This window comes from Lentzea sp. NPDC054927, assembly GCF_053610285.1.
This window is the reverse complement of record NZ_JBSGXZ010000045.1, coordinates 1-54449: the sequence shown is the minus strand read 5'-3', so window position 1 is coordinate 54449 and position 54449 is coordinate 1. Positions and strand designations below refer to the sequence as shown.

The following is a 54449-nucleotide window of genomic DNA, read 5'->3' as shown; positions in this document are numbered from 1 at the left end:
GCCGCTTCAGGTAGCCCGGCACCTGCGTGGCACGCCGGACGTTGGCCTCCACGGCCGCGAACGCGTCGGCCCGCACGCACTGCTCCGGCGTCAGGTCCTCGCGCTGCCACGGATCCTCCTGTGCCGCCAGGATCTCGTCTCGCTCCGCCCACCCCTCGAAAGCGTCCGGCGGCACCGGCAACACGCTGCTGCCCGACACGATCAGGCTGCGCACACGTTCCGGATGAGTGATCGCGAACCGCTGCGCGACCATGCCGCCGTAGGAGTGGCCGAGGACGTCCGCCCGCTCGACCTCGAACGCGTCCAGCACCCAAACCAGGTCTTCCACCACGCCGTCCGGGTGGTACTCCGGCGCTCGCCCTGACCGGCCACACCCGCGCAGGTCCGGCATCAGGAGCCGGCAGTCCAACCGGTCGAGCGGATCGCGGAGATAACTGTGGTCCCAGTCGGGGCCGCCGTGGATCGCGAGCAGCGTCCCGTCCCCGGCGCCCTCCTGCCAGGCCACGAAGATCTCGGTCTCGCCAGGAACCCGCCGCTCACGCCACATCCGGCCCATGAAACCGCAAAACCGGTGGACGCGCTGTGGTTTCCTGGGTGCGAAATGGAAGAACAACGAATGATCCGCCTCTCGAAGCGGATGTCCAAAGCGCTCCGGCACCAGCCCGAGCGCGTCGGCCTCACCCTCGACCCCGCTGGCTGGGTGCCGGTGGCCGACCTGCTGAACGCGCTCGGCATCTCCGCGGCCGACATGCGCGAAGTCGTGGAGCAGAACGACAAGAAGCGCTTCACGATCGACGGCGACCGCATCCGCGCGAACCAGGGGCACAGCGTCGAGGTAGAACTGGGGCTGCCGACCGCGATCCCGCCGGACCAGCTGTTCCACGGCACCGTCGCGCAGTACCTCGACGACATCATGCGCGATGGCCTGCGCCCCATGTCACGCCACGACGTGCACCTCTCGCCCGACCGCGAGACCGCCCGCCGCGTCGGGGCCCGGCGCGGACGGCCGTTGATCCTCACCGTGGACGCCAAGGCGATGCACGCGGACGGGCACGAGTTCCGGCTCAGCGCCAACGGGGTGTGGCTCGCGCAGCACGTCCCGGCCCGCTACCTGGGCACCGCGTGAAGAAGATCGTCGAAGCCGGCTACGACGCCATGGCGGAACGCTACGCAGCGTGGTCCGGGCAGATTGCCGACGACCCGCGTGCCCATTACCTGAGGGAGCTCGACCGAAGGCTCGACGACGGGGCCAAGGTTCTCGAGCTCGGCTGTGGTGCTGGCGCCCCGAGCACGCGGAAGCTCGCCGAACGCCACGACGTGCTCGGGATCGACCTGTCGCAGCGGCAGATCGAGCTCGCCCGCGCCAACGTGCCCGGCGCGCGGTTCGAGAAGGCCGACATGACCGTGCTGGACTTTCCGGACGCCGCGTTCGACGGCATCGCGGCGTTTTACTCAATCCTGCACGTGCCGCTGGACGAACAGCCCGCGCTCATCGCGAAGATCGCGCGGTGGCTCAGGCCCGGCGGGTTGTTCCTGGCCTCGCTCGGCACGGGCACGCCGGACGTCACGGAGAACTGGCTCGGCGTGGAGATGTTCTTCGGCAGCAACACTCCCGCCCAGAACCGCGAACTGGTCGCGCGGCACCTGGAGATCGTCGTCGACGACCTGGTGACCATGCACGAGCCGGACCCAGCGACGTTCCACTGGGTCCTCGCCCGCAAGACCTAGATGAGCCAGAGCACCGCGGCGCCGACTGCCACGGCGGTCAGCACCAGCAGGATGATCGCCAGGAACTTGGCGGTCTTCCAGGTGGCGTAGACGCCGCCGCCCAGGAAGCCCGCGAGTGCCAGCAGGCCGATCACGACTACTTCCTTGGGCATCAGAGGACGCCCTTGGTCGACGGGATGCCGCCGACGCGCGGGTCGGGCTCCACGGCCGCGCGCAGGGCGCGGGCGATTGCCTTGTACTCGGCTTCTGCGATGTGGTGCGGGTCGCGGCCGTACTCGACGCGCACGTGCAGGGCGATCTGGGCGTGGAAGGCCAGTGACTCGAAGACGTGCCGGTTCAGGACGAACGGGTAGTTGCCGCCGATCACGAACGAGTTGAACTGCTCCGGCTCGCCGCGGTGCACGGTGTACGGGCGGCCCGAGACGTCCACGGAGGCGTGCGCGAGGGTCTCGTCCATGGGGATCCAGCAGTCGCCGAAGCGGCGGATGCCCTTCTTGTCCCCCAACGCTTCGCGCAGTGCCTGGCCCAGCACGATCGCGATGTCCTCGACCGAGTGGTGGGCGTCGATGTGCGTGTCACCGGTGGCGCGGACGATCAGGTCGAAGCAACCGTGCACGCCGAACGCGGTGAGCATGTGGTCGTAGAACGGCACGCCGGTGCTGATCTCGACCTGACCGGTGCCGTCCAGGTCGATCTCCACGTAGACCGACGACTCCTTGGTGGTGCGCTCCACCTTGCCCACACGACTCACCGGCTGACCTCCTTGCTGGCCGCGAGGAAAGCGTCGTTCTCCTCGGGCGTTCCGATGGTCACCCGCAGGTGACCCGCGATTCCGACGTCCCGGATGAGCACGCCGTGGTCCAAATAGGACTTCCAGACCTCACGTGCGTTCTCGAACCAGCCGAACAGCACGAAGTTCGCGTCCGAGGGCACGACCTGGAAACCCATGGCCGTCAGCTCGGCAACCACTCGATCACGTTCCGCGGCGAGCAGCGCCACCGAACCCAGCGTCTCCTCGGCGTGCAGCAACGAGGCCCGCGCGGCCGCCTGCGTCAACGCCGACAGGTGGTACGGCAGGCGCACCAACTGCAGTGCGTCGACCACGGCCGGGGCGGCGGCGAGATAGCCGAGACGCCCGCCCGCGAAGGCGAAGGCTTTCGACATCGTGCGCGAGACGATCAGCCGCGACCCGTACTCGTCGAGCAGCTTGATCGCGCTCTCCTGCGGGGAGAACTCCGCGTACGCCTCGTCGACGACGATCATGCCCGTCGAGGACGCGATCAGCAGCCGCAGGTCGTCCAGCGGGATCGACTGCCCGGTCGGGTTGTTCGGCGACGTCACGAACACCACGTCCGGGCGCGTCTCCGAAATGATCGCCGCGGCCTTCTCCACGTCCAGCGAGAAGTCCGCGCGGCGAGGAGTCGGCGACCACTCGGTCCGCGTGCCGGCCGCGATGATGGGGTGCATCGAGTACGACGGTTCGAAGCCCAGGGCCACCCGCCCAGGGCCGCCGAACGCCTGCAGGATCTGCTGGAGGATCTCGTTGGACCCGTTGGCGGCCCAGACGTTCTCCGACGTCAGCGGCACCGAGGTCGCCGACGACAGATAAGCCGCCAGGTCCTCGCGCAACGCCACCGCGTCACGGTCCGGGTACCGGTGCAGCTCGCCCGCGATCTCCGCGACGGCGGCCACGACGTCCGCGGCCAGCGCGTCCGTCGGCGCGTACGGGTTCTCGTTGGTGTTCAAGCGATACGGGACGTCGAGCTGCGGCGCGCCATAGGGCGTGCGGCCGCGCAGGTCCTCACGCAGGGGCAGATCGGAAAGCTCCACCCGTGCGCCGACAACAGGCTTCATCGGGCGAACCTCGCTGTGACGGCCTGCCCGTGCGCGGGCAGGTCCTCCGCGTTGGCCAGCGCGACGACCTTGTCCGCCACCTCGCGCAGGGCTTCCTCGGAGTAGTCGATCACGTGGATGCCGCGCAGGAACGTCTGCACGGACAGCCCCGACGAGTGCCGCGCGCAGCCACCGGTGGGCAGCACGTGGTTCGAGCCGGCGCAGTAGTCGCCCAGGGACACCGGCGAGTGCGCGCCGACGAAGATCGCACCCGCGGACCGGATCCGTGCGGCCACCGCACGCGCGTCGGCGGTCTGGATCTCCAGGTGCTCGGCGGCGTACGCGTCGACGACCCGGACCCCCTCGTCCACAGAGGACACGAGCACGATGCCGGACTGCTTGCCGGCCAGCGCCGTGCGGATCCGCTCGACGTGCTTGGTCGCGGAGATCTGGCGCTCCAGCTCGGCGTCCACCGCGTCCGCCAGCTCCACGGACGTCGTCACCAGCACCGAGGCGGCGAGCGGGTCGTGCTCCGCCTGGGAGATCAGGTCGGCGGCCACGTGCACCGGGTCGGCCGTCGAGTCGGCCAGGATCGCGATCTCGGTCGGCCCCGCCTCGGCATCGATGCCGACCAGACCGCGCAGCAACCGCTTGGCCGCCGCCACGTAGATGTTGCCGGGACCGGTGATGATGTCGACCGGCGCCAACTCGGCACCGTCCGTGTCCACCCCGCCGTACGCCATCAGGGCCAGGGCCTGGGCGCCACCGGCGGTCCACACCTCGTCGACCCCGAGCAGTGCGGCGGCGGCGAGGATCGTCGGGTGCGGCAGGCCGCCGAACTCCGCCTGCGGCGGCGAGCCCACGACCAGCGACTCGACGCCGGCGATCTGCGCGGGCACGACGTTCATCACGACCGTCGACGGATACACGGCGAGGCCACCGGGCGCGTAGAGACCGACGCGCCCGACCGGCACCCACTTCTCGGTCACGGTGCCACCGGGCACGACCTGCGTGGTCGTGTCCGTGCGGCGCTGGTCGGCGTGCACGCGCCGGGTGCGTGCGATCACCTCTTCCAACGCCTCGCGGACGGCCGGGTCCAGCGAGGACAAAGCGGACGAAATCGCCGAAGCGGGCACACGGACAGAAGCAGGACGAACGCCGTCGAACTTCTCGGTGTACTCCAGCACGGCGTCGACACCGCGCTCGGCGACCGCCTCCACGATCGGACGCACCTGATGCAGCGCAGCGTCCACGTCCATCTCGGCGCGCGGCACGATGGCGCGCAACTGAGCGGGAGTCGTGGTGCGACCTCGCAGGTCGATGCGGCTGAGCATGACTTACAGGGTAGTTCCTGCGGAAATCTGTCAACGGTCAGCCCGCTATCGGCGCTACCTCACCCTGTGACAGCACGGCCACGCTCGGTCGAGCACCACTCCGTCGCAAACCCCTGCTGATGATGGAGGAAAGATGTTCAGCAAGAGCCGCGGCAAGATCGCCGCAGTGCTCGCCATCTGTCTGCCCGTGCTGGTCGCGGGCATGGCGGCACCCAGCAACGCCGACTCCGGCCGCTATCTGCTGGAAGTCACCGCGAACACGTCCGCCGAACGCACCCAGATCGCACAGATCGGCGTCGACGTGCTCGGCGCGACCAAGCTCACCACGATCTCGGTCGTCGCGGACAAGTCCCAGTACAAGGCCCTGCAGGCGACCGGTCTGCCGATCACGTACGTGGGCGACTTCGAGCAGCAGCTCAAGAGCCTGGGCAAGGTCGACTTCAAGGACCCGGTACCCGGCCAGGTCGGCACGCAGGACTTCCCGTCCGGTTACGCCGGCTACCACAACTTCGCGGAGATGACCGCCGAGCTGCAGCAGACGGTCCGCGACCACCCGACCCTGGCGAGCCTGCGCAGCATCGGCAAGAGCTTCCAGAACCGGGACATCTGGGCGCTCAAGGTCAGCGACAACGTCGCGACCGACGAGAGCGAACCCGAGGTGATCTTCACCTGCAACCAGCACGCCCGTGAGCACCTGACGGTCGAGCAGTGCCTGCAGATCATCAAGCGCTACACCGACAACTACGCCACCCCTGCGATCAAGAACCTGGTGGACAGCCGCGAGGTCTGGTTCATCCCGATGGTCAACCCGGACGGCGTTGAGTACGACATCGCCACCGGCTCGTTCCGCGGCTGGCGCAAGAACCGCCAGGGCAACGGCACCGACCTGAACCGCAACTGGGGCTTCAAGTGGGGCTGCTGCGGCGGCTCCAGCGGCTCCACCACGTCGGACACCTACCGCGGCACGGCGGCGTTCTCCGCACCGGAGACCAACGTCGTCAAGAACTTCGTGAACTCCCGGGTGATCGGTGGCGTCCAGCAGATCAAGACGAACATCGACTTCCACTCGTTCTCGGAGCTCGTGCTGTGGCCGTTCGGCTACACCACCGCGAACACCGCACCGGGCCTGGACGCGACCGAGGAACGCGCGTTCCGCACGCTCGGCCAGCAGATGGCCGCCACCAACGGCTACACGCCGGAACAGGCGAGCGACCTGTACATCACCGACGGCAGCATCGACGACTGGATGTGGGGCCAGCACAAGATCTGGTCCTACACCTTCGAGATGTACCCGAGCAGCGGCGGCCTCAACGGCTTCTACCCGCGCGACACGGTCATCGCGGCGCAGACGTCGCGCAACGACCGCGCCGTCGACCTGTTCGTCAGCTACTCGGACTGCGTCAAGCGAGTCATCAACGTGAGCTGCTGACGATCCGCTCCAACGCCTGATCGATCTCCTCAGGAGTGACGAAGTAGTGCGGGGAGGCCCGCACTACTTCGTCCAGGCCCCGCCTCGTCATGTCGATCAGCGTCGACCCGGCCTGCGACACCGTGACCGCGACCTTCTCGGCCCACAGCCGGTCCTTGAGCTCCATCGCAGGCACCTGGTCGGACGTGAACGTGACGATGCCCGACTGACGTTCGCCGAGGTCTCGCACCGTGATGCCGGGAATGGCCCGCAGCCCTTCCCGCAAACGCTTGGCACGGTCCGCGACCTCGGCCTCGATCACGTCGAGGCCCTTGTCCAGGGCATAGCGCGCGGCAGCGATCATGCCGAGCCGGTCGGCGACGCCGCACTCCCACAGCTCGAACACCCGCGCGTCGTCGCGCAACCGGTACTCGTCCAGCCCGGTCCACACGCCGCTGTGCAGGTCCACCAGCCGTGGGTGGAGCCTTTCCCTCACTTCGTCGCGGACGACCAGCGCACCGGTGCCGCGCGGTCCGCGCAGCCACTTACGACCTGTACACGCCAACATGTCGTAGTCGAGGCCACGCAGATCGAGCTGCCCGGTGGACTGGCAGGCGTCGAGCAACACCAGCGCTCCGACCTCACGAGCCGCCGCTGTGATGTCGTTGACCGGGTTGACCAGGCCGCCGTTCGTCGGCACGTGCACGAGCGAGATCAGCTTGACTCTGTTGTCAAGGTTCAGGGCGTCGAGATCGACCTGCCCGTGAACGTCGGACGGGATGACCTCGACGACCGCCCCGGTCTCCGCCGCACGACGCAGAACCGGGATCGCATTGCCACCGTATTCGACCTCTGTGACAAGAATTCGGTCCCCGGCTTCCAGGGGTACGGCGTCGAACGCCGCCAACCATGATCGAGTCGCACTGTCCGTGAAAGCGACCTCGGTCGGGCGACACCCGAACAGGTCGGCGAGCACGCCGTAACCCGCCTCCAGGTCATCGCGGCGTTCGGCGGCGGCGCGATAGCCACCGATCTCGGTTTCCCGCCTGAGATGGCCGATCACCTCGTCCACGACACCAGGAGCTGGGATCGACGAACCGGCGCTGTCCAAGAAGATCAGATCGCTCACCAGCCCAACTGTGCCACCATCGAGTACATGGGGGATCGCTCGTTCGGGTACAGCGCTCAAGTCCGTCCGTTCTTGTGGGTTTTCCTCGTCCTCACACCTGCGGAGATCGTGCTGGTCGAATTGCTCGTGCCGTGGTTTTGGCTGCGCGCGGCGTTGTTGGCGTTCGGCGCACTTAGTGCCGCACTGCTCGCATGGCAGCTGTGGATGCTCTACAAGTTCAAACACGAGATCGACGACGAGCACCTGTGGCTGCGGTACGCGCGGGAGTTCGAGTACCGGATCCCGTTGGCGGCCATCGAAACCGTGACGCACGGCATGACCAGCCGGTCGACGAACAAGACGCGATCCGTTGTGGACGGAACGCTCGTGCTGGAGATCTCCAACTCCACCAACGTTCTCGTCAACCTCAACGAACCGCAGGAGATCGACCTGGGCAGGCGCGGCGTGCACGAGGTGACGAAGATCGAGTTCTGGACCGACCGCCCCGACGAGATGGTGCGCGCGCTGCGGAAATAGGCTCGTCCGCATGGTGGAGATCCCCTACGGCAAGCGCATGCGGCCGCGATACTGGCGGTTCCTGATCATCACGGTGATCGGTGTCGCGCTGGTGGCGTTCGCCCTGGACATCCCGTGGCTGCTCATCACGCTGATCGTGCTCGGTGTGCTGAACACGGTCGTGTGCGTGGGCGCGATCTACATCCTGCACAAGCAGCCGCACACGGTGTCCGGCGACGAGCTGCGGTTGCGGCAGCTGGGGTTCTTCGACTGGCGCATCCCGACCAGCGACCTCGGTGCCGCCCAGGTCGCCGAGCGCAGTCACAAGGGGCAGCGCAGCGTCGAGGTGATCGGCGACGCGCTCGTCATCCAGTCGCTGACCAAGACGAACGTGTCCGTGCCGTTCCGCGAGCCGCAGCTGGTCGACCTGGGCAAGACCGGCGTGCAGCGGGTGGCGCGGGTCGACTTCTGGGCGGACGACCCCGCGCAGGCCGTCCGCGACATCAACGCCAGGACGGCGTGACGGCCGATCGGGCTCCCGCTACTTGGGCTCCCACTTGTCGAGGTTCCACCACGGCCCCCAGGCCAGCGCGCCGTAGGAGTTCGGGTCGACCACGGCCTGGTAGCCGTTCCACGAGTCGCGCAGCACGTACGCGTGCTCGGGGAAGACCAGCGGCACCATCGACGGAGCCGCGATGAACGCCTGCTGGAAGAGCTTGTACGCCACGGCCCGTTGCGCCGGGTCGATGAGCTTGCGGCCGTTCTCCAGCGCCGCGTCGGCCGCCGGGCTGCCCTGTCCGCGCAGGTCGTAGAGCATCAGGTCCGGGTCGAACGGCGAGCCCTCGCCGTAGAGCAGCGCGTCCTGGGCCATCCGCGGGCGGATCGCCTCCCACGACAGGCCGGCGAGTTGCACGTCGACACCCACGGCCTTGGCGTCGGCCGCGAACGCCGTGGCGAGGTCGGCCCGCAGGTCGTCGCCGAGCGGGTACATCAGCGTGAACCGGGCCGGCACGCCCTCGCGGACCCGGATGCCGTCCGCGCCGGGAACCCAGCCCGCCGCGTCGAGCTGGCGGGCGGCCTCGGTCTTGTCGAAGCGGAACTTCGCGGTCGGGTCGAACTCCTCGGCCAACGCGTCCGGCACCGGCGTGTAGGCGATGGTGCCCTTGCCGTCCAGCAGGCTGTCGATCATGGCCTGGCGGTTCGCGGCGAAGTTCAGCGCGAGGCGGATCGCGGGGTTGCCGGTGACCGGGTTCGCCGCGGGCAGCCGCACGGCCCGGTAGTCGGCGCTGCGGTGGTACTGCACGAGCAGGCTGGACTTGCCCGCGAACTGGGTCGCGATCTTGGGCGGCAGCACCGTGCCGTCGAACTCGCCTGCCTGCATGCGGCTGGCGCGCTGGTTGTCGTCGGTGACGAACACGACGGTCAGCTTCTTGACCTTGGGCGCGCCGTCGAAGTAGCTGTCGTTGGCGTCCAGCAGCAGCCGGTCGCCCTTCTTCCACTCGGTGACCTTGTACGGGCCGGTGCCGACGGGCTGGCCGTTCGGGTTCGCCTGCTCGCTCGGGAGGACGCCGAGCACGAGCAGGTGCGGGAACGCCGCCTGCGTCTGCGTGAGGGTGAAGCGGACCGTCGACGGGTCGACCTGCTCGACGCTCTTGAGCGTGCTGAACCTGTCCTTGATCGGGTTCTGCAACGCCGCCGTGTAGGTGGCGACCACGTCCTCCGCGCCGAACGTGCTGCCGTCGGTGAACTTCACGTCACCGCGCAGCTTCACCGTCCAGCTCAGCCCGTCCGCTGCCGGTTCCGGCAGATCGGCGGCGAGCTGCGGCTTGAGCGACCCGTCCTGGCGGTGCTCGACGAGCCCGTCGTAGATCTTCGACACGCCCTGCGCGCCGTAGCCGAGCAGCGGGTTCAGCGTCGTGGGCTCGTCGCGGTCGGCCAGCACGATCGACGTGCCGTTCGTGCCACCGTCCGGGCGGGGTGTGGCGGTCTCGGTGCAGCCCGCGACGGCCAGCAACACAACTAGGAACAGTGGGGAACGCACGGTTCCGGACCCTACAGTGATCCCCATGCGCATCGCTGTGAGTCAGATCAGCTCGACGACGGACCCCCGGTCCAACCTGGAGCTCGTCCGCGACGCGGTGCGCAGGGCCGACGGCGCGCGAGTTGTCCTGCTGCCCGAGGCGACGATGTGCCGTTTCGGCGTGCCGCTCGGGCCGGTCGCCGAGCCGCTGGACGGGCCGTGGGCGTCTGCCGTGCACGAGATCGCCGCTTCACACGACGTCGTGGTCGTGGCGGGCATGTTCACGCCTTCCGGTGACCGCGTGACGAACACACTGCTGGTCACCGGGCCGGACATCCACGCCGGCTACGACAAGATCCACCTGTTCGACGCGTTCGGCTTCCAGGAGTCGCGCACGGTCGCGCCCGGCTCGGACGTGGTGACCTTCGAGGTCGACGGCGTCACGCTGGGCGTGGCCACCTGCTACGACATCCGCTTCCCCGAGTTGTTCCGCGCGCTGGCGGACAAGGGCGCGTCGGTGGTGCTGGTCGGGGCGTCGTGGGGTGCCGGGCCCGGCAAGAAGGAGCAGTGGGAGCTGCTGGTGCGGGCGCGCGCGTTGGACTGCACGTCGTTCGTCGTGGCGTGCGGCCAGGCGTATCCCGGTGACCTGGGCTCCACCGCGCCGACCGGGATCGGGTACTCGACCGTCGCCGATCCGCTCGGGAACGTGGTCGTGCAGCTTTCCGACCAGCCGGAGGTCTCGGTCGTCGACCTCGATCTCGCGGCGGTGGAACAAGCCCGCCAGGTCCTGCCCGTGCTGGCGAACCGACGGCTACGTTGACCTACATGCGCATCGTTTCGGCCGTGGTGGCCGCTTTGCTGTTGTTCTCCGGCGTGGCATCCGCGACGCCTTCGCGCGGGGTGACCGGCACGATCCTCGCCCAGTGGTCGGCCGGTGGCCGCGACTACACGCTGCGGGAGATCGTGATCGACCCCGGCGGCTCGACCGGGTGGCACAACCACGACGGCACGCTCTACGCGTTCGTGAAGAAGGGCGTGCTGACGCGGACTCTCGGCGACTGCACCACGACTTTCGTGCACCACCGCGGGGACGCGCTGGTCGAGGAGCCGAACCACGTGCACATCGGGCGCAACCTCGGCAGTTCGCCGATGGTGCTGGAGGTGCTGTACGTGAACCCTCCCGGCGCGCCGTTGTCCCGTGACGAACCGAATCCTGGCTGTTCCTTCGAATGAGCTTGACCTCCAGCTAGGTCGAGCTCACAGGATCAGGGGCATGACTCTTCCTGAGCTGCCCTCGTTCGCCCGCGACCGCAAGGAACTCGACGGCTTCAAGCTGTACCGCTCCGTCGGCCCGAAGAACGACAAGAAAGTCGGCTGCGTCGTGCTGGTCACGATCGACACCGACGACGAAGCCACCGCACGAGGGTGGGTCGACTCGGTGTTCGTCGCGATGGCGAGCGAGCCGAACCCGCACCCCGGCGGGGTCTCTGCCGCCTTCCACATCCGGGAGGACGGCAAACAGGTCGTCAACTACGCGGAGTGGGTCAGCGCCGAGGACCACGAGGACGCGGTGACGCGCACCTCGTTGCGTGGCGTCGGCTCCGACACGACGGATTGGGAGCGGGTGCGGAGCTTCCCCGGCGTCAGCCACGGAGGCTTCACCCGCTACCAGCCGCCGGCGGAAGTCCAGGCCGAGTGACAGGGTTTGGGGCCCGCTCTGGGGGTGCGGGCCCCAAGCCGTTACTTCAGGTCCAGACCGAGATCGAGCGACGGCGACGAGTGCGTCAGCCCGCCGACCGCGAGGTAGTCCACGCCCGTCTCGGCGTACGCGCGTGCCACGTCCAACGTGAGTCCGCCGGACGCCTCCAGTTTCACGTTCGCGGGCTTCCTGGCAACGGCCTGAGCGCACTGCTCGGGCGTGAAGTTGTCCAGCAGCACCAGTTCCGCGCCCTCGGCGATCGCCTCGTCGAACTGCTCCAGGCTGTCGACCTCGACCTCCATCAGCAGGTCCGGCGCGTGCGCACGGGCCGCCCGGATCGCGGCACCAACGGACCCCGCCGCGGCGACGTGGTTGTCCTTGATCAGGATCGCGTCGCCGAGGCCCATCCGGTGGTTCACGCCGCCACCGCACCTGACCGCGTACTTCTGCAGCAAACGCAGGCCCGGCAACGTCTTGCGCGAGTCGCGGACGAACGCACCGGTGCCCTCGATCGCGTCGACCCAGCGTGCGGTCTGCGTGGCGATGCCCGACAGGTGGCAGATCAGGTTCAACGCCGTGCGCTCGACCGTGAGCAGGCCACGGGTCGGGCCGACCAGCACCAGCGCGGGCTCGCCGGGCACCGCCTTGTCGCCGTCCTGCGCCTCCGAGAGCACCTCGACCTCGGGCAGGTAACGCTGGAAGGCAGTGCGCGCAACGGAAACACCGCACAGCACGCCGGACGAACGCGGGGTGATCTCGGCAGTCGCGGTCGACTTCTCCGGCACGGTCGCCAACGTCGTGGCGTCGAGGCCGTAACGCAGGTCCTCTTCGAGCGCGAGCTGGATCACCCGGTTCGCGTCGTCCCAATCGATGGTCACGCCACACCTTCCGCGAGAACGGGATCGGCCAGCACGGGCTGACCGGTCGGGGTGAGCCGGACGAGCTGACTGCGTTGCCACGCCTGGGAACGCTCGGTGAAGTCGGTGCGAACGTGGCAGCCGCGCGACTCGGTGCGTTCCTGGGCCGCGGCGATCAGGGCGCGGGCGGCCATGGTCAGCGCCGCGTCCTCGACCAGTTCGCGCGACTCCAGCTGCTTGTCGACAGTGGACACGTCCAGCACCGAACCGACGACGGCGAGACCCTCGGCGTCGCGGCCGATCGCGGCGTAGCGGGACATCACGCGCTGGAGCAGGTCGCGGTCGGCGACCGGTGCCGTGGGCAGCACCGGATCGACAGCGCGAGCCGGAGCGACCAGGCCGAGCGCCAGATCGGACGCCACGGCTTCGGCGGCACGGGTGCCGCAGACCAGGCCTTCGAGCAAGCTGTTGGACGCCAGGCGGTTCGCGCCGTGCAGGCCCGTGCGAGCGACCTCACCGACGGCGTACAGACCGGTGACGCCCGTGCGGCCGTCGACGGAGGACACCACGCCACCGCAGGCGAAGTGTGCCGCCGGGGCGACGGGAATCGGGTCCACGGCCGGGTCGACACCGACCGACACGCAGGCCGCGTAGACGGTCGGGAAGCGGGTGGCCATGTCGTGCAACGCGGTCGCGTCCAGGAAGACGTGGTCGTCGACACCGCCGGGCTCCAGCGCCATGTGCCGGGTGATCGCGGCGGCCACGACGTCGCGCGGGGCGAGGTCCTCGAGCGGGTGCACGCCTTTCATCACGCGGGCGCCGGTCGCGTCGACCAGCACGGCACCCTCGCCGCGCACGGCTTCCGTGACGAGCGGGCAACGGCCTCGCGCGCCCCTGCCCGTGTACAGCACGGTCGGGTGGAACTGGATGAACTCGACGTCCGCGGCCAACGCACCGGCGCGCAACGCCAGCGCCAGCCCGTCCCCCGTCGCGACGGACGGGTTCGACGTCGCCTGGTACATCTGGCCGATGCCACCGGTCGCGAGCAGCACGGCGGGAGCGGTCAGCACGCCGGGCACGCCGTTGCTGTCGAGCACCAGCAACCCGGCGACGGCACCGAGCGGGGTCTTCACCGCGTCGACCGCGACGTGGTTCTCCAGCAGGGGAACCCGTCCGTCCACAGTGGCCTTGAGCAGCGCGCGTTCGACTTCGGCGCCGGTCGCGTCACCGCCGGCGTGCACGACGCGGAACGCGCTGTGGCCGCCTTCGCGGGTCCGTTCCAGCAGTCCGTCCGGCCGGGCGTCGAACGTCGCGCCGCGCTCGCGCAGCTTCGCCACGGCCTGGGGTCCGTCGGTGATGATCGCCGTGACCGCCGTGTCGTCACAGAGGCCCGCGCCCGCCGTCAGCGTGTCCTCGATGTGCCGGTGAACCGAGTCGCCGGGGTCGTGCTGGTCCTCCATGACGACGGCGACGCCGCCCTGAGCCCAGCGCGTGTTGCCGTCGTCGCCCGCCGCCTTCGTGACGACCAGGACGCGAAGTCCCAGCTCACGGGCCCGGAGCGCGGCGGTCAGACCCGCCACGCCCGTGCCGACCACGATCAGGTCGGCCCGCGCCTCCCAGCGCGCGGCCATCACTCACCGCCGCCGGGCTGGCCGATCTCGATCATGCGCTGCACGGCGCCCTGGGCGCGCTTGGCGGTCTCCAGGTCCACGTGCACCTCGTCCAGGCCGTCGCGCACGCACCGCAGCAGCGCGGCCGGCGTGATCATCTTCATGTAGGTGCAGGACGCGCGGTCGTTGACGGCGCGGAAGTCGATCTCCGGGGCGGCCTTGCGCAGCTGGTGCAGCATGCCGATCTCGGTCGCGACGAGCACCTTGGTGGCTTTCGTGGAACGGGCCGCGGTGATCATGTCGCCGGTCGAGAGGATCTTGACCTTCTCCGCCGGGACGATGCCCTCTCCGCTCAGGTAGAGCGCTGACGTCGCGCAGCCGCACTCGGGGTGGATGAACAGGTCGGCGTCCGGGTTCGCGGCGGCGCGTTCGGCCAGCTCAGGGCCGTTGATGCCGGCGTGGACGTGACACTCGCCCGCCCAGATGTGCATGTTCTCGCGGCCCGTCTCGCGCTTCACGTGCGCGCCCAGGAACTGGTCCGGGAGGAACAGCACCTCGCGGTCGGCGGGGATCGAGCGGACCACGTCGACGGCGTTGGACGACGTGCAGCAGATGTCCGTCTCGGCCTTCACCTCGGCCGTGGTGTTCACGTAGGACACGACGACCGCGCCGGGGTGCTCGGCCTTCCACTCGCGCAGCTGCGCGCCGGTGATCGAGTCGGCGAGCGAGCAGCCCGCGCGCTCGTCCGGGATCAGCACGGTCTTCCGCGGCGCGAGGATCTTCGCGGTCTCGGCCATGAAGTGCACGCCGCAGAAGATGATGGTCTCCGCGTCGGACTGCGCGGCGATCCTGCTCAGGGCGAGGGAGTCGCCGGTGTGGTGGGCGATGTCCTGGATCTCGGGGAGCTGGTAGTTGTGCGCCAGGATGACGGCATCCCGCTCCTTCGCGAGGCGCAGCACCTCGTCCCGCCACTCGGCGTTCGGCTCGACTCCGCCGTACACACCTGACGCGGTTCGCTCCACAGTTGCGGTAGCGACCATCGCTGCCTCCTCGGTTCCAGGTTTTCGCCTATTGGACGAAAACGTGGCCGATAGTATCAGCCGAGTGGCGAGCGTGGGACACGAAGTTCTGGCAGCTGTGCTGCGGGTGAGAGGTGCGTCACTCCAGGTCATGCTGTGGGAGCGCGCACGGGAACCACATGCTCACCGCTGGTCTCTGCCGGGTGGCGGCCTGCGGGTGGACGAGGACGTGGAGACTTCAATCCGCCGTCAGCTCGCGGAAAAAGTCGATGTGCGACAACTGTCACACGTCGAGCAGCTGGCCGTCTTCAGCGCGCCCGACCGCGTGCCGGGCCCCCGCGTCGTGGCGACGGCGTTCCTCGGACTGGTCCCCTCGGACGTCGATCCGGAACGGCCCGCGGACACCGAGTGGCACTGCGTGGACACGCTCCCTCCGATGGCGTTCGACCACTCCTCGATCGTGCAACGAGCGCGGCACAGGCTGGGCTCGAAGCTGTCGTACACGAACCTCGGTTTCGCCCTGGCGCCGCCGGAGTTCACGATCTCCCTGCTGCGCGACCACTACTCCGCGGCGCTGGGCTACCGGGTGGCCGCGACGAACCTCCAGCGCGTGTTGTCCCGGCGGTTGTTGCTGGAACCGACGGGTGGCACCGCACCCACCGGCCCGTCCGGTGGCCGCCCCGCCGCGTTGTTCCGCTTCAGCGCCAAGGGAATCAAGGTGACCGATCCGTTCGCCGTGCTCAGGCCGCCCGGATCCGGCCGTCCGGCGGGCGGGAGTGGCAGCCCGTAACGTTGGGCGCGTGGCAGAGACGCTTCCGCTTTTCCCTTTGGGCACCGTGCTGCTGCCCGGGGCGTCTTTGCCGTTGCACATCTTCGAGCCCCGCTACCGCCAGCTCGTCGTCGACCTGATGACCGGCTCCCTGTTCGGCCGCACGTTCGGCGTCGTGTGCATCAAGGAGGGCTGGGAGGTGGGCGCCGACAACGTCGGTTCCCTCAGGGACATCGGCTGCTCCGCCGACCTCCTCGACGCCCGCCCGCTGCCGGAGGGCCGCTTCGACATCGTGACGCGCGGAGTGCGCCGCTTCCGCCTGCTGGACGTCGACACCACGACCGCGCCCTACCTGTTGGGGCACATCGAGTACATCGAGGACTCCCCGGTGCCCGAGGCCGCCCTGGAGGTCGTGCCGATCCTGGAACGCGGTGCGCGCGCGGCCCACGAGCGGTACTGCGGCGCGGCCTGGCACCGCGAGGACTGGTCCTCCCCCGCCGACGACGTCGCGCTGGGCGCGCTGTCGTACCTGCTCGCGGCCGACTGCCTGCTGCCGGTGGAGGATCGGCAACGGCTGCTGGAGGAACGGTCGCCGGCGCGGCGGTTGCGGCTGGTCCGGCGGATGCTGCACCGGGAGACCGGGATTCTCAGCGCGCTGAAGGCCGTGCCGGTGCCGTTGACCGAGTTCGGGCACGTGCCGAACCCGAACTAGCCCGCCAGGAAGAAGGCCTCGAGGGCGGGCGCGCGACCAGGTGGGGACTCCTGCTCGGGCTGACGTAGTCGGTCTCCTCGACGAGCACCTTCTCGGCGCGCCGGGTAACCGCAGGGCCGCCTGCAGCGCGATCACCCCACCTGAGCTGATGCCGAGCACGGTGAAGCCGGCCGCCAGCGCGTCGGCGAGGCCCTGGTAGTCGGTAGCGGACTCCATGGGGCCGGGGACGACGACAAGGCCCGGGCCGCTGCCGGTGGTGCGGTGGTCGATGGCGGTGCCGTCGGCTGAGGTGATCAATCGTGGTTCCCCCCTCTGTTCCTCACCACCCGAACGCCAGCACAGCGCGGGTTGTTGAGCCGCACGAGCCGGCGCCACCCAGCCCAAGCGCACCGGCCGATCGTCGGATCGTTGAATTGTGGCCTTGTGGGATTGTTGAACAATCCTTACTCTGAGGTCCACATCACAGTCGACCACTCCTCCACCACGCTGCGAGGTGTCCCATGAGCACGACCACGACCGAGGACACAGGCCGTTTCGCCTGGTTCCGCAGTCTCGGCCAGAAGGGCAGGCGCGCGTTCATCGGCGCGTTCGGCGGCTACGGGCTGGACTCGTACGACTACTGGGTATTGCCGCTGAGCCTGGTCGCGATCACCGGCTACTTCGGCCTCACCAAGGCAGAGGCCGGCCTGCTGGGCACTAGCACGCTGCTGATGAGCGCCATCGGCGGCGCGGTGGCCGGCGTCATGGCCGACCGGTTCGGCCGGTCGAAAACGCTGATCATCACGGTCGCCGCCTACGCGTTCTTCACCGTGCTGTGCGGTTTCGCGACGAACTACGAGACGCTGCTGATCTTCCGCGCCCTGCAGGGCCTGGGCTTCGGAGGTGAGTGGGCGGCCGGAGCGATCCTCGTGGCCGAGTACTGCAAGCCGAAGTACCGCGGTCGCACCGTGGCGTTCATCCAGAGCGCTTGGGCCGTGGGCTGGGGTCTCGCGGTCATCATCAACACCCTGGTCGCCTCGCTGGCCGACCCGGCGATCTCGTGGCGCATCATGTTCTGGACCGGCGCGCTTCCGGCGATCCTCATCTTCTACGTGCGCCGCAACGTCGACGACGCACCGGAAACCAAGGCGCAGCCCAAGGAACGCGGCACCTTCCCCAAGATCTTCAAGGGTCCGATCCTCAAGACCACGCTGTTCGCGGCACTGCTGGCCACCGGTGTCCAGGGCGGTTACTACACGCTCGCGACCTGGCTGCCGTCGTTCCTGCAGACCGGCCGCGGCCTCACCATCATCGGCACCGGCGGGTACCTCGCGTTCCTCATCACCGGTGCGTGGATCGGTTACATCAGCGGCGGCTATCTCACGGACTACCTGGGGCGCAAGAAGACCTTCACGGTGTTCGCGATCGCCAGCGCGTTGCTGATCGTCGCGTACACGCAGATTCCCAACGGCGCCAACACGTTGGTGATGTTCCTCGGCTTCCCGCTCGGGTTCTGCATGTCCGCGATCTTCAGCGGGTTCGGCAGCTACCTCAGCGAGCTCTACCCGACGCAGCTGCGCGGCACCGGGCAGGGCTTCACGTACAACTTCGGGCGCGCGTTCGGTGCGATCTTTCCGGGACTGGTCGGGTTCATGGCCGACCGGCTCGGCATCGGCGGTGCCATGCTGTTCGGGGCGGCGGCGTACGGGATCGCGGTCATCGCGTTGATCTGGCTGCCGGAGACGGTCAACAAGGAGCTCGAATGACGACGGCGGGCAAGGCACCGGGACAGGCGCAGGCCAACCTCATCGCCATCCCCAAGGACTGGGCGTACGACTTCCTGCTCTTCACGCACCGCAACCCCAAGCCGTGCCCGGTGCTCGACGTGCTGGACGCCGGCGAGACGGTCAGCGCGCTCAAGCGGGACGCGGACGTGCGCACCCACGCGCCGCAGTACCGGATCTGGGAGAACGGCGAACTCATCGCGGAACCCGAGAACGCCACCGAGTACTGGCGCGACGACCTGGTGACGTTCCTGATCGGCTGCAGCTTCACGTTCGAGACGGCACTGGAAAGCGCCGGAGTGCCGCTGCGGCACGTCGATCAGCAGAAGAACGTCTCCATGTTCGTCACAGACATCCAGTGCCGGCCGGCGGGCAGGCTGCACGGGCCGATGGTCGTGTCGATGCGGTGGATTCCGGAGTCCCTTGTGGACATCGCGCACAAGGTCACCGCGCTGATGCCCTCGGTGCACGGGGCTCCGGTCGGCGCGGGAGATCCGAAAATGCTCGGCATCGAGAACATCCACGAACCCGACTTCGGCGACGCGATCACGCCGGAACCCGGTGACGTGCCGGTGTTCTGGGCGTGCGGGGTGACTCCGCAGGCGGTGCTGATGAAGTCCAAACCGCCGTTCGCGATCACGCACGCGCCGGGTCAGATGTTCGTGACCGACATGCCGGATTTTGCTTACAGGGTCGGCTGACGCTCATCGATCTCTAGGAATGTCACAGTGGGCGGTGCCTCAGCCGAGGCGCCGCCCCAGGTCGTCCAGGCCGTTCCACGCCGTGCAGCAGCCGTAAGCCAGGGCAGCCGCGAGCGGCCACGCCAGAATTCCCCACCACGTCTCCAGCGAAGGCGCGACGAGCAGGGTGTCGTTCGGCTTGATCGACGACGGCATCGGGTACGCGCTCGCGGCCAGCGATCCGCCCAGCCACTGCGCGAACCACGCCGCCGCGAACGAGCCCGCCGTCATGCCGAGCATCACGACGGGCCCACGCCGCTGGCGCAGCAGCCACACCGAGATGCCGGTGATGGCGCCCGCGCCCAGACCGATCAGCACGAACACCATCAGCGCGTCGAGCCGGTGGTAGCTCTCCACCCCGATCGGGTAGAACTTGTTGTCCTGCGGCGAGACGATCTTGAGCTGGGCCGGGGCGAGCCACGACCACACGTACGCGGCCGGCAGCCCGGCCGCGAACGTCGTCAGCAGGACCACCAGGCCCGGCAGCAGATCCCGCTTGACCACGACCTTCGGCCGGGGCCGGATGTAGTGGTAGACGTACGGCGGCTCCGGTACGGGTTCGATGCGCACCGGCGCTGCTTTCTCGTCCATTCGCGAGAGGTTACTACCGAGCCGACGCGGTCTCTCCGTGGCGGCTGCAGCGCGCCGTCCAGCCGTCCGGGGTCACCTGGACGACCATCCGGCGGGCGCACTCCGAGCAGTACCGCGGCGGGTCGATCATCGACAGCCGCTGCCGGCAGAACGCGTGGTCGCCGCCTGATTCCTCTTTGCCGCAGAAAGAGCAGTACACAGCCGTGATCATGCCAGCATCCGTCACAGGGTCTGGCTCAGCGCCTTGATGGGCATCGACAGTTCCTCGAGCATGTCGAGGTCCTGCTGCGCCGGGCGGCCGAGGTTCGTCAGGTAGTTGCCGACGATGATCGCGTTGATGCCGCCGAGCATGCCCTGCTTCGCACCCAGGTCGCCGAACGTCAGCTCACGACCGCCGGCGAACCGCAGGATCGTGCGCGGCAGGGCCAGCCGGAACGCGCCGACCGTGCGCAGCGCCTCGGCACCCTCGACGACCGGGTAGTTCTCGTACGGCGTGCCGGGGTTCGGGATCAGGAAGTTCAGCGGAACCTCGTCCGGCTCCAGCTCGGCCAGCTGCACGGCGAACTCCGCGCGCTGCGCCAGCGTCTCCCCCATGCCGATGATGCCGCCGCAGCAGACCTCCATGCCGGCCGCGCGGATCATCCTCAGCGTGTCCCAGCGCTCCTCCCAGGAGTGCGTGGTGACGACGTTCGGGAAGTGCGAGCGAGCCGTCTCGAGGTTGTGGTTGTAGCGGTGCACGCCCATCGCCACGAGCTCGTCGACCTGCTCCTGCGTGAGCATGCCGAGCGAGCAGGCGATCTGGATGTCGTTGCCGTCCTCGCGGATGGCCTTGACGCCGTCGCGCACCTGCGAGAGCAGCCGCTTGTCCGGGCCGCGCACGGCCGCGACGATGCAGAACTCGGTCGCGCCGGTGTCGCGGGTCTGCCGTGCCGCGCGGACCAGGCCGGGGATGTCCAGCCACGCCGAACGCACTGGCGACGGGAACTGGCCCGACTGCGAGCAGAAGTGGCAGTCCTCGGGGCAGCCGCCGGTCTTGAGCGAGACGATGCCCTCGACCTCGACCTCGGGCCCGCACCAGCGCTCACGCACCTCGTGTGCCAGCGCCAGAAGCTCGGGGATCCGGTCCTCAGGCAGTTCGAGCACCTCGAGCACCTGGGCTTCGGACAGTCCGACTCCTCGTTCGAGCACCTGCTCACGAGCCTCGTCGAGCACGTCGATCTGTTCCGGAGCTGCGGTCACGGTCTCTCCTCCTCCTGTGGCCTGGCGAGCACTATGCCTCACTGAATCCTTCATCGTGGAGCGACGTAGGTCACTGGACCGCGAACTGAGCCGCGAACGTCTCCGGGTCGAACTCGCCGCCGAACCACGGTGAAAACGATCTCTTGGCAACGGCCAGGAAATCCACAGAACCGAGCTTTGTCACACCCTGCGGCAGCGCGCCGAGCAGCGGGCCACCCGCCGCCTCCGGCAGATCGGCCAGGTTCGTCAGGGAGGCGAGGTCCGGGTGCAACGGCCAGCTGCCGACCACCACACCGAGCGACTCGATGCCCCTGCGCTGCAGCGCCTCGGCCGTCAGAGCGGTCGTGTTCAACGTGCCCAGTCCGGCCTGCGCCACGACCAGCACGGGCGCGTTCACCGCCCAGGCGATGTCGGCCAGGGTGGAGCCGCTCTCGTCGAACCGCACCAGCAACCCGCCCGCGCCCTCGACCAGCACCAGGTCGTGGGCCGCGTCGAGCTCCGTCACGGCGGCGGCTACGTCGGCGGGGTGCACGGTGGCCATCCCCGCCCGTCTCGCCGCGGTGTCCGGGGCCAGCGGGTCGGGGTATCTGGCCAGCTCACGGGTGGTCACGTCACCCGCCAGCCGCGCCACCTCCGCCACATCGCCCGGCTCGCCGGGCAGGAGACCGGTCTGCGCGGGCTTGAGCACCGCGACCCGTCTGCCTTCTGCCCTGGCCAGCGCCGCAATACCTGCGGTGACCGCGGTCTTGCCGACCTCGGTCCCGGTTCCGGTGATCACCAGCACGCTCACAGGCACCTACCCTAGGACGTCACCTAACGTGAGGGCATGACTGAGCAACCGATCGTGATGTACGGCGCCGAATGGTGTGGTGACTGCCGCCGCGCGAAGTCGTGGCTGACCCGCAACAACGTGCCGTTCACCTACGTCGACGTCGAGAACGACGACGAGGCGCGCGACCGGGCGATCGAGATCTCCGGTCGCAAGCAGATCCCCGTCGTCGTGCTCCCGAACGGCGAGTTCCTGGTCGAGCCGACCGACACTCAGCTCGCCGCCGCGATCACGCCCTGACAGATCGCCGCGACGTCGTCGTCCGTGCTGACGAACGGCGGCATCGTGTAGATCAGGTCGCGGAACGGCCGCAGCCACACACCCGCGTCCACAGCCGCCTCGGTGGCCCGTGCCATGTCCACGGGCTCATGCAGCTGCACGACACCGATAGCGCCCAGCACGCGCACGTCCCGAACACCGGGCAACGCGCGTGCGGGCGCGAGGCCTTCATTCAAGCCGTTCTCGATGCGGGCTACCTCACGCTTCCAGTCTTGGGACAGCAGCAGGTCGATCGACGCCAGCGACACCGCCGACGCGAGCGGGTTGCCCATGAACGTCGGCCCGTGCGCGAGCACCGGCACCTCGCCCTTGCTGATGCCGTCCGCCACCCGTGACGTGCACAGCGTGGCGGCCATCGTCAGGTAGCCACCAGTCAGCGACTTGCCGAGGCACATGACGTCCGGGCTGACGTTCGCGTGGTCGGCGGCGAACAGCTCACCGGTGCGCCCGAAACCGGTCGCGATCTCGTCGAACACCAGCAGTACATCGTGTGCATACGCCAGCTCACGCAGCACGTGCAGGTAGCGCGGGTCGTGGAATCGCATACCGCCGGCACCCTGCACGACCGGCTCGACGATGATGGCGGCGAGCTCGTCGGCGTGCTGTTCGACCAGGTCAGCGAGATGCTGAACGTATGCAGTGTCCAATTCCGCCGGTGGACTGTCTGCAAAAATCTGGACCGGCAGGATTCCACTCCACAGCGAATGCATGCCGCCGTGCGGATCACACACGGACATCGGGTTGAACGTGTCCCCGTGGTAGCCGCCGCGCCACGTCATCAGCCGGCGCTTCTCCGGCCGGTTCTGCGAACGCCAATACTGCATGCACATTTTGATGGCGACCTCGACGGACACCGAGCCGGAGTCGCACAGGAACACGTGCTGCAACGGCTCAGGGGTGATCTCGACGAGCTTGGCCGCCAGGCGGATGGCGGGCTCGTGCGTGAGCCCGCCGAACATCACGTGGCTCATCTGGCCGACCTGCTCGGTGACGGCCGCGTCCAGCACCGGGTGCCGGTAGCCGTGGATCGCCGCCCACCAGGACGACATGCCGTCCACGAGCTCCCGGCCGTCCGCCAGCGTCAGCCGGACACCCGAGGCTTCCGAGACGAGCAGCGGTTCCTGGGTGCCCGGCATCGGGCCGTACGGGTGCCAGACGTGCGCCTGGTCGAGCTTCAGCAGGTCGTCCACCTGCCCGAGATTAGGCGACCACGCTCTAGGCCAACCGGACCGGCAGCGTGTGCAGGCCGCGGATCAGCGTGCTGTCCCGCCACACCAACGTCTCCGGCTCCGCGGCGAGCTGCAGGTTCGGGAACCGCGCGAGCAGCTGCGTCAGCGCCACGTCGAACTCCAGGCGGGCCAGCGGCGCGCCGAGGCAGAAGTGGATGCCGTGCCCGAACGCGACGTGTCCCTGCGCGGACCGGGTGACGTCGAGCTGATCGGCGTTCTCGTACCGCTGCGGGTCCCGGTTGGCCGCCACCAGCGACACCATGACGATCTCGTTCTCGGGGATCGTGACACCGCCGAGCTCGAGCGGCTCCGTGGTGTAGCGGAAGGTCGCGATGTTGACCGGTCCCTCCAGGCGCAGGAACTCCTCACCGCTGGCCGGGATCAGCTCGGGGCGGTCCTTGAGGATCTGCAGCTGGTCGGGGCTGCGCAGCAACGCGAGCACCGCGTTGCCGATGAGGTTCACCGTCGTCTCGTGGCCGGCCACCAGCAGCAGGAACGCCATCGACACGAGCTCGTTGCGGTCGAGACGGTCGCCGGAGTCGTCGGCGTGCACGAGCGCGGAGAAGAACGTGTCGTCCGGCTCCTCGGCGGAGACCTTGTCGACGTGCCCGTAGAGGAACGCCGCCATCGCACCGGAAGCGTGCACGATGTCCTCGTTCGAACCGAACGACAGCAACGTGTTCGACCACTCGCGGAACTCGTCGCGGTTGTCGATCGGGATGCCGAGCAGCTCGCAGATCACCGTGATCGGCAGCGGGAAGGCGAACGCCTCCAGCAGGTCGACCTCGTCACCGTCGTTGAGCTTCGCGATCAGCTCGGCGGCGATCTCGTTGATGCGCGGCCGCATCAGCTCGATCCGGCGCGCGGTGAACGCCTTGTTCACGAGCTTGCGCAGCCGGGTGTGGCCGGGGGCGTCCATGTTGAGCATGTGGACGGACAGCGCCTGGTTGAAGTCGCGGCGCCCCGCGTTGGCCGGGGCGTGGACGTCGAAGAGGTGGCCACCCTCCTGGACGTTCTTGCTGACCCTGGGGTCGGTGAGGGCGATCTTCGCCTCGTCGTACCGGGTCACGAGCCAGACCTTGAGCCCGCGCGGCATGTGGACTTCCTGCACGGGCCCCTCGGCGCGCAGCATGTCGTGCACTTCGTGCGGGTTCTGGACGTAGTCGTCGGGCAACCGGGTGAGTGTCGTCACCCCACCCAGTTAACCCCGTTAACTCAACTCCCGCCACTATTTCTCGAGCGATCCTCGTTCCTGCACGAATCCGCCCCGCCAGGCGAGCATGCCCACCTCGTGCCGCAACAGTTCTACCTGCAACCCAAATCCGGCGCAGTGAGCTGAATGACGCGGAATTGGTCATTGGGCCGATAGTCGACATCCAACTCGAATCCGGCCATTTTCGTGCAGACGGTGATGACCTCGATGCGGTAGTCCATCTCAGACCAGCACCTCTCCACCGTCGACACCCAGCGAGACGCCGGTCATGAACGTGTTGGTGAGCGCGAAGAGCACGGCGTCGGCGATCTCGTCGGCCCGCCCGACGCGCCCCGCGGGACTCGTGGCCTCACGAGCGGCGAACAGCGCGGCCTTCTTCTCGTCGCCGAGACCGTCGTACGCCCCGGTGTCGACGGTGCCGGGCGAGATCGCGTTGACCCGGATCGGCGCGAGCTCGACGGCAAGGCTTCTGGTCACCGCGTCGACGGCGGCGTTGGTGGCACCCACCGCGAGCATGCCCGGCATGACCTTGCGGGCGGACGCACCGGAGAAGAAGACGAACGAGCCGTTCGCCGGCATGCGCGGTGCGAAGTGCCTGGCCAGCAGGATCGGGCCGATGACCTTGACGTCGAACGACGCGCGCACGGCGTCGCGGTTCAGGTCCGCGACGGTGCCGCGAGCCCTGGCCGATGCGGTGGACACGACGTGGTCGACGCTGCCGACCCGTTCGGCGAGCGCGGCGATGCTGCTCTCGTCGGTCAGGTCGACCTGCTCGTCCTGGTTGCGTCCCGCCAGCACAACGGTGCCGCCGGTGGCGCGCACCTTCGCGGCCACCGCACCGGCGATGCCGCTGTCACGACCGATGACCAGCACCTTCATCGCTGCTCCTTGATCTCTTCCGGGGTGAGTCCGCGGTCAACGCCGTGCGGCACAACGGTTTGCCCTGGCTCCAAGGAAAGCTTGCGGCCGTCGAGGTACACGTCGACGACGTCCGGTTCGAACGAGACCCAGTCCGAGATCTGGGCGACCTCGGCCCACGCCTCCGGATAGGACCAGGCGGCGCGCTTGCGGTCGCCGATGTCGTAGTAGCTCGCCAAACCCTTGTAGGGGCAGAAGGTCTCGCCTTCGACGGGCTTGAGCGCATCGGCCACGATGTCGGCGCGTGGCACGTACCAGCGCGGTGCGAAACCCGTTTCGTAGAGCACGAAAGGCCGTTTCGTGTCAGCCACGACCCGGTCACCGTCACGGACGACGAGATGCCGCGAGGTCCGTCGGATGTCGTTGCGGTGGTACGGATCCGCCGCGTGCCCGACGATGCGTTCGTCCTCTTCGTAGAACGCATCCGCTGCGCGCCAGGCGAAAGCGACCCGACCCTCCAGCACCTTCGCGTAACCGGGCAGGTCGATGTGCTGCCACGCCGCGTGCTTCGCCGTACCCACCGCGAACCACGCGGTCGCGCCGAGGTCGCGATGGTTCGTCGTGCGCGTCTCCTCTTCGAGCCCCGTGACGTCCTCCCGCAGGAAGTAGGCGACCGGATACCGGCCGGGCTCGTGCAGCAACACGACGTCCTCGCTGTCGGCGGCCCACTCCCCGCCGAACCGCACGCGCATGCGGCGGCGCAGCGGTTCGACGAACAGCAAATGGTCCGGGAACGGCTCCGGGGTGAGGAACTGCCCCACCGCCTTCGCGCCCAACGGTCCTTGCTGCCACGACAGGCCCATGACGTCCTCCTAACCCTTTAAATGACTGTTGATAGTTAGGCAGACCGTCCTATAACCTGTCAAGGGCAACCTTGGAGGTTAGGCATGAGCGAGGCCCTGCTGCTGGACCTGCTGAACACCACGCCGGTCATCGACGGCGTACCGCGCGACGACCTCGCCGACGTCGAGGCGGGCCGGCGCTGGCTGTCCGGACGCGATCTCCCGGCCTCCGAGGACGAATGGCGGGCTGTCGTCGAGGCACGCACGGCGTTGCAAGCCGTCGTGCGCGGCAAAGGTGAGCCGGTGTCGTTGACGCCGTTCGTCGAGGGCGTCCACCGCGTAGCCGGAGTCGACGACAGTGGCGTGACCTGGCGCCTGGACCTACCTGACGGACGAGCCGCCGCCGCACGGGCCGTGCTCGCCTGGGACGAACTGCGGGTGTCCAGCCCCGGCCGGTTGCGGCCGTGCGCCAACCCCGACTGCCGCCTGTTCCTGATCGACCACAGCAAGCCGAACAGCGCCCGCTGGTGCTCGATGGCGGTCTGCGGCAACAGAATGAAGGCCCGCCGCCACTACCAGCGCACCCGCGGAGGCCAGTGATGGCACGCCTGCTCTCGCTCAACGTCGGACTGCCGAAGGACGTGTCGTGGCACGGCCGGACCGTCCACACCGGAATCTTCAAGCAGCCCGCCGACGGGCCGTTGATGGTCCGCAGGCTCAACATCGACGGTGACGGCCAGGGCGATCTCGGCGGCCATGGCGGCGAGAACCGCGCAGTGCTGGTGTACCAACGGGAGTCGTACGAGCACTGGCGTTCCGAACTGTGCCGCGACGATCTCGAGTTCGGCCAGTTCGGCGAGAACTTCACGGTCGAGGGCCTGGCCGACGCCGAGGTGCACATCGGCGACCGGTTCCGCATCGGCGAGGCCGAGTTCGAGGTCACGCAACCACGCGTCACCTGCTACCGCGTCGGCATGCGGCTCGGCGAACCTCGAATGCCGTCACTGATGGTCGCGCACGGCCGGCCTGGCTTCTACCTGCGCGTGCTGACCGAGGGCGAAGTGCGGGCAGGCGACGAGATCGTCCGCACCCAGGTCGGCCGCCACCGGATGAGCGTGGCGGACGTCGACGCGCTGCTGTACTTGCCCGGCAAGGATCCGGAGCAGCTCCGCAAAGCCGTGGACATCCCCGCCCTGAGCCCTGGCTGGCAGGGATCGTTCCGCGACCTGCTCACCCCGCAGGAGCACGAACCCGTTGGCTGGGAGGGCTTCCGGCCGTTGCGGGTCACGGCGATCATGCCGGAGAGCCCGACCGTGACGTCGTTCCACCTCGCCGGTGACGATCTTCCACCCGCAGGAGCCGGCCAGTACGTCACCGTGCGCGTGCCCGGCATCGGCGTGCGCAGCTACTCGCTCTCGTCCGGTTCGTACCGGATCAGCGTCAAACGCGACGGCGCGCTCAGCACCTACCTCCACACCGAGCTGAAGGTCGGCGACACACTCGACGTCGCCGCTCCCCGAGGTGACTTCGTCCTCACGTCCGGCGACGATCCGGTGATCCTGCTGTCCGCGGGTGTCGGCGCGACCCCGGTGCTGGCCATGCTGCACGCGCTGAAGGGCAGCGGCCGTGAGGTCTGGTGGCTGCACACCACCAGATCGACCGACCACGCGTTCGCCAGCGAGGTGCGCAACCTCAGCCCTCGCCACGAAATCGTCCACTACTCGGACAACGGACGCCTCACCCGTGACGACCTCGCCGCCCTTGCGCTACCCACGAACGCGACCGCATACCTGTGCGGACCCGACGCCTTCATGGCCGACATGCGCGCCGCCCTCATCGACCTCGGACTGGACTCCACGCGCATCCACTCCGAACTGTTCGGCGCTCGCTCGTCCATCAACCCGGGGCTGATCGACGCGAAGTCCGTTGCGCCGCACCATCCTTCCGGCCCGACCGGAACCGGCCCGCGCATCACGTTCGCCCGCAGCGGCCTCACGGTGGCGTGGCGCGACAACGACACGAGCGTGCTGGAACTGGCCGAAGCGTGCGACGTCCCGACCCGCTGGTCATGCCGCACGGGCGTGTGCCACACCTGCGTGACCCCGGTGTTGTCCGGAACCCTCACACACCAACCGGATCCGCTGGAACCACCGGCTCCGGGCAGCGCGCTCGTCTGCTGCGCGCTGCCCGAAACCGACGTGGTCCTGGATCTCTAACCGAGGCAACTCGGCCCGAGCAGGGCCTTCAGGTCGCCCATCAACGACGGCGTGGGTGCGACCCGCAGCGCGTCGTCCAGCTTCAGCACGGTGTTGCGCGAGGCGTTGATGATCAGGCTCAGGTGCACCTCGGTCGAGCCGGGGTGCGCCTTCAGCACGTCCTTGAGCTGCGTGACGATCTCCGGCCGGCACTTGGTGGCCGGCATCTTGAGCTTCATCGCCCGCGACCCGATCTCACTCAGGTCCGGCACCACCAGGTCGTTCGCGATCAGCGAGATGCGGTCGTCGCGCTTGGCCACGCGGGCCTTGACCAGCACGATCGCGTCCTCGACCACGGACATGCCGTGCACCATGAAGCTCTTCGGGAAGAACAGCACCTCGATGCCACCGACGAGGTCTTCCAGCTGGGCAGAAGCCCACGACTCGCCGTTCTTGTTCACCCGCCGCGTCACCGAGGCCAGGATGCCGCCGATGGTGACCTGGTGGCCGTCCTGGACGTCGCCTTCCAGGATCCGCGCGATCGAGGCGTCGGAGTAGGACTCCAGCACGTGCTCGACGCCGTTCAACGGGTGCCCGGAGACGTAGAGGCCGAGCATCTCCCGTTCCAGAGCGAGCTGGTGTTTGGACTCCCACTGCTCCGGCGGGATCTTGACGTCGAACACGCCCGCGATGTCCTCGTCGTCCGCGTCACCGCCACCGAAGAGGTCGAACTGGCCCTTGGCCTCTTCCTTCTTCGTGATCATCACGGCGTCGACCGCGTCCACGTGGACCATGTGCAGGCCCTTGCGCGGGTGGCCGAGCGAGTCGAAGGCGCCCGCCTTGATCAGGGATTCGACGACCTTCTTGTTGCAGGCCGTGGCATCGATCTTGCGCAGGAAGTCGGAGAAGTCGACGAACTTCCCCTTCTCCTTGCGCGCCTTGATGATCGAGTCGACGACGTTCGCGCCGACGTTGCGGATCGCGCCGAGGCCGAAGCGGATGTCCTTGCCGACCGGGGCGAACTCGCGCTCGGACTCGTTGACGTCCGGCGGGAGCACCGTGATGCCCATCCGGCGGCACTCGGCGAGGTAGATCGCCGACTTGTCCTTGTTGTCGGAGTTCGTGGTGAGCAGCGCGGCCATGTACTCGGCCGGGTAGTTCGCCTTGAGGTACGCGGTCCAGTACGCGATGACGCCGTAGGTGGCGGAGTGCGCCTTGTTGAACGCGTAGTCGGCGAACGGGACCAGGATGTCCCAGAGGGTCTTGATCGCCTCTTTGGAATACCCGTTGTCGAGCATGCCCTTCTCGAAGCCCTCGAACTCCTTGTCGAGGATCTCCTTCTTCTTCTTGCCCATCGCGCGGCGGAGCAGGTCCGCCTGGGCCAGCGTGTAGCCCGCGACCTTTCGCGCGATCGCCATGACCTGCTCCTGATAGACGATCAGGCCGTAGGTCGTGTCGAGGATGTCCGCGAGCGAGTCCCGCAGCTGCTCGTGGATCGGGGTGATCTCCTGCTGCTTGTTCTTGCGCAGCGCGTAGTTGATGTGCGAGTTCGCGCCCATCGGGCCCGGCCGGTACAGGGCGATGACGGCCGAGACGTCTTCGAAGTTGTCCGGCTTCATCAGCCGCAGCAGGTCGCGCAGCGCCGAACCGTCGAGCTGGAACACGCCCAGCGTGTCGCCGCGGCCGAGCAGCTCGTAGGTCTTCTTGTCGTTCAACGGCACCTGCGCGCCGTCGGTGATCTCGATCTTGCCCTTGCCGTTGAGCTCGATGTTGCGCAGCGCGTCGTCGATGGTCGTGAGGTTCGAGAGCCCCAGGAAGTCCATCTTCAGCAGGCCGAGCGTCTCGCAGGTCGGGTAGTCGAACTGCGTGATGATCGAACCGTCCTGCGGGCGCATCCAGACCGGGATGTGGTCCATCAGCGGTTCCGCGGACATGATGACCGCACAGGCGTGCACACCGGCGTTGCGGATCAGGCCCTCGAGCCCGCGGCCGGTGTCGATGATCTCCTTGACCTGCGGGTCCGTGTCGTAGAGCCCGCGGACCTCGGTGGCCTCGTTGTACCGCTTGTGCGACGAGTCGAAGATGCCGGACAGCGGGATGTCCTTGCCCATGACGGCGGGCGGCATGGCCTTGGAGATGCGGTCGGCGACGGCGTAACCGGGCTGGCCGTAGAGGACTCGCGCGGAGTCCTTGATCGCGGCCTTCGCCTTGATCGTGCCGAACGTGATGACCTGGGCGACGTTCGCCGTGCCCCACTTCTCCGTGACGTACCGGATGACGTCACCGCGCCGGCGCTCGTCGAAGTCGATGTCGATGTCGGGGGGCGAGACGCGGTCGGGGTTCAGGAACCGCTCGAAGATCAGGCCGTGCGGCAGCGGGTCGAGGTCGGTGATGCCCAGCGCGTACGCGATCAGCGCGCCGGGGGCCGAACCACGGCCGGGTCCGACGCGGATGCCGTTCGCCTTGGCCCAGTTGATGAAGTCCGCGACGACGAGGAAGTACGACGGGAAGCCCATCTGCAGGATGACGCCGATCTCGAACTCCACCTGCTTGGTGTGCTCGTCGTCGACCCCGTCCGGGAACCGGCGGTGCATGCCGCGCCAGACCTCGTCGCGGAAGAACTGGTCCTCGGTCAGCCCCTCGGGCACCGGGAAGACCGGCATGAGGTTCTTGAAGTCGAACATGCCGGTCGGGTCGACCTTCTCCGCGATCAGCAGGGTGTTGCGGCACCCCTCCTGCCACGCGTCACTCGAGTCGATCGCCCGCATCTCGTCCGGCGACTTGAGGTAGTAGCCCGTGCCGTCGAACTTGAACCGCGTCGGGTCCTGCAGCGTCTTGCCGGTCTGGATGCACAGCAGCGCTTCGTGCGTGTCCTTGTCGTGCGGGTAGGTGTAGTGCGAGTCGTTCGTGACGACGAACGGGATCTGCAGCTTCTGCTGGATCTCCAGCAACCCGCCCCGGACCCGGCTCTCGATCTCGATGCCGTGGTCCATGATCTCCATGTAGAAGTTCTCGCGGCCGTAGATCTCCTGCCACTTGGCGGCGGCCTCGAGCGCTTCCTTGTCCTGGCCGAGCCGCAGTCGCGTCTGCACCTCGCCGGACGGGCACCCGGTCGTCGCCATCAGCCCGGCGGAGTGCTCGGCGATGAGCTCCGAGTCCATCCGCGGCCACTTGCCCAGCTGCCCCTCGGTGGAGGCCAGGCTGGAGAGCTTCATCAGGTTGTGCAGGCCCTCGGCGTTGCGCGCCCAGATCGTCTGGTGGGTGTACGCACCCGACGCGGACACGTCGTCCGACTTCTGGCCGGGGTCGCCCCACAACACGCGCTTCTTGTTGAACCGGGACTCCGGCGCCATGTACGCCTCGATGCCGATGATCGGCTTGATCCCGGCGCCCTTCGCCTGCTTGAAGAAGTCGTAGGCGCCGTACATGTTGCCGTGATCGGTGATGGCGGCGGCAGGCATACCCATGCGCTCGCACTCGGCGAACATGTCCTTGAGCTTCGCCGCACCGTCGAGCATCGAGTACTCGGTGTGCACGTGCAGATGCACAAACGAGTCCGACACCGGCAACCCCCTTGTGTAGCAAGCGTTTTCGCGCAAACAAGGGACGATCACGTCCTCGCGCTGGTCGAGCTTACAGGCCAGCGGGAGGGGCTGGCAGGCCGACACCCCGTGACGAACCTCGCCCAGCTGATGATCTCCGACCAGCCGGGCGGTGACGCGAAGATCGTGAGCGGAAGGTAGCGTTCGACACGTGGTGGCCCCTGATCCCGTAGACGCTCGCTTGCTCGCCGTCCTGGCCGAGTCGGGCCGCGCCGCCGTGCACGAGATCGCCCAGCGGCTGGGCATGGACCCGCGCGAAGCCGCCATGCGCCTGATCACGCTCTCCGGCAGCGGCCTGCCCCTGCTGGTCGGCGTCGAGGGCGACCCGAACGGCCTGCGCAGGGCGCTGGCGAACGCCGCCGCGTACGGCAACTACATGGGCCCGCCTCCGTCCGGCCCGTACGCCGTGCACCAGAGCGGCCCGCACCAGGTCGCCCCGCAGCAGCAGATGCCGTACCAGCAGAACCCGGCCAGCCAGCCGTTCCCCGCCCAGCCGCAGGTCACCTGGGGTCCGCCCCAGTCGGCGGGCTGGGTGCGCGCGGACCAGCCGCAGCCCAAGCCCGTCTCGCGCACCGGCAAGATCGGCACCGCGCTCGAGGCCGACAGCATGGAGGGCGCGCGCCTCTCGATCCAGCTGATCGAGGTGGTCGACCCGGCCGACTTCCTGTTCACCGCGGCCGGCTACAAGCTCGCCGAGGGCGAACGCTCCGTCGTCGTGCACACCGAGGTGACGAACACCTCGCAGGTCGCCTACACCTCGCTGCCGGACATGTACCTCGTCCTGGTCACCAAGACCGGCGAGACCGTGACCAAGGCGCCGGTGTCGTTGTCGTCGCGCCCGGCGCACAAGCTCGGCGTGTCGCCGGGCGAGACCGCCGGTGGCCACACCGTGTTCGTGCTGCCGGACGCGACCGAGGTGATCCAGGTCCGCTGGAGCGTCCGCCCTGAGGTCGACCTCAACACCCTGGTCTGGACCGTCGAGGACTAGGACTCACCGAGCACCTTCAACGCCGCGGCGTGCACACCCGGTGCGGCGGCGAGGTACTCACGAGTGGTCAGCTCCCACGGGTTGCCGTCGAGATCCGTGACGACACCGCCTGCTTCCTGCACCAACAACACACCGGACGCGTGCGCGCGCACGTTGTCGTACTGCCAGTGCAGGTCCATCCGTCCCGCGGCGACCTGGGCGAGCTGATGGGTCACCGGCACGGAGATCCGGACGTAGAGAGCCTCCTTGGCCATCGCGCTGTACGAGGCACCGACCCGGTCCGCCATCTCCGGTCCCTGCCCCGGCTGGGCCTGACCCGTGCCGGCCAGCGCGCCGTCCAGCGCGGTCTTGCCGGACACCTGCAGCCGGACGCCGTTGAGGAACGCGCCGCCGCCCTCCTCTGCCGTGAACATCTCGTCGAACAGCGGGAAGTACACGACCGCCAGCACCGGCCGGCCGTCGCGGACCAGGCTCACGCCGATGTTCCAGTCGGTCATGCCGTGGACCGCGTTCATGTTGCCGCCCACCGGATCCACGAGCCACCACTCGCCTGACTCCAGCGGACCGGAGCCGTGCTCGTCGTTGAGCCATTGGGCGCCGGGGCGGATCTGGGCCAGCTCCGGCCCCAGCAGGTCGACGACGGCCGCGTCGTTGGCACGGACCGCCGCGAGGAGCTCGACGAGGCCGGACGTGCGTGACTCCGTCGAGTACCGCTTCAGCATTCGAGCTCCGGCGCGGCGGACGGCGGCGGTGGTGGCGGCGAGCATGGCTTCTCCAATTGAGTCAGACGCAATTTGCGGGTCAGTACGATTTACCGTCATGCAAGCGGATCTGAACCTGCTGACCGTGCTGGACGCCCTGCTCGAAGAGGGCAGCGTCATGGGCGCGGCCGAGCGGCTGCACCTGTCGTCACCCGCGGTCAGCCGGACGCTCGGACGGATCAGAAAGGTGACCGGCGACGACATCCTGGTGCGGACCGGCCACTCGATGACGCCGACGCCGTACGCGCTCGGCATCGCCGAAGAGGTGCATCGGCTGGTGCGGCAGGCCAACGCGGTGCTCGCGCCGAGCCGTGAGCTGGACGTCGCGGACCTGGAGCGCACCTTCACGATCCAGTGCCACGACGCGCTCGCGTCGTCGGTGGTCCCCGTGCTGATCGGCAGGATCGCGGAGCAGGCACCCGGCGTGCGGCTGCGGGTGCTCGCCGAGCACTCCGCCGACACCGACGACCTGCGGCGCGGCCGGATCGACCTCGAACTCGGCGGCGGCAGCCCGGATCTTCCCGAGTTCCGCACCGAGACGCTCGGCACCGATCCGCTGGCCGTGGTCCTGCGCTCCGGCCATCCGGGGGCCGACGACCTCGACCTGCCCGCCTACGCGGCGCATCCGCACGTCGTTGTCTCCCGGCGCGGCCGTCTCACCGCCCCGATCGACGACCTGCTGGAAGCGGCTGGGCTGCACCGCAGGGTGATCGCCACCGTGGCGACCGTCCACTCGGCGTTGCAGATCGCGGCCGCGAGCGATGCCCTGGTCACCACCACGGCGATCCTCTGCCGCCCGTTGATCGAGGCGTTCGGACTGGTCACCCGGCCGCTGCCGGCCGAGTCCCCGGAGGCGCCGATCAACTGCATCTGGCACCAGCGCTACGACTCCGACCTCGCCCACGCGTGGCTCCGCGATCAGGTGCGAGCGACGGTCGCCGAGGCCCTAAGCGCTTAGCGGCAACGCGACGACGCCGGGAAAGCGCGGCTCCTCAGCCTCGTCGAGCATGGCCGCGGCGACCGTCTCGCGGCTGACCTTGGCGCCGAGGTCGAACGGCGGCGCGGCGTCCAGGCCGACCGTGCGCCGGGCGAGGCTCTCGGGTTCGTCGCTGAGCACCCCGGCGTGGAAGACGGTGCCACCGGCGGCGAGAACGGCGTTGTCCGCCGCGATCTTGTCCGGGATCCGGTCGCCCATCACCTTCCAGAGCACCGCGGCACCCCCGCCCGCCGCATCGGCGGACGCACCCGTGCCGTAAGCGCCGAGCCAGATGATCCGCCGCGGTTCGGCCGCGACGACCGCCTTGGCGCCGTCGTGCAGGACGCCGGCGACGTCCGTGCCTAGACCGGACAGCACGACGGAGTCCGCGCCGACGACCGCGGCGATGCTCGCCGGGTCGCTCACGTCGCCCGCGACCTTGCGCAGGTTCGGGTGGTCGAGGCTGATCCGCCCGGGATCGCGGGCGATCGCCGTGACGGTGTGGCCGCGCTCCAGAGCCTGACGGGTGAGTGCGAGACCGGTCCGGCCGGCGGCTGCGAGGACGATGAGGTTCATGCCGAGAACGCTAGGCACGCCACCGATTAACATCAAATGAAAGCTCGTCAACCGATGATTTACCCAGACGCAATCAGCCCTCGTCGCGCAGCTTCTCCAGCGCCGAGGCCAGGTCCTCCGGGTACTCCGAGGTGAACGTGACCCACTGCCCGTCCGCCGGGTGGTGGAACCCGAGCTGCCGGGCGTGCAGCCACTGCCGCGAGACGCCGAGCCGCTTGGACAACGTCGGGTCGGCCCCGTACGTCAGGTCGCCCACGCACGGGTGGTGCAGCGCGGAGAAGTGCACGCGGATCTGGTGCGTGCGGCCGGTTTCCAGATGGACCTCGACCAGCGAGGCCGCCCGGAACGCCTCCATCACCTCGTAGTGCGTGATCGAGGGCTTGCCGGAGTTCATCACGGCGAACTTGTAGTCGTGCTTGGGATGCCGGTCGATCGGCGCGTCGATGGTGCCCTTGATCGGATCCGGATGGCCCTGCACGATCGCGTGGTAGACCTTCTCGACGGTCCGCTCCTTGAAGGCGTGCTTCAAAGCGGAGTACGCGGACTCGGACTTCGCGACGACCATCACGCCGGTGGTGCCGACGTCGAGCCGGTGCACGACACCCTGCCGCTCGGCCGCACCCGAGGTGGCAACCCGGTGTCCGGAGGCGACCAGCCCACCCACGACGGTCGGGCCGGTCCAGCCCGGTGACGGGTGTACCGCGACGCCAACGGGCTTGTCGATGACGATGATGTCGTCGTCCTCGTGCAGGATGATCATGCCCTCGACCGGGATCGCCTGGACCGTGACCGGCTGCGGCGGAGCGGGGAGGGTGATCTCCAGCATCGCCCCTGCCACCAGCCGGTCGGACTTGCCCACGACCCGGCCGTCGATCAGCACGTCGTCGGCATCGGCGATGGCCGCGATGACGGTGCGCGACAGGCCCAGGAGCTTCGCGAGGCCGGCGTCGACACGCATGCCTTCCAAACCGTCGGGAATCGGCAGCGTTCGGTATCCGCTCACGCGGGGCCTCGACCTTCTTCTGGCTGGGGTACGCCTCACGGCGCCGGGGCCGGAGTTCGCCTCCGACCGCGCCAGGCAGAACCCTGAATTTACCAGCAGCCGCTACTTCGGCTCAGCCAGCCCGTCCGGCTCCACCGGGGCCGGAGCGTCCTTGTGCACCGTTCCGTCGTAGTCGTGCTGCATCAGCGCCAGGATGATGATGGTCGCGCCACCGGAGACGATCGCCATGTCGGCGACGTTGAACACCGGCCACACGCGCCCGAACGGGTCGAACAGCGACAGGAAGTCCACCACGTGGCCGCGCATCGGCCCCGGCTCGCGGAAGAGGCGGTCGGCGAGGTTGCCGACGGCACCTCCCAGCACCAGGCCGAGACCGACGGCCCAGCCCTGGGAGCGGAGGTTGCGCGAGATCCAGAAGATGAACCCGGCGACGCCCAGCGCGATCAGCGCGAGGATCCACGTCATGCCCTCGGCCAGCCCGAAGGCGGCACCGGGGTTGCGGACGAACGTCAGGTACAGCACGCCGCCGAACAGCTTGATCGGCTCGGAGTCCTCCAGGAACGCCACGGACACGACCTTGGTGAGCACGTCCAGGGCCAGCACACCGGCCGCCAGGATCGCGAGGGTCTTGGTCCGCGGTTCCGGCAACGACCCGGTGATCGAGAACTCGACCTCGTCGTCCTCCGCCTTCGCAGGGGACTCCGCCGGCTTCTCCTCGACGACCGGTTTCTCGGCCTCGACGGCGGGTCCCTCGACCGTCGCAGGCTCGCTGACCTGCTCTTCAGCAGGCTTCTCAGCGGCCTTGCCGGAGACCTTCTCCGCGGCCTTGGACTCGTCACTCACCACGTCATTGTCCACTAACGGGACTACGCGAGGAACGGCGGCAGGGTTCGGTTGTCGTCCTCGGGAACCCAGCGGCCGTCGCGCTGCGTGTAGGTCCACTTCGGACCTTCGGTGACCAGAGTGCGCAGCGCCGCCACCAAACGATCCACGTGCTCGGCCGTCGTGCCGAGGCCGATCGACGCCCGCACAGCGCGTTCCTCGTGCGAACCGACCTGCTTGACCAGGCGACCCACGATCACATGCGCGCAGAAGGCGCCGTCGCGCACGCCGATGCCGTACTCCGCGGACAGCGCCGCCGCGAGGAAGCCCGCGTCGAAGCCGGAGATCGTGAAGCTGACGACGCCGACCTTGTCGACGTCGGTCAGGATGGCCAGCTCGCGGAAGCCGGGGATCGTGCGCAGGCCGTCCTGCAGCCGGGCCAGCAGCTCCTGCTCGTGCGCGACCGTCTGCTCCCAGTGCCGCGAAAGGATCTCGCAGGCCGCGGCCAGCGCGTGCACGCCGACGACGTTCGGGCTGCCGGCCTCGTGCCGCTCGGGCACCGCGGACCAGGCCACGCCGAGGCGGTCACCGTGGTCGGTCACCTTCGACGTCGCGCCGCCGCCGACCAGGTACGGCTGGGCCTGCTGCAACCAGTCGGCGCGGCCCACCAGCACGCCCGCACCGAACGGCGCGTAGATCTTGTGGCCGGAGAACGCGATGTAGTCGACGCCCAGCTCGCGGACGTTGATCGGGCGGTGCGGGGCGAGCTGCGCGGCGTCGAGCGCGATCCGCGCACCGTGCCGGCGGGCGACCTTCGCGAGCTCCGCGACCGGCCACAGCTCCCCCGTGACGTTGGACGCCCCGGTGACGATCACGAACCGAGGGCCGACCGGGGCGGCGGCCAGAGCCCGGTCCAGTGCGACTACCGCAGCACCGGACGAGGACGGAGCGGGGACGCGCTGAACGTTCGGGCCGCGCCACGGCAGCAGAGCAGCGTGGTGCTCGCTGTCGAACAGGACGACGGCGGTGTTCTTGGGAACGCTGCGCGCCAACAGGTTCAGCGAATCGGTGGTGTTGCGGGTGAAGACGACGGCGTCGGAGGAGTGCGCCCCGACGAACTTGCGGATGCGGTCGCGGGCCTGCTCGTAGACGCGGGTCGAGACCTGGGAGGCGAACCCGGCGCCGCGGTGCACGCTGGCGTACCAGGGCAGCAGCTCGTCGACGGCGTCGCGGACCTCCTGCAGACAGGGCGCGCTGGCCGCGTGGTCGAGGTTGGCGTAGCTGACGCGCTCTCCGGTGACGAGCGGAACGCGCAGGTCAACGCCGACGACAGCCGGAACGGTGGTGGCGGTGCTGGGGGTGATCGCGAGCGTCATCGAGCTGCCTCCGAGGCCAGGGGCCCCGTGTCGCGAAGGCCCGCGCTTGACCGGCGCCCCACGCGCCGGACCAGGTCCTCACCAAGGGCACCCCACCGCGGTTGGAGGGTTGCCGGCCAGCAAGCTTGGGCTTGACGCTGGCTCTCATGACCTGCCGACGACGTTAGCGGAGGGTGACCGCCTCGTCGACACCCGATCACATGCTGAGAAGCCTCGGAGACCGACTAATCGCCGGTCTCGCCCTTCCACCGGGCGTAACGACCGGCGCGGTCCACGGCACGTATGCGCCGCTCAGCGGCGTCGCGCGCTTCTTCGGTGGTGACGATGAGCAACTGGTCGTCGGTGTTGAGCCGGGTCGTCGGTTGTGGCGTGAAACTCTTCCCGCCGCGCACCACGAGGCTCACCGTGGCGCCGACCGGCAGCCGCAACTCGGTCATGTAGACGCCGTGCAGCTTCGACCCGCGCAGGATGTGCACCTGCAGCAACTCGGCGCCCAGCTCGTCCAACGGCGACGAGTCGACCTGGACCTCCTGCGCCTCCCCCGTGCGCACCAGCCCGAGGCGTCGCGCGAGGAACGGCAGCGTCGTGCCCTGCACCACGGTCAGCACGATGACCAGTACGAACACCGCGTCGACCAGCTCGCGCGCACCCTCGACGCCCTGGATCAACGGGATCAGCGCGAACACGATCGGCACCGCGCCGCGCAGCCCCGACCAGGAGAGGAACGCCTGTTCCCGCCACGGCACCTTGAACGGCAGTGAGGCGAGCACGACGGACAACGGCCGTGCCACGAACGTCAGCACCACACCCGCGATCAACGCCGGGAACAGCACGTCGAGCAACCGCGACGGTGAGGCGTAGAGGCCGAGTAAAACGAAGAGCCCGATCTGGGCGAGCCAGCCGAGACCTTCGGCGAACGAGAGGGTGTCGGCGCGGTGCGGCAGGCGGGCGTTGCCGAGAACGAGCGCGGCGACGTAGGTGGCGAGGAATCCGGACGCGTGCAGGAGATCGCCTGCGGTGTAGGCCATCACGCACACCGCCACGGTGGCGAGCGGGTACAGACCGGTGGAGGGCAACGCCGCCCGTCTCAGCCCGGCCCCGCCGAGGAAGCCCAGCGCGACGCCGATGAGCGCGCCCGCACCCAGTTCGTAGAGCACCAGCAGCGGCGCGGTCCACGAGATCGCGTCCGAGGACGCCAGCAGCACGACGGCGATGTAGACCGGCGCGTCGTTGAGGCCGGACTCCAGTTCCAGCGCACCGGTGAGCCGCGGCCCGACACCCAACGAGCGCAGGACGCTGAAGACGGCGGCCGCGTCCGTGGACGACAGCACCGCACCCCACAGCAGCGCCATCCGCCAGTCGAGGCCGAGCAGGTAGTGCAACGCAGTTCCGGTCACGGCGACGCTCACCACGACGGCCACTGTGGACAGTGCGATGCCCAGCCGCAGCGAGGACTTCACCGCCGACCACCGGGTGGTGAGCCCGCCCTCGGTCAGGATCAGCACGAGGGCCGCGATGCCGAGGGACTGGGTGAGGCCGGCGTCGTCGAAGTTGATCCCGAGCACGGACTCGCCGAGGAGCACGCCGATGCCGAGGTAGAGCAACAACGAGGGCAGGCCGAGGCGGATCGACACCCGCACCGCGATCACGGAGACCAGCAGTACGGCCGCGCCGATGCCCAGTACGACCGTGACGTCACCCACCTGGACCATTCTGGTTGATCACCACCGAATTGGACGAATCAGACGCGTTAACAACACCAGCCGTTCGCACCTACCGGGCTCATGCACGGTGGAGCATGTTGATCAGTGGCTCAATCCCAACCCTGCACGGAGTTGAACCATGAGGATCCTGATCGCGCTGGCGGCCGCCTTGATGGTGACCGGAACCACAGCAGCGCAAGCGGCCGCTCCGGCGGCCATGGCGGCACCGAACATCAACGTCGCCAACGTCCAAGCACACCTCACCCAGTTCCAGTCGATCGCGAGCGCCAACGGCGGCAACCGCGCTCATGGACGTCCGGGGTACCTGGCCTCGGTGAACTGGGTGAAGAGCAAGCTCGACGCGGCCGGCTTCACCACGCGCGTGCAGTCGTTCACCTACGGCGGCGCCACCGGCTACAACCTGATCGCGGACTACCCCGGCGGCGACGCGAACAACGTCATCATGCTGGGCGGCCACCTCGACAGCGTCACGGCGGGCCCCGGCATCAACGACAACGGCACGGGCTCCGCGACGAACCTGGAGGTCGCCCTCCAGATGAAGGCGACCGGGTTCAAGCCGACCAAGCACGTGCGGTTCGGCTGGTGGGGCGCGGAGGAACTCGGCCTGCGCGGCTCGACGGCGTATGTGAACTCGCTGTCCACCACCGAGAAGTCGAAGATCAAGGCCTACCTGAACTTCGACATGACCGGCTCGCCGAACCCCGGCTACTTCGTCTACGACGGCGCCGACGGCCAGCCCTCCGGTTCGGTGGCGCTGCAGCAGCGACTGCAGGCGGGCTTCACCTCGATCGGCGTCCAGACCGAGCTGACCAAGGTGGGCGGCCGCTCCGACCACGCGGCGTTCGCGCGGGCGAACATCCCGACCGGCGGCACCTTCACCGGCGCCGAGCAGACCAAGACCTCGGCACAGGCGCAGAAGTGGGGCGGCACGGCCGGCCAGGCCTTCGACCGCTGCTACCACCGCTCCTGCGACACCACGTCGAACGTCAACGCCACGGCGCTCGACCGCAACGCGGACGTGATCGCCTACGCGTTGTGGGCGACCGCGGCCTGATCATCTGGCTGTCAGCACCTGCACGGCCTCGTCGAGCACCGGTTCGACGAGGCCGGGCAGGGTCACCCACATCTGCGCCTGCCCCAGGTAGAGGCTGAACGCGATCAACGCGCGTTTCTTCGCGTGCTCGTGGTCGAACCCGAGCTGCTCGAACAACTCAGTCAGGTAGCCGATCCGCTTCTTCGTGACGCGCTGCAGCACCGGCGCGATCACCTCGTTCTCGGCGCCCGCCTGCAACGCCATCTCCACCGAGCCCTTGCGGGTGCGGTCGAGCACCGTCGCGAACAACGTCCTGAGCTTGTCCCGCGGGGACTTCTCCGCCTCGACCAGCTCGATGACCTTCTCGGTGTGCTCCCGCTCCCACCGCTCGACAGTCGCCTTGAGCAACGCCTCCCGGTTCGGGAAGTGGTGGTAGACGCTGCCTTTCGTGGCGCCGACGCTCGCCGCCAGCGGTTCGATCGCGACCGCGCCGAGCCCGCCTTCGGCCAGGGCTCTCAGCGCTATCTCAGTCCAGTCGTCCTGATTTCTCCGCACCACGCGTCCGTACGCTACCGTATGTTTCAGGAACATACGGCACCGTATGGAAGGGGAATCCCATGATCAAGAACGTTCACACCCGAGACCTCGGCGTGCCTGCGGGCCCGTTCGTCGGCCGCGTCCAGGAGCTGTGGCCGCCCGCCTGGGGCAAGCAGGAGTTCGACCGCCCGTTAGGTGTCGGAGCCGATGGCGGCCACGGCCCGATCCGCTACCACTGCACGGAGTTCGTCCCCGGCGAGTCGATCACCTTCGCCTTCCACGACGGCGACGGCACGCACACCCTGTCGGCTTCGGGCACCGTCCTTCGCCACGAGCTCATCGGTGACTTCGACGTCGTCAAGCGGCTGCGCTGGGCACTGGTGGTCCGCTGGCTGCACGACGCGTGCCTGGAGGACCTGTTCGACGCGTGCGAACGCGCGGCAGGCCGCGAACCCGCCGCACCAGCCCGGTGGTCGCTCTGGGTCAGGCTGGTGCGGCGCGCGTTCATGGCGACGAACCGTCAGCCGCAGCGGGAGACCGCTGGGTGACCAGTGTGGGCCGAGTCGGGCACGTAGCCGTAGACGTCACCGTTGTCCGCCAGCAAGGTCGCCCACATCCCGGTGGGAGTGTCGATCTCACCCGGCACCCTCGACACGCCGTTGCGGACGTCCTGTCCCTGCCTCGCACCGAGCACGTGCCCCGACGCGTTCGCGTCCAGCACGAAGTGGTACTCGGGGAACGAACGGACGATCTTGCCGTCCAGCCCCCATTCGACGACCACGCCGATGTGCGATCCGCTGGGCAACGACTGGCCGAAGATCCGGCCGTTGCGGATCACCTCGGCGTAGGTGGAGTAGTGCCCAGGCAACGGCTCCAGCTCCGTCATCACGCCCTCGGAGTTCCAGACGCGGCTGATGGTGCGGTTCTCCGCCCCGATCTCCCGCGCGGCCACGTTCCCGTCGTCGTCGATGCCGGCGACGAAGCGGACGAGACCGTTGCGGGTGTCCGGGAGCTCCCTCGGTGTCGTCGACCCCGCCGGCCACACCACCACGGGTCCGTACAGGGACGTCTCACTCGACAGACCCACGATGTCGCCGCGGTTGTTGATGCTCTCGCCCCACGTCTCGGTGCTACCGGCCGCGGGCTGCATGCGCTCGGTGACGCCGTTGGTGATCCGGACCACCCCGCCGGGGCCTCCGTTGCCCATCAGGACACCGGAGTTGTTGACGTCGGCGACGTTCGTCTCCCTCGCCGATCGGAAGGGCCCTCGCAACTGCCCCTTGTACCAGGTGAACGTTCCGTCCTTCAGCCATGGGTGGAAGCCGTACGACACCACCCAGTCACCGTTGTCCGACCCGCCGATCACACCGGCTGAGGTCACACCGGGTCCGATCGGCAGGTCCGTCGTGACCCAGTTGCACGCGGCGGCGTGCGCGGCGGGCGAACCCACCACGCACGCCGCCAGGAACGCCGTGCTGACCGCCAGTCCTCTGCATCTCATCGCTGCCCCCTTCTCGAGCGACGACGAGACTAGGAACCGGCGCTCACATTCCGATCACGCCCTCGTGACAGCGGCCTCCACCTCGGCGCGGTGGTCGCTCTGGGTGCGGTTGGTGCAGCGCGCGATTGTGAGCGCCGCACCAGCCGCAGCTCATCCGAACCCCCGGACGTCACTGCGCAACGCGCGGACGACTTGGCCCTGGAGGTTCCACTCGACCCAGGTCCCACCCGTGGCCTTCGTCTCGGCTTCACGACCCGATGGCCGTGTCGTCGATCCCACGGCCGCACCGCCATCGCTCAGGCGCAGCTCGCGCGAACCGGCGTGTAGGTGCCCTCGCTGTACGAGCCGCCGTACAGCGACCCGTTGTCCGCGAACTCCTCGTACACCGCGCTGCCCGGCGGCTGCTCGACGTCGCCGTTGGCGCGCCAAACGTTGGCCGGGCCGTCCGCGGTGCGACCTAAGACGTCCCCGGACGACGTGATCTCCGTGGCGTCGGCCGAGCCGGTCAGGGCGCGGACGACGTTGCCCTGCAGGTCCCACTCCACGCCGACCTGGTCGGTCCAGCCGTCGGTGGCCGAGAAACCGACGATCCGGCCGTTGCGGATGCCGTTGACCCTGGTCTCACTGTGCCCCCGCAGCGGCAGCAAGAGGGTGCGGACGTTGTTCTGGTCCCAGACGTAGGACAGCGTGGATTCCTCGGCCGAGCCGTAGCGCCAGGCGGCCACCCGGCCCTGCTCGTCGATGCCCCCGATGGTCCAGCTGGCGTTGTCGTCCGTGCCCGACACCGCCTGGGGCACCGAGGAGTCGGCCGGCCAGGTCACCATCTGGCTGTCGGAGCGGCCGACGGCCACGCCGGCGGCGTTGATGGCGGCGGCCCACGCGGAGTTGGCTCCCGGCAACGGGTTCAGCTCCACTCCTCCCCGGTGCGCCCAGCCCTCCGACGAGTTGATCAGGACCGTGCCGGAGGCGTTCACGTCGTTCGGGAACTGGCCGGGCGCCAGCGGCACCGACTCCACGGAACCGTTGTGCCACAACAGCGCCACGTCCTGCCACGGCTGAGCGACACCCAGCCCCAGCACGTAGCTGCCGTCGGCGGCGGAACCGGTGATGGCCGAGAAGATCGTGTTCGCGGGCAACGGCAGGTCCGCGGACGTCCACGTACAGGCCGCAGCCGAAGCCGGAGCGGGCGCCAGCAGGGTCGAAGCGGCCACAGCCGCGATCAGCAACGCCTTCATCGCACATCGCCCGCACAGTCGAGCATCAGCGGGGTGCGCAGCTCGGTGCCGAGCGTGCCGTAGAGGTCGCCCTCGTCGGTCACCGACACGAACGACGCGTTGACCGGCACCGGAACCGAACGGTCCGGGTTCTCCCACAACTCGGTGTCGCCCCAGGACGCCTTGCCCAGCAGGTGACCGTGAGAGTTCACCGCCAACGCGTCCGCCGCGAAGCTGAACGCACCACTCACAGCACCGGACACGTCCCAGCGCACGACCTTCGAGTCGACGGCACCGACGGCGTAGTTGCCCTGCACGGCCCGCACCTGGACGTCGCCGAGCGAGACCACCACACCGGACGGGCGGATCCAGTGCGCACCGGAAGCGGACTTCGCGAGCACCGAACCGTCGTCCGCGATGCCCACCGGCTGCCACGACGCGTCGGTTCCCGGAACCTGTTGCGGCACAGTGGAACCCGCCGGCCACACGACAGGCTTGCCGCGGGACGTGCCGAGCACGTCGCCGCGCTCGTTCAGGCTGACCGCCTGGACCTCGAACTCACCCGGTAAGCCCTGCAGCCCCTGGTAGACGTCTTCGTGCCAGCGCGACGCCGCCTTCGTGAAGGGCGAGGACAACAGCACCGTGCCGGACGAGTTCACGTCGTACGCCCAGACGGTGGTGCGGGAGAACACCAGTTGCTTGACCTGCTGCCCGCCCTTCCACACCAGGACGGTCGAGCCGTCCAGCTGCCAAAACGACCCGTTGCCCACCGAGAACGAGCCCGCCGCTGCCGCCACGTCGCCGAACCGCACGGCAGGTGGCACCGGCAACTCGACGACGTCCCAGGATCTGCACACACCCGGATCGGCCGAGGCCGTGGCAGGCGCCACCACCAGGGCCGAGAGGAGCAGTGCGCCCGCGAAGGCGCGTAATCCCCCAGAGAAAACCATCGCAATCCCCCTTGCTGTTGGTCTTGGAACGACCGTAGCGACGGGGTCTGACAATTTTCTTGAACGCACACGACGAGGGGCCGCCGTCCGAAGACGACGGCCCCTCGTTCACCCGATCAGACCTTCGCGACGGCGACCTTCACCTTGGCGCCATCACCGACCGTGCCCTCGGCAACGCCCTCGCCGAACACGACCGACGACGTCAACGTCTCCGCCTGCACGAACTCCAGGTGCGGCTCAACGGCCGATCGCACCTCGTCCGGAAGCTCCAGCGTCAGCGTGATCCGGTCGGACACGTCCAGCGCGGCGTCCTTGCGCGCCTGCTGCACCACGCGCACCAGGTCACGCGCGACGCCCTCGGCCTCCAGCTCCGGCGTCACCACCGTGTCGAGCACGACGACACCGGCGCCGCCCGGCAGAGCGGCCGTGGCAGCGGGATCCGTTGCCACCAAACGCTGTTCGTACTCACCCTCGAACAGCTCGACACCGGCGGCGACCACGTGACCGTCCACTTCGGACCAGTCACCGGCCTTGACGGCCTTGATGACCTTCTGCACGTTCGGCCCGAGCCGCGGGCCGGCCGCACGCGCGTTGACGACCAGCTGGAACTGCCCGTAGGCGTCGACGTCCGTGGACAGCGACACCTCCTTGACGTTGACCTCGTCGCGCACGATCCCGGCGAAGTCCTCCAGCGAGCCCGCCACCGGCGACGCGACCGTCAAGCGCGCCAACGGAAGCCGCACGCGTAGCTTGTTCGCCTTGCGCAGCGACAACGCCGTCGAGCAGACGTCACGCACCTCGTCCATCGCCGCCACCAGCGCGTCGTCCGCGGGCAGGTCCGACACCGACGGGAAGTCCGTCAGGTGCACCGAACGCCCACCGGTCAGCCCGCGCCACACGACCTCGGTCGTGTAAGGCAGCAACGGCGCTGTCACGCGCGTGACGACCTCCAGCACGGTGTGCAGGGTGTCGATCGCGTCCTGGTCACCGTCCCAGAACCGCTGCCGCGACCGCCGCACGTACCAGTTCGTCAGCACCTCCAGGTACTCACGCACCAGCTGGCACGCACCGGAGATGTCGTAGACGTCCATCGACGCCTGGACGTCGCGCACCAGGTCGTGCGTCTTCGCGAGCGCGTACCGGTCCAGCACGTTCTTCGAGTCGACGCGCCAGGTGCCCTCACGCCCGGAAGCGTTGGAGTACAAGGCGAGGAAGTACCAGGAGTTCCACAACGGCAGCACCGCCTGGCGCACCGCGTCCCTGATGCCGCGCTCGGTCACCACCAGGTCGCCACCGCGCAGGATCGGCGACGCCATGAGGAACCACCTCATCGCGTCCGAGCCGTCGCGGTCGAAGACCTCGTTGACGTCCGGGTAGTTCTTCAGCGACTTGGACATCTTCTGGCCGTCGTCACCGAGCACGATCCCGTGCGCCACGCAGTCGCGGAACGCGGGCCGGTCGAACAGCGCCGTCGCGAGCACGTGCAGCGTGTAGAACCAGCCGCGCGTCTGCCCGTTGTACTCGACGATGAAGTCTCCGGGGTAGTGGTTCTCGAACCACTCCGCGTTCTCGAACGGGTAGTGCACCTGCGCGAACGACATCGAGCCCGACTCGAACCAGCAGTCCAGCACGTCCGGGATGCGCCGCATGGTCGACTGACCACTCGGGTCGTCCGGGTTCGGCCGGGTCAGCTCGTCGATGAACGGCCGGTGCAGGTTGTCCGGGCGCACGCCGAAGTCGCGCTCCAGCTCGTCCAGCGACCCGTACACGTCCGTGCGCGGGAACTCGGGGTTGTCCGACGTCCACACGGGCAGCGGCGAACCCCAGTACCGGTTGCGCGAGATGTTCCAGTCGCGCGCGTTCTCGAGCCACTTGCCGAACTGGCCGTCCTTGATGTGGCCGGGCACCCAGTTGATCTCCTGGTTGAGCTCGACCATCCGGTCCTTGAACTGCGTGACCGCGACGAACCACGCCGACAGCGCGCGCTGGATCAGCGGGTTCGCACACCGCCAGCAGTGCGGGTACGGGTGGTCGTACGTCTCGTGACGCAGCAGCAGGCCCGCTTCCTTGAGGTCGCGGATGATCAGCTTGTTCGCCTCGAAGACGTGCACGCCCGCGTACGGCGTCACCTCCGCGGTGAACTTGCCGTCCGGCCCGACCGGCACGACGACCTCGATGCCCGCCGCGTCCGTCACGACCTTGTCGTCCTCACCGAACGCCGGTGCGATGTGGACGATGCCCGTGCCGTCGTCGGTGGTCACGTAGTCCGCGGTGAGCACCTGGTGCGCGTTCTCGCGGCCCACGAAGAAGTCGAACGGCGGCAGGTACTTCTTGCCGACCAGGTCCGACCCCTTGTAGCGGGCGACGACCTCGGGCTCCTCGCCCAGCTCACGCGCGTACGCCGCGACCCTGGCCTCGGCGAGCAGGTACTTGTCGCCGTCGGAGCCCACGACCGTCACGTAGTCGACGTCCGGGTGCACGGCGGCGGCCAGGTTGCTCGGCAGCGTCCACGGCGTGGTCGTCCAGACCAGGGCCTTCTCGCCGGATTCGAGGCGCAGCGCCACCGTGACGGCCGGGTCCTGCCGGTCGCGGTAGGCGTCGTCCATCTTGGTCTCGGTGTTGGACAACGGCGTCTGGCAGCGCCAGCAGTACCAGAGAACCCGGAAGCCCTCGTAGATCAAGCCCTTGTCCCACAAGGCCTTGAACGCCCACATGACGCTTTCCATGTAGTCGAGGTCGAGCGTCTTGTAGTCGTTGTCGAAGTCGACCCAGCGAGCCTGCCGCGTCACGTACTCGCGCCACTGGTCCGTGTACTGCAACACGGACGTGCGGCACGCCTCGTTGAACTTCTCGATGCCGAGCTCGTCGATCTCGTGCTTCTGCGTGATGCCCAGCTGCTTCTCGGCCTCGTACTCGGCCGGCATGCCGTGCGTGTCCCAGCCGAACCGGCGCTCGACGTGCTTGCCGCGCATCGTCTGGTAGCGCGGCACGACGTCCTTGACGTAGCCGGTCAGCAGGTGCCCGTAGTGCGGCAGACCGTTCGCGAAGGGCGGTCCGTCGTAGAAGACGAACTCGTTCGCGCCGTCGTCGCCGACCGGGTTGCGGTCGATGCTCGCCTGGAAGGTCTCGTCGTCCTTCCAGTACCCGAGCACGTCCTGCTCGAGGTTCGGAAAGGACGGCTGCGCCGGGACCTCGTTCTGTCCGGCCCTGGGGTAGGCCATCTTCACTGCTCCTCGCGGTCAGATGTGACACGCGAGGACGACACGCCGATGTGGCTCGGCGGGCCGCGGTACCACCCCGCTTGCTCACCTCGGGGGTGAGCCTCTCGTTCTTCGGCTGTGACGGGCCGGTCCCGTTCGGTTCTACTGAGGCTCTCGCCCGTTCTTCCGAAGGCTCCCCGGTGATGGCCGGATCGGTGCCTGTAGCTACAGGGTACGGATGCGCGCAAACCGTATGCTCGCCGGATGACGTTGACCATCGCGTTGTCGATCGTGCTGGCCCTGCTGTTCGTGGCGACAGGCGCGGGCAAGCTGTTCGGGGCGAAGACGTCGCTCGAGGCCCGTGACCACTTCCGCATGAACGGCGCGCTCTGGCGCACCATCGGCGCGCTGGAGTGGGCGGGCGCGGCCGGTCTGGTCGCCGGCCTGGTCACGTGGGACTGGGTGGCGCACGCGGCCACCGTCGGGCTCGGGCTGCTGATGATCGGCGCCACGGTCACCCGGCTGAGGTACGACTCGAAGCCGACCGGCGTCGTCGTGGACCTGGCGCTGCTGGCGTTGCTGATCACCCTGCTGTTCCTGGACCGGTGACGCACTCCTTCCACGTCCTCGGCACGCCAGAGGTCCGGCGCGGCACCGCCGTCGTCGAAGTGGGTCACGCACGCCAGCTGAGCGTGCTGGCCGTGCTGCTCGTGGACGTCAACCAGGTCGTCAGCGTCGACAAGCTGCTCTCACGCGTGTGGGGCGACGCACCGCCACGGCAGGCCAAAGCCGCGCTCTACAGCTACATGTCCCGGCTGCGGACCGCGCTCGACGGCATCCCGATCGTGCGCCGCTCCGGCGGGTACGTGCTGGAAGCCGACCCCGGGACCATCGACCTGCACCGCTTCCGCGCCCTCATCGCCGACGGCGACCACGGTGAAGCCGTGGCACTCGTGCGCGGCGAACCGTTCGAAGGCCTGCACGGCGCGTGGTTCGACGGACTGCGCGAGACGCTGGCCGGCGAGATCACCGCCGCCGAACTGGATCACACCGACTCCAGGCTGGCCGCGGGCGAACACCGCACCCTGGTAGCCGAACTGACCGCGCGCACGACCGAACGCCCGCTCGACGAACGCCTCGCGGGCCAGCTCATGCGCGCGTTGATCGGCGCCGACCAACGGCAAGAAGCACTGGCCCACTACTCGCAGCTCCGACGCCGGCTGGCAGACGAACTGGGCTTGGACCCCGGACCCGCGCTGAGAGATCTGCACGCGTCACTGACCCAACGTCCACAGTGGAGCCCGCGCCAGCTTCCCCCGCCGCCGTCGGGCTTCATCGGGATGGAAGCGCAGCTGGCGGCCTTGGACGAAGGCCCGATCGTCACGATCACCGGCCCCGCGGGCACCGGGAAAACGCGGCTGGCCCTGCACTGGGCACACGAACACGCCGCCGACTACCCGGACGGCCAGCTGTTCGTGGATCTGAACGGCTGCGACCCGGCCGACGTCGTCCGCGAGTTCATCACCGCCCTGGGCACCGCCCCGGACGGCATCCCGCCGGAACCACACGCGCAGACAGCGCTCTACCGCACGTTGCTGGCAGACCGGCGGATGTTGATCGTGCTCGACAACGCCGCCGACACCGCTCAGGTCGTCCCGCTGCTACCGGGAACGCCGAGGTGCCGGGTGGTCGTGACCAGCCGGGAACGGCTACCGGGCCTCGTCACCGCTCACGGCGCCCGCCCGGTAGTGCTCGGCTGAAGGTCAGCTGTCCGCGCTCACGTCGGGAGACTTCCTCCCGGCGCGGTGCCGCGACACCAGCGTCGCGTCAGGCATGCAGACGTCACACGGCGTGAACTGCAGCTGCCGTGCCTCCTGCACCGGGAGGCCCAGCGTGGGCCTCCCGGTGAGCCAGGAGCACGTGCTCAGGTGATATCGGGGCCGTTCGTCCAGCACCCGCACCTCGTCCACCAGATCGGCCACGACGAGCAGGTCCGCCGCGTCGGTGTCCTCTTCCGGTGGTTCCTCGTCAGCGGGCGGCGTGTCGGCTGTCGCCGACACCACTACCCGTTGATCATCAGCTACAGCTTGTTGATCTACACTCTGCGCGTCGGCAGCGGGGTCCCCCGGCCGTCGCCGCCACCAGTCCCAAGCCAGGACCAGGGCGGCGAGCACGCTCGCGCCCACGGACGACCACGCCCAGATCGTGTTGGACGTGGTCAATGCGGGCACGAGCAAGCCGAGGGCAGCCAGCACCAGAAGTAGAACTACGAAGAGCACCTAGTGGACAGTAGTTCAGCCCGCTTCGGCGCGTGCGCCGAAGGAGTAGCCCTGGGAACGCCCCTCGGACGGAGCGGCCGGGCCGCGGTCCTGGAGGTCGCGCAGGGACGACTCGAGCATCGTCTTCAGTCGCGTGCGGTACTCGCGCTCGAACGTCTGCAGCTTGTCGATCTGCTTCTCGAGCGTGTTCTTCTCCTGGGTGATGTTGCCCATCACCTCAGCGTGCTTGCGCTGCGCGTCCCGGTCGAGCGCGGTGGCCTTCTCACGGGCCTGCCGCTCGAGCGTCTCGGAGCGCGTACGCGCGTCGTTCAGCATGGTCTCGGCACGCGTGCGCGCCTCGTTGACCATCGTGTCGGCCTTGGCACGGGCCTCGGAGAGCAACTGCTCCGACTTCGTGCGCGCCTCGGACAGCATGCCGTCCGCCTCGGCCTTGGCCTCACCGGTGAGCCGGTCCGCCATCTCCTGGGCGAGGCCCAGGACCTTGGCGGCCTGCACGTGGTGGTCACCGCCACCACCGGGAGACGTCTGCTCCATCACGGACGGCGGCGGGACCGGCGCCAGGCGGCGCGGCTCCTCCACCGGCATACGGCTCGTCACGGGGCCGGACGAAGCCTTCACACGGGCATCGTCGAGGTCAGCACGCGCAGTCTCGAGCTGCTGGTCGAGCTGTTCGACCTGCTGACGGAGGTCGTTGTTCTCCTCGATCAAGCGGGCCAACTCGCCCTCAACCAGGTCGAGGAACGCGTCCACCTCGTCCTCGTTGTAGCCCCGCTTGCCAATCGGCGGCTTGCTGAATGCAACGTTGTGCACGTCAGCGGGGGTCAACGGCATCGGATCACCTCTCGCACTCCTGGGCTGCGGTCATCCCGGCTTCCCCGTCATGGCCTGGGATCTGCCACTTGCATCAAAATGATAACGAGCAGCCACAGCACAATAATCGATAGGTCCAGCCCGACCCCACCAATCCGCACAGTCGGGATCACCCGACGCAGTGCACGGACCGGTGGATCGGTGACCGTGTACACGGTTTCCAGCGTCACGGCTACGCCGCCCGCGGGGCGCCACTCCCTCGCGAAGGTCCGCACCAGCTCCACCACGACACGCGCGGTCAGGAACAGGGAGAACGCGAAGAGGACGTAGAAGATGACGAGACGGATCGGGTCCACGGGTCAACTCTAACCGTGGTTCCCGAACCCACTCTCCGCCAGCTTCCTGCGGTCCTCCGCCGTGACGTCAACGTTCGGCGGTGAGAGAAGGAACACCCTGCTGGTGATCTTGTCCATGGACCCGCGCAGAGCGAACGCGAGACCGGCCGAGAAGTCGACGAGACGCTTGGCGTCCGCGTCGTCCATGTCGGTCAGGTTGAGGATCACCGGAGTGCCGTCGCGGTAGTGCTCCCCGATCGTGCGCGCCTCGCTGTAGGTACGGGGGTGAAGCGTGGTGATGCGCGCCAACGGGTTTCCTACCGGTTCTGCGACCGGACGCAGCCTGCTCACGGGCTCGCGCTGCGGCTCGACGGCGAGCGCACCGTGCACCGGTGCGTCAGCAGACCAGCGCCGCGTGCTCGAGGGGCTGCCCCCGCGCCGCGACTCAGGCTCGTAGTCGTCCGACTCGTCGATGTCGGCCCGGTACCCGGAGCCAGGAAGCTCCGACCGGCCCGGCGTGAACACGCGGTTGCGCCGCGGGTAGGGGTCGTAGTCGTCGGCCTCGGCCGCGTACTCGGACCGGTAGTCGCCGTAGCGACCGCGATCGTCGTCGTAGCCGGGGTCGTCTGCGTACTCGGCGGGGACCATCCCGAAGTAGGCCTTCAGCTTGTGCAAAGCGCTCATCCCAAGCCCCTCCTCCGCGAGTTCCCCACCTAGGGACGGTGCGGACGGCCCCGAGGTTCCCGACAACCTACGGCGAGGTTAGTCGCCGGCTGCCGAGCAACGCGGTTCCGACACGCACACAGGTCGATCCGTGCGAGATGGCATCTTCCAGGTCTGCGCTCATTCCCGCTGACACACTGCTGGCAGTGGGATGATCATCACGTAGCCCTGATACCACTGACGCCAACGCTTCAAACGCCTGCGAAGGTTTCATCGTCAGAGGCGCGACAGTCATCGCACCTCGGAGAATAAGATCACCCGAACGAGTGATCACGCCAGCCAGTTCCGCCACATCAGCAACAGCACACCCACCCCGCGACGTGTCGCCGTCAATACTGACCTGCAGCAACACGTCCAACGTCTTACCCCTCACACGCGCCGCCGCAGCCAACGCCTCAGCCAGCCGGACGCTGTCCACCGAGTCGACCTGATCGGCCCACTCGACAACCGACTTGGCCTTGTTCCGCTGCAGCCGCCCGACCATGTGCCAGCGCGCCTCTGCGAGATGTCTCAATTGGCCGACCTTCGCACCGGCCTCTTGATCGCGATTCTCGGCAAAATTTCGCAACCCGAGCCCGTAAAGCAGCTCGACATCACTGGCCGGCCAGGTTTTCGTCACCGCGAGCAACGTCACTTCCGACCGCTCGCGCCCCGCAACCTCACACGCCCTGGCGATGCGCTCCTCAACCTCAGCGAGGTTCTCCCGAAGCTCTTCCTCCCGGCTCACGGCTCGATCCAAACGACCGAAGCCAACCGCCCGGTAGGCGCCTCCCGCCGGTGACTGAAGAGATCCCTCTCCTCGAACGTGCACCTAGGGTCGACCCCGATCTTCCCCACCCCAGCGCTGCCGAGCTGGTTCCACAACCCGGCCCGCAAATCCAACGCAGGCGTGCCCTTCCGCGACTTCGACGCACTACCGGGCAGATGCTTCTCAACATCCGTCTGCATCTCAGCGGGCACCTCGTAGCACTCGCCACAAACGGCAGGCCCCAACAAAACCTCGATGCGCTCCAGCTCAGCCCCCTGAGCCATCATCGCCTTGAGCGCCTCGACCACCACCCCGACACGCGCCCCGACACGCCCGGCGTGCACGGCCCCGATCACCCCGGCCTCTTGATCCCCCAGCAACACAGGCACACAGTCGGCCGTCAACACCACCAGCCCGAGACCAGCCTGTTTCGTCACAACCGCGTCCGTTGCCTCAAGCGGCTCAGCCTGCGGCCCGTCAACCGTCGCAACGGTCCGCCCGTGCACCTGCTCCATCCAGACCAACCGCTCAGGCTCCAGCCCAACACCTTCAGCAAGCCGAGCCCGGTTGGCCACCACCGCCTTCTCGTCATCCCCGACATGATCGCCAAGGTTGAACGACTCGTACGGGGCCTTGGACACGCCACCGGAGCGGGTGGTCACAACACGACGAATGCGCACCCCCACACCCTAGTTCGCACCACCCCCCACCCCCGGGCACGCCCCATCCCCGCCGATGCCGCAGGCGAGGCGACCCGATGGCGAAGCCGAGGCCCGAGGCGACGGCGAAGCCGAGCTGCCCTTGGCTTCTCGTGTGGTTCCGGTGGGTGGTCCCGTCACGAGTCGTGCCACAGCTCTGGCCGCGCACGAGGAGGGGTGTCAACTCGACACGCTTTTCGTC

General features: G+C 68.6%; 58 protein-coding genes and 1 riboswitch (1 of these 59 running past the window's edge). Of the genes, 21 read left to right on the top strand and 37 right to left on the bottom strand.

Annotated features, from left to right (window positions below):
* Positions 1-547, bottom strand: the 5' portion of a protein-coding gene (locus ACWGE0_RS38225) for an alpha/beta fold hydrolase (RefSeq protein ID WP_452265753.1). Its footprint begins 329 nt before the window's first position; only the first 547 of its 876 coding nucleotides appear in the window; the start codon lies at positions 545-547; the stop codon falls past the left edge of the window.
* A 54-nt stretch (positions 548-601) separates the two neighbouring features.
* On the opposite strand from ACWGE0_RS38225, the gene ACWGE0_RS38220 reads away from it, so the two are divergent.
* Together ACWGE0_RS38220 and ACWGE0_RS38215 are read left to right on the top strand one after the other, a co-directional pair.
* Positions 602-1126 carry an RNA 2'-phosphotransferase gene (locus ACWGE0_RS38220; RefSeq protein WP_452265752.1) on the top strand — a complete coding sequence of 175 codons (525 nt, stop codon included), beginning with the start codon at positions 602-604 and terminating at the stop codon, positions 1124-1126.
* Entirely contained in the window at positions 1123-1728 is a 606-nt protein-coding gene (locus ACWGE0_RS38215) for a class I SAM-dependent methyltransferase (RefSeq protein ID WP_452265751.1), read from the top strand. The genes ACWGE0_RS38220 and ACWGE0_RS38215 overlap by 4 nt, the downstream gene beginning before the upstream one ends.
* On the opposite strand, the gene ACWGE0_RS38210 is transcribed toward ACWGE0_RS38215, so the two are convergent.
* From ACWGE0_RS38210 to hisD, 4 genes are read right to left on the bottom strand one after another with little or no spacing between them, the layout of a single operon-like run.
* The gene (locus ACWGE0_RS38210; RefSeq protein ID WP_452265750.1) at positions 1725-1880 is read right to left on the bottom strand and encodes a hypothetical protein; all 156 of its coding nucleotides are present in this window, start codon (positions 1878-1880) and stop codon (positions 1725-1727) included. The two genes, ACWGE0_RS38215 and ACWGE0_RS38210, sit on opposite strands and share 4 nt — an antisense overlap.
* Positions 1880-2479, bottom strand: a complete 600-nt coding sequence (gene hisB, locus ACWGE0_RS38205) for an imidazoleglycerol-phosphate dehydratase HisB (protein ID WP_030471230.1) — start codon at positions 2477-2479, stop codon at positions 1880-1882. The genes ACWGE0_RS38210 and hisB overlap by 1 nt, the downstream gene beginning before the upstream one ends.
* The gene (locus ACWGE0_RS38200; protein ID WP_452265749.1) at positions 2476-3582 is read right to left on the bottom strand and encodes a histidinol-phosphate transaminase; all 1107 of its coding nucleotides are present in this window, start codon (positions 3580-3582) and stop codon (positions 2476-2478) included. Before ACWGE0_RS38200 ends, hisB begins: the two co-directional genes overlap by 4 nt.
* Positions 3579-4895, bottom strand: coding sequence for a histidinol dehydrogenase (gene hisD, locus ACWGE0_RS38195; protein WP_452265748.1), 1317 nt, complete (start codon positions 4893-4895; stop codon positions 3579-3581). The genes ACWGE0_RS38200 and hisD overlap by 4 nt, the downstream gene beginning before the upstream one ends.
* A 133-nt stretch (positions 4896-5028) precedes the next feature.
* On the opposite strand from hisD, the gene ACWGE0_RS38190 reads away from it, so the two are divergent.
* Positions 5029-6324 (top strand): M14 family metallopeptidase, encoded by a 1296-nt coding sequence (locus ACWGE0_RS38190; protein WP_452265747.1) that lies wholly within the window; start codon positions 5029-5031, stop codon positions 6322-6324.
* Here ACWGE0_RS38190 and ACWGE0_RS38185 read toward each other — a convergent pair.
* Entirely contained in the window at positions 6308-7432 is a 1125-nt protein-coding gene (locus ACWGE0_RS38185; protein ID WP_452265746.1) for an aminotransferase class V-fold PLP-dependent enzyme, read from the bottom strand. The genes ACWGE0_RS38190 and ACWGE0_RS38185 overlap by 17 nt on opposite strands.
* Before the next feature lie 27 nt (positions 7433-7459).
* Between ACWGE0_RS38185 and ACWGE0_RS38180 the strand changes: the two genes are divergently transcribed.
* A complete protein-coding gene (locus ACWGE0_RS38180) occupies positions 7460-7948 on the top strand; it encodes a hypothetical protein (protein WP_452265745.1) in 489 nt (162 codons plus the stop codon).
* Between the two features lie 10 nt (positions 7949-7958).
* A complete protein-coding gene (locus ACWGE0_RS38175; RefSeq protein WP_452265744.1) occupies positions 7959-8450 on the top strand; it encodes a hypothetical protein in 492 nt (163 codons plus the stop codon).
* Between the two features lie 18 nt (positions 8451-8468).
* Here ACWGE0_RS38175 and ACWGE0_RS38170 read toward each other — a convergent pair whose 3' ends face one another.
* Entirely contained in the window at positions 8469-9968 is a 1500-nt protein-coding gene (locus ACWGE0_RS38170) for an ABC transporter substrate-binding protein (RefSeq protein WP_452265743.1), read from the bottom strand.
* A gap of 25 nt (positions 9969-9993) precedes the next feature.
* Between ACWGE0_RS38170 and ACWGE0_RS38165 the strand changes: the two genes are divergently transcribed.
* From ACWGE0_RS38165 to ACWGE0_RS38155, 3 genes are read left to right on the top strand one after another with little or no spacing between them, the layout of a single operon-like run.
* Positions 9994-10767, top strand: coding sequence for a carbon-nitrogen hydrolase family protein (locus ACWGE0_RS38165; protein ID WP_452265742.1), 774 nt, complete (start codon positions 9994-9996; stop codon positions 10765-10767).
* Between the two features lie 5 nt (positions 10768-10772).
* A complete protein-coding gene (locus ACWGE0_RS38160; protein WP_452265741.1) occupies positions 10773-11180 on the top strand; it encodes a cupin domain-containing protein in 408 nt (135 codons plus the stop codon).
* A 40-nt stretch (positions 11181-11220) separates the two neighbouring features.
* On the top strand, positions 11221-11646 hold the full coding sequence (locus ACWGE0_RS38155) for a hypothetical protein (RefSeq protein ID WP_452265740.1): 426 nt from the start codon (positions 11221-11223) through the stop codon (positions 11644-11646).
* 41 nt (positions 11647-11687) lie between these two features.
* On the opposite strand, the gene nadC is transcribed toward ACWGE0_RS38155, so the two are convergent.
* The 3 genes from nadC to nadA are packed head-to-tail and all read right to left on the bottom strand — an operon-like array spanning position 11688 to position 15153.
* Complete coding sequence (nadC, locus tag ACWGE0_RS38150) at positions 11688-12524, bottom strand: carboxylating nicotinate-nucleotide diphosphorylase (protein WP_452265739.1); 837 nt, start codon at positions 12522-12524, stop codon at positions 11688-11690.
* A complete protein-coding gene (locus ACWGE0_RS38145) occupies positions 12521-14134 on the bottom strand; it encodes an L-aspartate oxidase (RefSeq protein ID WP_452265738.1) in 1614 nt (537 codons plus the stop codon). Before ACWGE0_RS38145 ends, nadC begins: the two co-directional genes overlap by 4 nt.
* Positions 14134-15153 carry a quinolinate synthase NadA gene (gene nadA / locus ACWGE0_RS38140; protein WP_452265737.1) on the bottom strand — a complete coding sequence of 340 codons (1020 nt, stop codon included), beginning with the start codon at positions 15151-15153 and terminating at the stop codon, positions 14134-14136. The genes ACWGE0_RS38145 and nadA overlap by 1 nt, the downstream gene beginning before the upstream one ends.
* A gap of 73 nt (positions 15154-15226) precedes the next feature.
* Between nadA and ACWGE0_RS38135 the strand changes: the two genes are divergently transcribed.
* The 4 genes from ACWGE0_RS38135 (at position 15227) to ACWGE0_RS38120 (ending at position 19077) form a co-directional block, all read left to right on the top strand.
* Positions 15227-15922: an NUDIX hydrolase gene (locus ACWGE0_RS38135; protein ID WP_406601603.1), complete on the top strand. Its 696-nt coding sequence runs from the start codon at positions 15227-15229 to the stop codon at positions 15920-15922.
* Positions 15923-15932: 10 nt separating this feature from the next.
* Positions 15933-16613 (top strand): LON peptidase substrate-binding domain-containing protein, encoded by a 681-nt coding sequence (locus ACWGE0_RS38130; RefSeq protein ID WP_452265736.1) that lies wholly within the window; start codon positions 15933-15935, stop codon positions 16611-16613.
* Positions 16614-17113: 500 nt separating this feature from the next.
* Complete coding sequence (locus tag ACWGE0_RS38125; RefSeq protein ID WP_452265735.1) at positions 17114-18358, top strand: MFS transporter; 1245 nt, start codon at positions 17114-17116, stop codon at positions 18356-18358.
* A complete protein-coding gene (locus tag ACWGE0_RS38120; RefSeq protein WP_452265734.1) occupies positions 18355-19077 on the top strand; it encodes a putative hydro-lyase in 723 nt (240 codons plus the stop codon). The genes ACWGE0_RS38125 and ACWGE0_RS38120 overlap by 4 nt, the downstream gene beginning before the upstream one ends.
* Before the next feature lie 39 nt (positions 19078-19116).
* Here the strand turns inward: ACWGE0_RS38120 and ACWGE0_RS38115 are convergent, their stop codons facing one another.
* The 4 genes from ACWGE0_RS38115 to bioD form a co-directional block, all read right to left on the bottom strand.
* The gene (locus tag ACWGE0_RS38115) at positions 19117-19707 is read right to left on the bottom strand and encodes a DUF2567 domain-containing protein (protein WP_452265733.1); all 591 of its coding nucleotides are present in this window, start codon (positions 19705-19707) and stop codon (positions 19117-19119) included.
* A gap of 13 nt (positions 19708-19720) precedes the next feature.
* Entirely contained in the window at positions 19721-19918 is a 198-nt protein-coding gene (bsaP, locus tag ACWGE0_RS38110; RefSeq protein WP_452265732.1) for a biotin synthase auxiliary protein BsaP, read from the bottom strand.
* 11 nt (positions 19919-19929) lie between these two features.
* Entirely contained in the window at positions 19930-20946 is a 1017-nt protein-coding gene (bioB, locus tag ACWGE0_RS38105; protein WP_452265731.1) for a biotin synthase BioB, read from the bottom strand.
* Positions 20947-21016: 70 nt separating this feature from the next.
* Positions 21017-21736 (bottom strand): dethiobiotin synthase, encoded by a 720-nt coding sequence (gene bioD / locus ACWGE0_RS38100; RefSeq protein ID WP_452265730.1) that lies wholly within the window; start codon positions 21734-21736, stop codon positions 21017-21019.
* A 36-nt stretch (positions 21737-21772) separates the two neighbouring features.
* Here bioD and ACWGE0_RS38095 point away from each other — a divergent pair, with 36 nt between their 5' ends.
* A complete protein-coding gene (locus ACWGE0_RS38095) occupies positions 21773-22015 on the top strand; it encodes a glutaredoxin family protein (protein ID WP_452265729.1) in 243 nt (80 codons plus the stop codon).
* Here ACWGE0_RS38095 and ACWGE0_RS38090 read toward each other — a convergent pair.
* The 5 genes from ACWGE0_RS38090 to ACWGE0_RS38070 all read right to left on the bottom strand — a co-directional run bounded on the left by ACWGE0_RS38090 (position 21988) and on the right by ACWGE0_RS38070 (position 26217).
* Positions 21988-23190, bottom strand: a complete 1203-nt coding sequence (locus tag ACWGE0_RS38090) for an adenosylmethionine--8-amino-7-oxononanoate transaminase (RefSeq protein WP_452265777.1) — start codon at positions 23188-23190, stop codon at positions 21988-21990. The two genes, ACWGE0_RS38095 and ACWGE0_RS38090, sit on opposite strands and share 28 nt — an antisense overlap.
* A 79-nt stretch (positions 23191-23269) precedes the next feature.
* Positions 23270-24475: a cytochrome P450 family protein gene (locus ACWGE0_RS38085; protein WP_452265728.1), complete on the bottom strand. Its 1206-nt coding sequence runs from the start codon at positions 24473-24475 to the stop codon at positions 23270-23272.
* 113 nt (positions 24476-24588) lie between these two features.
* Positions 24589-24717, bottom strand: coding sequence for a hypothetical protein (locus ACWGE0_RS38080; protein ID WP_452265727.1), 129 nt, complete (start codon positions 24715-24717; stop codon positions 24589-24591).
* A gap of 1 nt (position 24718) precedes the next feature.
* Positions 24719-25375 carry an SDR family oxidoreductase gene (locus ACWGE0_RS38075; protein ID WP_452265726.1) on the bottom strand — a complete coding sequence of 219 codons (657 nt, stop codon included), beginning with the start codon at positions 25373-25375 and terminating at the stop codon, positions 24719-24721.
* Entirely contained in the window at positions 25372-26217 is an 846-nt protein-coding gene (locus ACWGE0_RS38070) for a DUF427 domain-containing protein (protein ID WP_452265725.1), read from the bottom strand. The genes ACWGE0_RS38075 and ACWGE0_RS38070 overlap by 4 nt, the downstream gene beginning before the upstream one ends.
* Before the next feature lie 84 nt (positions 26218-26301).
* Here ACWGE0_RS38070 and ACWGE0_RS38065 point away from each other — a divergent pair, with 84 nt between their 5' ends.
* Positions 26302-26796 (top strand): CGNR zinc finger domain-containing protein, encoded by a 495-nt coding sequence (locus ACWGE0_RS38065; RefSeq protein ID WP_452265724.1) that lies wholly within the window; start codon positions 26302-26304, stop codon positions 26794-26796.
* On the top strand, positions 26796-28412 hold the full coding sequence (locus ACWGE0_RS38060) for an MOSC domain-containing protein (protein WP_452265723.1): 1617 nt from the start codon (positions 26796-26798) through the stop codon (positions 28410-28412). The genes ACWGE0_RS38065 and ACWGE0_RS38060 overlap by 1 nt, the downstream gene beginning before the upstream one ends.
* Here the strand turns inward: ACWGE0_RS38060 and dnaE are convergent.
* Positions 28409-31954, bottom strand: coding sequence for a DNA polymerase III subunit alpha (dnaE, locus tag ACWGE0_RS38055; RefSeq protein ID WP_452265722.1), 3546 nt, complete (start codon positions 31952-31954; stop codon positions 28409-28411). The genes ACWGE0_RS38060 and dnaE overlap by 4 nt on opposite strands.
* A 190-nt stretch (positions 31955-32144) precedes the next feature.
* On the opposite strand from dnaE, the gene ACWGE0_RS38050 reads away from it, so the two are divergent.
* A complete protein-coding gene (locus ACWGE0_RS38050; protein WP_452265721.1) occupies positions 32145-32981 on the top strand; it encodes an AsnC family protein in 837 nt (278 codons plus the stop codon).
* Here ACWGE0_RS38050 and ACWGE0_RS38045 read toward each other — a convergent pair.
* Positions 32978-33748, bottom strand: a complete 771-nt coding sequence (locus ACWGE0_RS38045) for an inositol monophosphatase family protein (RefSeq protein ID WP_452265720.1) — start codon at positions 33746-33748, stop codon at positions 32978-32980. The two genes, ACWGE0_RS38050 and ACWGE0_RS38045, sit on opposite strands and share 4 nt — an antisense overlap.
* Positions 33749-33800: 52 nt before the next feature.
* On the opposite strand from ACWGE0_RS38045, the gene ACWGE0_RS38040 reads away from it, so the two are divergent.
* Entirely contained in the window at positions 33801-34700 is a 900-nt protein-coding gene (locus tag ACWGE0_RS38040; protein WP_452265719.1) for a LysR family transcriptional regulator, read from the top strand.
* Here the strand turns inward: ACWGE0_RS38040 and ACWGE0_RS38035 are convergent.
* The 5 genes from ACWGE0_RS38035 to ACWGE0_RS38015 all read right to left on the bottom strand — a co-directional run bounded on the left by ACWGE0_RS38035 (position 34689) and on the right by ACWGE0_RS38015 (position 40207).
* Complete coding sequence (locus ACWGE0_RS38035; RefSeq protein ID WP_452265718.1) at positions 34689-35294, bottom strand: NAD(P)-dependent oxidoreductase; 606 nt, start codon at positions 35292-35294, stop codon at positions 34689-34691. The two genes, ACWGE0_RS38040 and ACWGE0_RS38035, sit on opposite strands and share 12 nt — an antisense overlap.
* 73 nt (positions 35295-35367) lie before the next feature.
* Entirely contained in the window at positions 35368-36252 is an 885-nt protein-coding gene (locus ACWGE0_RS38030; protein ID WP_452265776.1) for an RluA family pseudouridine synthase, read from the bottom strand.
* Between the two features lie 147 nt (positions 36253-36399).
* Positions 36400-37140: a signal peptidase II gene (gene lspA / locus ACWGE0_RS38025; protein WP_452265717.1), complete on the bottom strand. Its 741-nt coding sequence runs from the start codon at positions 37138-37140 to the stop codon at positions 36400-36402.
* A gap of 23 nt (positions 37141-37163) precedes the next feature.
* Positions 37164-38495: an aminotransferase class V-fold PLP-dependent enzyme gene (locus ACWGE0_RS38020; protein ID WP_452265716.1), complete on the bottom strand. Its 1332-nt coding sequence runs from the start codon at positions 38493-38495 to the stop codon at positions 37164-37166.
* A 37-nt stretch (positions 38496-38532) separates the two neighbouring features.
* Positions 38533-38647: riboswitch (SAM riboswitch) on the bottom strand.
* Between the two features lie 72 nt (positions 38648-38719).
* Positions 38720-40207 carry a potassium/proton antiporter gene (locus tag ACWGE0_RS38015; protein WP_452265715.1) on the bottom strand — a complete coding sequence of 496 codons (1488 nt, stop codon included), beginning with the start codon at positions 40205-40207 and terminating at the stop codon, positions 38720-38722.
* Positions 40208-40337: 130 nt separating this feature from the next.
* Here ACWGE0_RS38015 and ACWGE0_RS38010 point away from each other — a divergent pair, with 130 nt between their 5' ends.
* Positions 40338-41273: a M28 family metallopeptidase gene (locus ACWGE0_RS38010; protein WP_452265714.1), complete on the top strand. Its 936-nt coding sequence runs from the start codon at positions 40338-40340 to the stop codon at positions 41271-41273.
* Here the strand turns inward: ACWGE0_RS38010 and ACWGE0_RS38005 are convergent, their stop codons facing one another.
* On the bottom strand, positions 41274-41810 hold the full coding sequence (locus tag ACWGE0_RS38005) for a TetR/AcrR family transcriptional regulator (protein ID WP_452265713.1): 537 nt from the start codon (positions 41808-41810) through the stop codon (positions 41274-41276).
* A gap of 59 nt (positions 41811-41869) precedes the next feature.
* Here ACWGE0_RS38005 and ACWGE0_RS38000 point away from each other — a divergent pair, with 59 nt between their 5' ends.
* Positions 41870-42337: an SRPBCC family protein gene (locus ACWGE0_RS38000; RefSeq protein ID WP_452265712.1), complete on the top strand. Its 468-nt coding sequence runs from the start codon at positions 41870-41872 to the stop codon at positions 42335-42337.
* Here the strand turns inward: ACWGE0_RS38000 and ACWGE0_RS37995 are convergent.
* From ACWGE0_RS37995 to ileS, 4 genes are all read right to left on the bottom strand, one after another.
* On the bottom strand, positions 42310-43290 hold the full coding sequence (locus tag ACWGE0_RS37995) for a hypothetical protein (RefSeq protein ID WP_452265711.1): 981 nt from the start codon (positions 43288-43290) through the stop codon (positions 42310-42312). The genes ACWGE0_RS38000 and ACWGE0_RS37995 overlap by 28 nt on opposite strands.
* A 296-nt stretch (positions 43291-43586) precedes the next feature.
* On the bottom strand, positions 43587-44525 hold the full coding sequence (locus tag ACWGE0_RS37990) for a hypothetical protein (protein ID WP_452265710.1): 939 nt from the start codon (positions 44523-44525) through the stop codon (positions 43587-43589).
* Positions 44522-45454 (bottom strand): hypothetical protein, encoded by a 933-nt coding sequence (locus ACWGE0_RS37985; protein WP_452265709.1) that lies wholly within the window; start codon positions 45452-45454, stop codon positions 44522-44524. The genes ACWGE0_RS37990 and ACWGE0_RS37985 overlap by 4 nt, the downstream gene beginning before the upstream one ends.
* A gap of 116 nt (positions 45455-45570) precedes the next feature.
* Positions 45571-48675: an isoleucine--tRNA ligase gene (ileS, locus tag ACWGE0_RS37980; RefSeq protein WP_452265708.1), complete on the bottom strand. Its 3105-nt coding sequence runs from the start codon at positions 48673-48675 to the stop codon at positions 45571-45573.
* Positions 48676-48918: 243 nt separating this feature from the next.
* Between ileS and ACWGE0_RS37975 the strand changes: the two genes are divergently transcribed.
* Positions 48919-49263: a DoxX family protein gene (locus ACWGE0_RS37975; RefSeq protein ID WP_452265707.1), complete on the top strand. Its 345-nt coding sequence runs from the start codon at positions 48919-48921 to the stop codon at positions 49261-49263.
* Entirely contained in the window at positions 49260-50414 is a 1155-nt protein-coding gene (locus ACWGE0_RS37970) for a BTAD domain-containing putative transcriptional regulator (protein WP_452265706.1), read from the top strand. Before ACWGE0_RS37975 ends, ACWGE0_RS37970 begins: the two co-directional genes overlap by 4 nt.
* A gap of 3 nt (positions 50415-50417) precedes the next feature.
* Here the strand turns inward: ACWGE0_RS37970 and ACWGE0_RS37965 are convergent, their stop codons facing one another.
* The 6 genes from ACWGE0_RS37965 to pgeF all read right to left on the bottom strand — a co-directional run bounded on the left by ACWGE0_RS37965 (position 50418) and on the right by pgeF (position 54229).
* Positions 50418-50933 (bottom strand): hypothetical protein, encoded by a 516-nt coding sequence (locus tag ACWGE0_RS37965; protein WP_452265705.1) that lies wholly within the window; start codon positions 50931-50933, stop codon positions 50418-50420.
* Positions 50934-50948: 15 nt separating this feature from the next.
* A complete protein-coding gene (gene wag31 / locus ACWGE0_RS37960; protein ID WP_319969429.1) occupies positions 50949-51764 on the bottom strand; it encodes a DivIVA-like cell division protein Wag31 in 816 nt (271 codons plus the stop codon).
* Positions 51765-51811: 47 nt separating this feature from the next.
* On the bottom strand, positions 51812-52090 hold the full coding sequence (locus ACWGE0_RS37955) for a YggT family protein (RefSeq protein WP_035914134.1): 279 nt from the start codon (positions 52088-52090) through the stop codon (positions 51812-51814).
* An 18-nt stretch (positions 52091-52108) separates the two neighbouring features.
* Positions 52109-52762, bottom strand: coding sequence for a cell division protein SepF (gene sepF, locus ACWGE0_RS37950; RefSeq protein WP_452265704.1), 654 nt, complete (start codon positions 52760-52762; stop codon positions 52109-52111).
* A 67-nt stretch (positions 52763-52829) separates the two neighbouring features.
* On the bottom strand, positions 52830-53528 hold the full coding sequence (locus tag ACWGE0_RS37945; RefSeq protein WP_452265703.1) for a YggS family pyridoxal phosphate-dependent enzyme: 699 nt from the start codon (positions 53526-53528) through the stop codon (positions 52830-52832).
* Complete coding sequence (gene pgeF / locus ACWGE0_RS37940) at positions 53525-54229, bottom strand: peptidoglycan editing factor PgeF (RefSeq protein WP_452265702.1); 705 nt, start codon at positions 54227-54229, stop codon at positions 53525-53527. Before pgeF ends, ACWGE0_RS37945 begins: the two co-directional genes overlap by 4 nt.
* Positions 54230-54449 lie beyond the last annotated feature (220 nt).

What these genes read in the sequence shown, in the direction of transcription:
- ACWGE0_RS38065 (WP_452265724.1), top strand. Translation starts at nt 26,302, where the DNA reads ATGAGCGAGGCCCTGCTGCTGGACCTGCTGAACACCACGCCGGTCATC.
- ACWGE0_RS38095 (WP_452265729.1), top strand. Translation starts at nt 21,773, where the DNA reads ATGACTGAGCAACCGATCGTGATGTACGGCGCCGAATGGTGTGGTGAC.
- ACWGE0_RS38155 (WP_452265740.1), top strand. Translation starts at nt 11,221, where the DNA reads ATGACTCTTCCTGAGCTGCCCTCGTTCGCCCGCGACCGCAAGGAACTC.
- ACWGE0_RS38080 (WP_452265727.1), bottom strand. Translation starts at nt 24,717, where the DNA reads ATGGACTACCGCATCGAGGTCATCACCGTCTGCACGAAAATGGCCGGA.
- ACWGE0_RS38045 (WP_452265720.1), bottom strand. Translation starts at nt 33,748, where the DNA reads ATGCTCGCCGCCACCACCGCCGCCGTCCGCCGCGCCGGAGCTCGAATG.
- ACWGE0_RS37975 (WP_452265707.1), top strand. Translation starts at nt 48,919, where the DNA reads ATGACGTTGACCATCGCGTTGTCGATCGTGCTGGCCCTGCTGTTCGTG.
- ACWGE0_RS38010 (WP_452265714.1), top strand. Translation starts at nt 40,338, where the DNA reads ATGAGGATCCTGATCGCGCTGGCGGCCGCCTTGATGGTGACCGGAACC.
- ACWGE0_RS38000 (WP_452265712.1), top strand. Translation starts at nt 41,870, where the DNA reads ATGATCAAGAACGTTCACACCCGAGACCTCGGCGTGCCTGCGGGCCCG.
- nadA (WP_452265737.1), bottom strand. Translation starts at nt 15,153, where the DNA reads ATGGTCGCTACCGCAACTGTGGAGCGAACCGCGTCAGGTGTGTACGGC.
- ACWGE0_RS38180 (WP_452265745.1), top strand. Translation starts at nt 7,460, where the DNA reads ATGGGGGATCGCTCGTTCGGGTACAGCGCTCAAGTCCGTCCGTTCTTG.
- ACWGE0_RS38125 (WP_452265735.1), top strand. Translation starts at nt 17,114, where the DNA reads ATGAGCACGACCACGACCGAGGACACAGGCCGTTTCGCCTGGTTCCGC.
- sepF (WP_452265704.1), bottom strand. Translation starts at nt 52,762, where the DNA reads ATGAGCGCTTTGCACAAGCTGAAGGCCTACTTCGGGATGGTCCCCGCC.
- ACWGE0_RS38035 (WP_452265718.1), bottom strand. Translation starts at nt 35,294, where the DNA reads ATGAACCTCATCGTCCTCGCAGCCGCCGGCCGGACCGGTCTCGCACTC.
- ACWGE0_RS38145 (WP_452265738.1), bottom strand. Translation starts at nt 14,134, where the DNA reads ATGGCCGCGCGCTGGGAGGCGCGGGCCGACCTGATCGTGGTCGGCACG.
- ACWGE0_RS38040 (WP_452265719.1), top strand. Translation starts at nt 33,801, where the DNA reads ATGCAAGCGGATCTGAACCTGCTGACCGTGCTGGACGCCCTGCTCGAA.
- ACWGE0_RS38090 (WP_452265777.1), bottom strand. Translation starts at nt 23,190, where the DNA reads ATGCCGGGCACCCAGGAACCGCTGCTCGTCTCGGAAGCCTCGGGTGTC.
- ACWGE0_RS38220 (WP_452265752.1), top strand. Translation starts at nt 602, where the DNA reads ATGGAAGAACAACGAATGATCCGCCTCTCGAAGCGGATGTCCAAAGCG.
- ACWGE0_RS38015 (WP_452265715.1), bottom strand. Translation starts at nt 40,207, where the DNA reads ATGGTCCAGGTGGGTGACGTCACGGTCGTACTGGGCATCGGCGCGGCC.
- ACWGE0_RS37990 (WP_452265710.1), bottom strand. Translation starts at nt 44,525, where the DNA reads ATGAAGGCGTTGCTGATCGCGGCTGTGGCCGCTTCGACCCTGCTGGCG.
- ACWGE0_RS38060 (WP_452265723.1), top strand. Translation starts at nt 26,796, where the DNA reads ATGGCACGCCTGCTCTCGCTCAACGTCGGACTGCCGAAGGACGTGTCG.
- ACWGE0_RS38070 (WP_452265725.1), bottom strand. Translation starts at nt 26,217, where the DNA reads ATGGGCCTGTCGTGGCAGCAAGGACCGTTGGGCGCGAAGGCGGTGGGG.
- ACWGE0_RS38165 (WP_452265742.1), top strand. Translation starts at nt 9,994, where the DNA reads ATGCGCATCGCTGTGAGTCAGATCAGCTCGACGACGGACCCCCGGTCC.
- wag31 (WP_319969429.1), bottom strand. Translation starts at nt 51,764, where the DNA reads ATGCCGTTGACCCCCGCTGACGTGCACAACGTTGCATTCAGCAAGCCG.
- hisD (WP_452265748.1), bottom strand. Translation starts at nt 4,895, where the DNA reads ATGCTCAGCCGCATCGACCTGCGAGGTCGCACCACGACTCCCGCTCAG.
- ACWGE0_RS38030 (WP_452265776.1), bottom strand. Translation starts at nt 36,252, where the DNA reads ATGCGTGTCGACGCCGGCCTCGCGAAGCTCCTGGGCCTGTCGCGCACC.
- ACWGE0_RS38120 (WP_452265734.1), top strand. Translation starts at nt 18,355, where the DNA reads ATGACGACGGCGGGCAAGGCACCGGGACAGGCGCAGGCCAACCTCATC.
- ACWGE0_RS38175 (WP_452265744.1), top strand. Translation starts at nt 7,959, where the DNA reads ATGGTGGAGATCCCCTACGGCAAGCGCATGCGGCCGCGATACTGGCGG.
- ACWGE0_RS38200 (WP_452265749.1), bottom strand. Translation starts at nt 3,582, where the DNA reads ATGAAGCCTGTTGTCGGCGCACGGGTGGAGCTTTCCGATCTGCCCCTG.
- ACWGE0_RS37995 (WP_452265711.1), bottom strand. Translation starts at nt 43,290, where the DNA reads ATGAGATGCAGAGGACTGGCGGTCAGCACGGCGTTCCTGGCGGCGTGC.
- ACWGE0_RS38190 (WP_452265747.1), top strand. Translation starts at nt 5,029, where the DNA reads ATGTTCAGCAAGAGCCGCGGCAAGATCGCCGCAGTGCTCGCCATCTGT.
- ACWGE0_RS38210 (WP_452265750.1), bottom strand. Translation starts at nt 1,880, where the DNA reads ATGCCCAAGGAAGTAGTCGTGATCGGCCTGCTGGCACTCGCGGGCTTC.
- ACWGE0_RS38115 (WP_452265733.1), bottom strand. Translation starts at nt 19,707, where the DNA reads ATGGACGAGAAAGCAGCGCCGGTGCGCATCGAACCCGTACCGGAGCCG.
- ACWGE0_RS38020 (WP_452265716.1), bottom strand. Translation starts at nt 38,495, where the DNA reads ATGACGCTCGCGATCACCCCCAGCACCGCCACCACCGTTCCGGCTGTC.
- ACWGE0_RS37985 (WP_452265709.1), bottom strand. Translation starts at nt 45,454, where the DNA reads ATGGTTTTCTCTGGGGGATTACGCGCCTTCGCGGGCGCACTGCTCCTC.
- ileS (WP_452265708.1), bottom strand. Translation starts at nt 48,675, where the DNA reads ATGGCCTACCCCAGGGCCGGACAGAACGAGGTCCCGGCGCAGCCGTCC.
- bsaP (WP_452265732.1), bottom strand. Translation starts at nt 19,918, where the DNA reads ATGATCACGGCTGTGTACTGCTCTTTCTGCGGCAAAGAGGAATCAGGC.
- ACWGE0_RS38160 (WP_452265741.1), top strand. Translation starts at nt 10,773, where the DNA reads ATGCGCATCGTTTCGGCCGTGGTGGCCGCTTTGCTGTTGTTCTCCGGC.
- ACWGE0_RS38075 (WP_452265726.1), bottom strand. Translation starts at nt 25,375, where the DNA reads ATGAAGGTGCTGGTCATCGGTCGTGACAGCGGCATCGCCGGTGCGGTG.